Source organism: Granulicatella sp., from assembly GCF_057274575.1.
This window is the reverse complement of sequence record NZ_DBHISP010000004.1, coordinates 1-57,671: the sequence shown is the minus strand read 5'-3', so window position 1 is coordinate 57,671 and position 57,671 is coordinate 1. Positions and strand designations below refer to the sequence as shown.

53 protein-coding genes, 1 pseudogene and 1 riboswitch (1 of these 55 running past the window's edge) are annotated in these 57,671 nt (G+C 38.2%); of the genes and pseudogenes, 49 read left to right on the top strand and 5 right to left on the bottom strand.

Annotation, left to right across the window (positions count from 1 at the left end):
• The 5 genes from ACO5V7_RS03280 to ACO5V7_RS03260 form a co-directional block, all read left to right on the top strand.
• On the top strand, window positions 1-460 hold the final stretch of the coding sequence (locus tag ACO5V7_RS03280) for a phosphopentomutase (protein WP_485485031.1). Its footprint begins 755 nt before the window's first position; the window shows 460 of its 1,215 coding nt (coding positions 756-1,215); its start codon lies off the left edge, out of view; its stop codon occupies window positions 458-460.
• 9 nt (window positions 461-469) lie between these two features.
• The gene (locus ACO5V7_RS03275; RefSeq protein ID WP_485485030.1) at window positions 470-1,486 is read left to right on the top strand and encodes an amidase family protein; all 1,017 of its coding nucleotides are present in this window, start codon (window positions 470-472) and stop codon (window positions 1,484-1,486) included.
• A gap of 119 nt (window positions 1,487-1,605) precedes the next feature.
• The gene (locus ACO5V7_RS03270; protein ID WP_444283490.1) at window positions 1,606-2,067 is read left to right on the top strand and encodes a Dps family protein; all 462 of its coding nucleotides are present in this window, start codon (window positions 1,606-1,608) and stop codon (window positions 2,065-2,067) included.
• A gap of 228 nt (window positions 2,068-2,295) precedes the next feature.
• Window positions 2,296-3,222 (top strand): 2-dehydropantoate 2-reductase, encoded by a 927-nt coding sequence (locus tag ACO5V7_RS03265; RefSeq protein WP_485485029.1) that lies wholly within the window; start codon window positions 2,296-2,298, stop codon window positions 3,220-3,222.
• An 84-nt stretch (window positions 3,223-3,306) separates the two neighbouring features.
• The gene (locus ACO5V7_RS03260; RefSeq protein ID WP_485485028.1) at window positions 3,307-4,083 is read left to right on the top strand and encodes a DUF2971 domain-containing protein; all 777 of its coding nucleotides are present in this window, start codon (window positions 3,307-3,309) and stop codon (window positions 4,081-4,083) included.
• A 101-nt stretch (window positions 4,084-4,184) separates the two neighbouring features.
• On the opposite strand, the gene ACO5V7_RS03255 is transcribed toward ACO5V7_RS03260, so the two are convergent.
• Genes ACO5V7_RS03255 through ACO5V7_RS03245 form a run of 3 tightly spaced genes read right to left on the bottom strand, consistent with a single transcriptional unit; the run spans window position 4,185 to window position 6,293 of the window.
• Complete coding sequence (locus tag ACO5V7_RS03255) at window positions 4,185-4,877, bottom strand: 5'-methylthioadenosine/adenosylhomocysteine nucleosidase (RefSeq protein WP_485485027.1); 693 nt, start codon at window positions 4,875-4,877, stop codon at window positions 4,185-4,187.
• Between the two features lie 3 nt (window positions 4,878-4,880).
• The gene (locus tag ACO5V7_RS03250) at window positions 4,881-5,768 is read right to left on the bottom strand and encodes a MetQ/NlpA family ABC transporter substrate-binding protein (RefSeq protein WP_485485026.1); all 888 of its coding nucleotides are present in this window, start codon (window positions 5,766-5,768) and stop codon (window positions 4,881-4,883) included.
• 51 nt (window positions 5,769-5,819) lie between these two features.
• Window positions 5,820-6,293 carry an S-ribosylhomocysteine lyase gene (locus ACO5V7_RS03245; RefSeq protein ID WP_039848953.1) on the bottom strand — a complete coding sequence of 158 codons (474 nt, stop codon included), beginning with the start codon at window positions 6,291-6,293 and terminating at the stop codon, window positions 5,820-5,822.
• 559 nt (window positions 6,294-6,852) lie between these two features.
• Here ACO5V7_RS03245 and ACO5V7_RS03240 point away from each other — a divergent pair.
• The 17 genes and pseudogenes from ACO5V7_RS03240 to ACO5V7_RS03160 all read left to right on the top strand — a co-directional run bounded on the left by ACO5V7_RS03240 (window position 6,853) and on the right by ACO5V7_RS03160 (window position 25,444).
• Window positions 6,853-7,620, top strand: coding sequence for an ABC transporter ATP-binding protein (locus tag ACO5V7_RS03240; protein ID WP_485485025.1), 768 nt, complete (start codon window positions 6,853-6,855; stop codon window positions 7,618-7,620).
• Window positions 7,613-9,574: an FtsX-like permease family protein gene (locus tag ACO5V7_RS03235; protein WP_485485024.1), complete on the top strand. Its 1,962-nt coding sequence runs from the start codon at window positions 7,613-7,615 to the stop codon at window positions 9,572-9,574. The genes ACO5V7_RS03240 and ACO5V7_RS03235 overlap by 8 nt, the downstream gene beginning before the upstream one ends.
• 228 nt (window positions 9,575-9,802) lie before the next feature.
• Entirely contained in the window at window positions 9,803-10,879 is a 1,077-nt protein-coding gene (locus ACO5V7_RS03230; RefSeq protein WP_485485093.1) for an ABC transporter ATP-binding protein, read from the top strand.
• Complete coding sequence (locus ACO5V7_RS03225) at window positions 10,879-11,754, top strand: carbohydrate ABC transporter permease (RefSeq protein WP_485485023.1); 876 nt, start codon at window positions 10,879-10,881, stop codon at window positions 11,752-11,754. The genes ACO5V7_RS03230 and ACO5V7_RS03225 overlap by 1 nt, the downstream gene beginning before the upstream one ends.
• A 1-nt stretch (window position 11,755) precedes the next feature.
• Window positions 11,756-12,574 (top strand): carbohydrate ABC transporter permease, encoded by an 819-nt coding sequence (locus ACO5V7_RS03220; RefSeq protein WP_485485022.1) that lies wholly within the window; start codon window positions 11,756-11,758, stop codon window positions 12,572-12,574.
• Window positions 12,558-13,850, top strand: coding sequence for an MBL fold metallo-hydrolase (locus tag ACO5V7_RS03215; protein ID WP_485485021.1), 1,293 nt, complete (start codon window positions 12,558-12,560; stop codon window positions 13,848-13,850). Before ACO5V7_RS03220 ends, ACO5V7_RS03215 begins: the two co-directional genes overlap by 17 nt.
• 27 nt (window positions 13,851-13,877) lie before the next feature.
• Entirely contained in the window at window positions 13,878-15,176 is a 1,299-nt protein-coding gene (locus tag ACO5V7_RS03210; RefSeq protein ID WP_485485020.1) for an extracellular solute-binding protein, read from the top strand.
• Window positions 15,177-16,015: 839 nt separating this feature from the next.
• Window positions 16,016-16,561 (top strand): DUF1697 domain-containing protein, encoded by a 546-nt coding sequence (locus tag ACO5V7_RS03205; protein ID WP_485485019.1) that lies wholly within the window; start codon window positions 16,016-16,018, stop codon window positions 16,559-16,561.
• 176 nt (window positions 16,562-16,737) lie between these two features.
• Window positions 16,738-18,294 (top strand): bifunctional metallophosphatase/5'-nucleotidase, encoded by a 1,557-nt coding sequence (locus tag ACO5V7_RS03200; protein WP_485485018.1) that lies wholly within the window; start codon window positions 16,738-16,740, stop codon window positions 18,292-18,294.
• 451 nt (window positions 18,295-18,745) lie between these two features.
• The gene (locus ACO5V7_RS03195) at window positions 18,746-19,453 is read left to right on the top strand and encodes a hypothetical protein (protein ID WP_485485017.1); all 708 of its coding nucleotides are present in this window, start codon (window positions 18,746-18,748) and stop codon (window positions 19,451-19,453) included.
• 61 nt (window positions 19,454-19,514) lie between these two features.
• Window positions 19,515-20,198, top strand: a complete 684-nt coding sequence (locus ACO5V7_RS03190) for a response regulator transcription factor (protein ID WP_485485016.1) — start codon at window positions 19,515-19,517, stop codon at window positions 20,196-20,198.
• Entirely contained in the window at window positions 20,195-21,193 is a 999-nt protein-coding gene (locus ACO5V7_RS03185; RefSeq protein ID WP_485485015.1) for a sensor histidine kinase, read from the top strand. Before ACO5V7_RS03190 ends, ACO5V7_RS03185 begins: the two co-directional genes overlap by 4 nt.
• Before the next feature lie 129 nt (window positions 21,194-21,322).
• Window positions 21,323-22,219, top strand: a complete 897-nt coding sequence (rapZ, locus tag ACO5V7_RS03180; RefSeq protein ID WP_485485014.1) for an RNase adapter RapZ — start codon at window positions 21,323-21,325, stop codon at window positions 22,217-22,219.
• Window positions 22,216-23,259: a gluconeogenesis factor YvcK family protein gene (locus ACO5V7_RS03175; RefSeq protein WP_298648429.1), complete on the top strand. Its 1,044-nt coding sequence runs from the start codon at window positions 22,216-22,218 to the stop codon at window positions 23,257-23,259. Before rapZ ends, ACO5V7_RS03175 begins: the two co-directional genes overlap by 4 nt.
• Window positions 23,260-23,327: 68 nt before the next feature.
• A complete protein-coding gene (gene whiA, locus ACO5V7_RS03170) occupies window positions 23,328-24,275 on the top strand; it encodes a DNA-binding protein WhiA (protein ID WP_485485013.1) in 948 nt (315 codons plus the stop codon).
• 48 nt (window positions 24,276-24,323) lie between these two features.
• The gene (locus tag ACO5V7_RS03165; RefSeq protein WP_049554848.1) at window positions 24,324-24,701 is read left to right on the top strand and encodes a single-stranded DNA-binding protein; all 378 of its coding nucleotides are present in this window, start codon (window positions 24,324-24,326) and stop codon (window positions 24,699-24,701) included.
• Between the two features lie 54 nt (window positions 24,702-24,755).
• A pseudogene (locus ACO5V7_RS03160) lies at window positions 24,756-25,444 on the top strand (DUF554 domain-containing protein).
• A 42-nt stretch (window positions 25,445-25,486) separates the two neighbouring features.
• Here the strand turns inward: ACO5V7_RS03160 and ACO5V7_RS03155 are convergent.
• Window positions 25,487-26,461 carry an L-lactate dehydrogenase gene (locus tag ACO5V7_RS03155; protein WP_485485012.1) on the bottom strand — a complete coding sequence of 325 codons (975 nt, stop codon included), beginning with the start codon at window positions 26,459-26,461 and terminating at the stop codon, window positions 25,487-25,489.
• Window positions 26,462-26,662: 201 nt separating this feature from the next.
• Between ACO5V7_RS03155 and pth the strand changes: the two genes are divergently transcribed.
• The 15 genes from pth to ACO5V7_RS03080 all read left to right on the top strand — a co-directional run bounded on the left by pth (window position 26,663) and on the right by ACO5V7_RS03080 (window position 43,619).
• Window positions 26,663-27,223 (top strand): aminoacyl-tRNA hydrolase, encoded by a 561-nt coding sequence (pth, locus tag ACO5V7_RS03150; RefSeq protein ID WP_049554845.1) that lies wholly within the window; start codon window positions 26,663-26,665, stop codon window positions 27,221-27,223.
• A gap of 68 nt (window positions 27,224-27,291) precedes the next feature.
• Entirely contained in the window at window positions 27,292-30,834 is a 3,543-nt protein-coding gene (gene mfd / locus ACO5V7_RS03145) for a transcription-repair coupling factor (RefSeq protein WP_485485011.1), read from the top strand.
• Entirely contained in the window at window positions 30,815-32,434 is a 1,620-nt protein-coding gene (locus ACO5V7_RS03140; protein WP_485485010.1) for a putative polysaccharide biosynthesis protein, read from the top strand. Before mfd ends, ACO5V7_RS03140 begins: the two co-directional genes overlap by 20 nt.
• Window positions 32,421-32,696: an RNA-binding S4 domain-containing protein gene (locus ACO5V7_RS03135; protein ID WP_039848940.1), complete on the top strand. Its 276-nt coding sequence runs from the start codon at window positions 32,421-32,423 to the stop codon at window positions 32,694-32,696. Before ACO5V7_RS03140 ends, ACO5V7_RS03135 begins: the two co-directional genes overlap by 14 nt.
• Window positions 32,697-32,835: 139 nt before the next feature.
• Window positions 32,836-33,543 (top strand): MgtC/SapB family protein, encoded by a 708-nt coding sequence (locus ACO5V7_RS03130; RefSeq protein ID WP_005606127.1) that lies wholly within the window; start codon window positions 32,836-32,838, stop codon window positions 33,541-33,543.
• A gap of 198 nt (window positions 33,544-33,741) precedes the next feature.
• The gene (locus ACO5V7_RS03125; protein WP_485485009.1) at window positions 33,742-34,185 is read left to right on the top strand and encodes an FtsB family cell division protein; all 444 of its coding nucleotides are present in this window, start codon (window positions 33,742-33,744) and stop codon (window positions 34,183-34,185) included.
• A gap of 68 nt (window positions 34,186-34,253) precedes the next feature.
• Window positions 34,254-34,748, top strand: a complete 495-nt coding sequence (locus ACO5V7_RS03120) for a S1 domain-containing RNA-binding protein (protein ID WP_485485008.1) — start codon at window positions 34,254-34,256, stop codon at window positions 34,746-34,748.
• 63 nt (window positions 34,749-34,811) lie between these two features.
• Window positions 34,812-36,185: a tRNA lysidine(34) synthetase TilS gene (tilS, locus tag ACO5V7_RS03115; protein WP_485485007.1), complete on the top strand. Its 1,374-nt coding sequence runs from the start codon at window positions 34,812-34,814 to the stop codon at window positions 36,183-36,185.
• Complete coding sequence (gene hpt / locus ACO5V7_RS03110) at window positions 36,172-36,714, top strand: hypoxanthine phosphoribosyltransferase (RefSeq protein WP_485485006.1); 543 nt, start codon at window positions 36,172-36,174, stop codon at window positions 36,712-36,714. Before tilS ends, hpt begins: the two co-directional genes overlap by 14 nt.
• 101 nt (window positions 36,715-36,815) lie before the next feature.
• Window positions 36,816-38,921: an ATP-dependent zinc metalloprotease FtsH gene (gene ftsH / locus ACO5V7_RS03105; RefSeq protein WP_485485005.1), complete on the top strand. Its 2,106-nt coding sequence runs from the start codon at window positions 36,816-36,818 to the stop codon at window positions 38,919-38,921.
• Between the two features lie 63 nt (window positions 38,922-38,984).
• On the top strand, window positions 38,985-39,878 hold the full coding sequence (gene hslO, locus ACO5V7_RS03100; protein WP_485485004.1) for an Hsp33 family molecular chaperone HslO: 894 nt from the start codon (window positions 38,985-38,987) through the stop codon (window positions 39,876-39,878).
• Window positions 39,879-40,069: 191 nt separating this feature from the next.
• Complete coding sequence (locus ACO5V7_RS03095; RefSeq protein ID WP_485485003.1) at window positions 40,070-40,570, top strand: helix-turn-helix domain-containing protein; 501 nt, start codon at window positions 40,070-40,072, stop codon at window positions 40,568-40,570.
• Window positions 40,571-40,829: 259 nt separating this feature from the next.
• The gene (locus ACO5V7_RS03090) at window positions 40,830-41,738 is read left to right on the top strand and encodes a hypothetical protein (protein WP_485485002.1); all 909 of its coding nucleotides are present in this window, start codon (window positions 40,830-40,832) and stop codon (window positions 41,736-41,738) included.
• A gap of 146 nt (window positions 41,739-41,884) precedes the next feature.
• Window positions 41,885-42,634: an SDR family NAD(P)-dependent oxidoreductase gene (locus ACO5V7_RS03085; protein WP_298648377.1), complete on the top strand. Its 750-nt coding sequence runs from the start codon at window positions 41,885-41,887 to the stop codon at window positions 42,632-42,634.
• Between the two features lie 46 nt (window positions 42,635-42,680).
• Complete coding sequence (locus ACO5V7_RS03080; protein WP_485485001.1) at window positions 42,681-43,619, top strand: 2-keto-3-deoxygluconate permease; 939 nt, start codon at window positions 42,681-42,683, stop codon at window positions 43,617-43,619.
• A 335-nt stretch (window positions 43,620-43,954) separates the two neighbouring features.
• Here ACO5V7_RS03080 and cysK read toward each other — a convergent pair whose 3' ends face one another.
• The gene (gene cysK / locus ACO5V7_RS03075; protein WP_485485000.1) at window positions 43,955-44,881 is read right to left on the bottom strand and encodes a cysteine synthase A; all 927 of its coding nucleotides are present in this window, start codon (window positions 44,879-44,881) and stop codon (window positions 43,955-43,957) included.
• A gap of 272 nt (window positions 44,882-45,153) precedes the next feature.
• Here cysK and ACO5V7_RS03070 point away from each other — a divergent pair, with 272 nt between their 5' ends.
• The 12 genes from ACO5V7_RS03070 (at window position 45,154) to ACO5V7_RS03015 (ending at window position 57,342) form a co-directional block, all read left to right on the top strand.
• The gene (locus ACO5V7_RS03070; RefSeq protein ID WP_039848935.1) at window positions 45,154-46,449 is read left to right on the top strand and encodes a uracil-xanthine permease family protein; all 1,296 of its coding nucleotides are present in this window, start codon (window positions 45,154-45,156) and stop codon (window positions 46,447-46,449) included.
• 327 nt (window positions 46,450-46,776) lie between these two features.
• The gene (locus ACO5V7_RS03065; RefSeq protein ID WP_485484999.1) at window positions 46,777-47,535 is read left to right on the top strand and encodes a DeoR/GlpR family DNA-binding transcription regulator; all 759 of its coding nucleotides are present in this window, start codon (window positions 46,777-46,779) and stop codon (window positions 47,533-47,535) included.
• 15 nt (window positions 47,536-47,550) lie between these two features.
• Window positions 47,551-48,468, top strand: coding sequence for a 1-phosphofructokinase (pfkB, locus tag ACO5V7_RS03060; protein ID WP_455040622.1), 918 nt, complete (start codon window positions 47,551-47,553; stop codon window positions 48,466-48,468).
• Between the two features lie 157 nt (window positions 48,469-48,625).
• A riboswitch (TPP riboswitch) is annotated at window positions 48,626-48,721 on the top strand.
• A gap of 53 nt (window positions 48,722-48,774) precedes the next feature.
• Window positions 48,775-49,326, top strand: coding sequence for an energy-coupled thiamine transporter ThiT (thiT, locus tag ACO5V7_RS03055; protein ID WP_039848933.1), 552 nt, complete (start codon window positions 48,775-48,777; stop codon window positions 49,324-49,326).
• Between the two features lie 377 nt (window positions 49,327-49,703).
• Window positions 49,704-50,144: a MarR family winged helix-turn-helix transcriptional regulator gene (locus tag ACO5V7_RS03050; protein ID WP_485484998.1), complete on the top strand. Its 441-nt coding sequence runs from the start codon at window positions 49,704-49,706 to the stop codon at window positions 50,142-50,144.
• Window positions 50,145-50,189: 45 nt separating this feature from the next.
• Window positions 50,190-50,873 carry a response regulator transcription factor gene (locus ACO5V7_RS03045; protein WP_485484997.1) on the top strand — a complete coding sequence of 228 codons (684 nt, stop codon included), beginning with the start codon at window positions 50,190-50,192 and terminating at the stop codon, window positions 50,871-50,873.
• Between the two features lie 41 nt (window positions 50,874-50,914).
• Entirely contained in the window at window positions 50,915-52,153 is a 1,239-nt protein-coding gene (locus ACO5V7_RS03040; protein ID WP_485484996.1) for a sensor histidine kinase, read from the top strand.
• Window positions 52,134-52,451 (top strand): MGMT family protein, encoded by a 318-nt coding sequence (locus ACO5V7_RS03035; protein WP_485484995.1) that lies wholly within the window; start codon window positions 52,134-52,136, stop codon window positions 52,449-52,451. Before ACO5V7_RS03040 ends, ACO5V7_RS03035 begins: the two co-directional genes overlap by 20 nt.
• A gap of 252 nt (window positions 52,452-52,703) precedes the next feature.
• Window positions 52,704-54,065, top strand: coding sequence for a hypothetical protein (locus ACO5V7_RS03030; protein WP_485484994.1), 1,362 nt, complete (start codon window positions 52,704-52,706; stop codon window positions 54,063-54,065).
• A 213-nt stretch (window positions 54,066-54,278) separates the two neighbouring features.
• Window positions 54,279-55,202 carry a hypothetical protein gene (locus tag ACO5V7_RS03025; protein WP_485484993.1) on the top strand — a complete coding sequence of 308 codons (924 nt, stop codon included), beginning with the start codon at window positions 54,279-54,281 and terminating at the stop codon, window positions 55,200-55,202.
• Window positions 55,203-55,213: 11 nt separating this feature from the next.
• Window positions 55,214-55,675, top strand: coding sequence for a DUF1307 domain-containing protein (locus tag ACO5V7_RS03020; RefSeq protein ID WP_485484992.1), 462 nt, complete (start codon window positions 55,214-55,216; stop codon window positions 55,673-55,675).
• Window positions 55,676-55,782: 107 nt separating this feature from the next.
• Window positions 55,783-57,342, top strand: a complete 1,560-nt coding sequence (locus ACO5V7_RS03015) for a carbohydrate-binding domain-containing protein (RefSeq protein WP_485484991.1) — start codon at window positions 55,783-55,785, stop codon at window positions 57,340-57,342.
• The last annotated feature ends 329 nt before the right edge of the window (window positions 57,343-57,671 follow it).

Below are 57,671 nucleotides of genomic sequence, written 5' to 3'. Positions count from 1 at the left end.
TAAAATTGCGGATATCATACAAACAACAAGCACAAGACTCTTCCCAGGTGTAGACTCTGAATATTTGTTTGACTGTTTAATGGAAGAAGTTAAGAGTATAGAAAATGGGTTTATTGCATTAAATATTCAAGAAACTGATTTAGCCGGTCATGCTGAAGATGTGGAGAGATATGCGAACCGATTAGAAGTGAGCGATCAACGCATTGCTAAATTGCTACCGGAATTAAATATTGGTGATATATTAATTGTGATGGCGGATCATGGAAATGATCCAACAATCGGGCACAGCAATCATACGAGAGAAAGAGTCCCTCTTCTAATATACAGTCCTGGTATTACGGGAAAATATGTTGGAGAGCGAGATACTATGGCTGATGTTGCAGCTACTGTCGGGGAATATTTTAATGTAGAAGCTCCTCAGCATGGCCATTCCTTCTTAAATAGAATTTTTGAAAAATAGGTTTTTACTATGGAAAAAATACAAAAATACGCTTATAAAACAATGCTTGCGATGAAGAATCCGTTAAAATCAGTAGATAGGGTATATCCCTTGGCTTTTGATGAGATTTCTAATCATGATGGGTATTATTTTGGAGTCAAAAATAGTCTATGGTTAACTGACGAGATGGAAACAAGATTAAATCAATGTTCGTATTATTTGCATACTAGAGATAAGTCTAGTTTAGGTGGTCGAGCAATTGATATTGATTTAAAGAATCCAATAACTGGTTTGGCTATGACAGGCTCTTCTAGCGGAACAGCAATCAATGTTTTCTTGGGAATAAATGATATAGGTGTGGGTACAGATGGTGGAGGTTCAGTTTTAGCTCCTGCTATCTCACTGAATTTATTTTCTTTAATTGATCCCGCGTTATTTCGAGAAGAACGAAAAAGAGAAAAAGATAAAATATCAACAGATGGAATTTCATTTATGCCATCTATCGGTTTAATATCTAAAAATCTAAAGTTACTTCAAGAATTATATGTAAATTTAAGGGATTTAGAAAGTTCAAATCTAGAAACGAAAATATTGGTTGATGATGAAAAAATCTGTAATTTTCTGAAGGACGAGAATGTTGAAGTTAGCTCGTTTGAAGGGAAATATGATAATGAACGTTTAGCATTGATAGAAACTACAAAAAGATTATTGGAGAAATACGATATCATTGTGAGCAAAGAAGGGCCTGTAGATTTGAATGGATTTGGAGATAGTGTCTTTGGACATTTTGATGCTAGAACCAAAGAAATTCAGGTTGCTGCCAATAAAGGTTTTCTCCGAATTGCTAATATGGCAAACTGCTTTGCTTTAACTGTTCCTAGTGGTGAATTGTCTACAGCTTATGTGATTTTGTGTGATACTAATAATGTTTCTGCGGTAAGAAAATCTTTTATAATCGCAAAAGGTTTGTATAGAGAAAATGATGAATTATCTGAAAGATACTTTTTGAATTATAAAAATTACTTTATGAATGGATACAGTAACTAGTTAAGGGTTAGAAAAATCTAACCCTTTTTTCGAACTCATCTATTGACAACTCATAAAAAATAGGATATAATTTAAACATAAATTAGAATAATTCTAAATAAGAAAGAGGTAATAGAGAAATGTCAAAAGAACAAACAAAACAAGTATTAAATCAATTAGTGGCTGATTTAAGCCAACAATCAGTAATCGTTCACCAAGCTCACTGGTACATGCGCGGAGCTACTTTTATCACAATGCATCCATTAATGGATCAACATATGGAAATGTTAGACGCTCAATTAGATGAAGTATCAGAACGTTTAATCACATTAGGTGGTGCACCTTATTCAACATTACGTGAATTTGCTGAAAATACTAAGATTGCCGACGCTAAAGGAAACTACAGCGACAGCATGGAAGACCGTATCCGTCATTTATTAGTAGGATACCGTTACTTAATCGACCTTTACCAAAAAGGTATTGAAGTAGCTGGTGAAGAAGGCGACGATGTTACGCAAGATATCTTCACAGGTGCAAAAGGTGCATTAGAAAAATTAGTTTGGATGCTTACAGCAACTATCAACGAAGCACCAGGATTATAATTTTTGAAGACTCTAGGGCTGGGCAGTTTGTCCGGCCTTTTTCTTTTACAAGAATAAAAAAACTAACAGTGCCGAGGGCAGTTAGAATGCGATCAATCTGATTTTCTGGTACTCATTTTCGTCGTTGCACTAATTTCACTAAACATCGTTCATTTGTTTGAAAAAGTGTTAAAATGGATTCAACCAGAGGATTACAAATTAACCGTTTAAGAGAAAAGGGGAGTTATAATGAAAATCGCGATTGCAGGAGCAGGAGCAATGGGGTGCCGTTTTGGCTACATGTTAACAAAAACAGGACAAGAGGTGACGCTGATCGATGAATGGCCAGAGCATATCGAAGTGATCCAAAAAAATGGGTTGAAAGTCGTTGATGGCGAAAATACAGATACCATTGACATTAAAATTGTTCGACCAGAAGAAGCAACAGATGAGGTAGATGTAGTCATTGCCTTTACGAAATCAATGAAATTAGGCGAAATGCTAGAAAAAATTAAACCAATTATCCACGAAGATACGAAAGTACTTTGTCTTTTAAATGGTCTAGGTCATGAAGACACAATGGCAAAATATGTTCCTCGTAAAAACATTATTATGGGAGTTACGATTTGGACTGCGGGTCTGATTGAACCAGGGGTAGCGCGTTTAGGCGGAACTGGTACAGTAGAAATGCAAGCAGCTGACCCAAGTGGTGTGGCGATTGCTAAAGAATTAGTAGAAGTGATGGACAAAGCGGGCTTGAACGCAAGCTACAGCGAAGACGTTCATTTTTCAACATGGCGTAAAGCGTGCGTAAACGGTACGATGAACGCAACATGTGCCATCTTAGATGCCAACATCGGTGAAGTTTTTGATACTTCAACAGCCGAAGCGATTGTAACGCAAATTATTGCTGAATTTGTCGCTGTTGCGGAAAAAGAAGGTGTGCATCTTGATCCAGCTGCAATGAAAGATTATGTGTATACTGCGTCTAATAAAGTTCGTAGTCACTATCCTTCAATGCACCAAGATTTAATTCAAAATCACCGCTTTACTGAAGTAGACTTCTTGAATGGATTTGTTGCTAGAAAAGGGAAGGAATATGGCATTCCAACGCCTTACTGTCAATTGATTACAGAATTTATTCATGCAAAAGAAGATATTTTGAAAGTTAAATAGAAGGTTTAACATTATGTTAGGAGAAACTTGTTGAATTGGGTGATTTAATTGAAAAAAATATATCATTATACGTCTGTAGAGACGTTGAAATTAATTTTATTGAACCGTACATTAAGATTTAAGAGTTTGGGTTTAGTAGACGACGTAAAGGAAGAAAGAACAGCAGATTTTGGTAATGCGGGTAGAATGACTTATGTTTCATGCTGGACCGCTTTAGATGAAAATAGGCCGCAATGGAATGGGTATGGCGATAACTATAAAGGGGTAATGATTGGAATTGAATTTGAAAAAATTGAAGATGTTTTTTTGTCTGTTCCAATGCGCTTTGGAGATAAAGTAGTTCCAACCTTACCAGTGTTTGTTCCGCCTTTAGATATTGATATTCCAGGAAGTGAGTTTTTCTCATTTGGTAAAGTGATGCCGACCGGTGATAGGATGCCGATGTTTTTTGATATTGAGTATACTGATGATGAACGTAAACTGAATCCTTATATTGTATCTTCAAATGGAACAGGACTTTTTATCGATTTTAGTGAAATGGGGAAATGTAAATCGTCAGATTGGAGTTTTCAAAAAGAATGTAGATTTGCAATCACTTGTTTACCATGGAGTTATAAAGAAATGGAAGATTTCATGGCAAGTACTCGCGGAGATTTTGGGGAGGCTATATTTAATAAATTGAGAAATGTTTCTACGGAATTAGAACATATAGATCTTTTATTAAATTTTAATATTTTTAATAATTTTACAGTAGTTTTCGGACCAAGATGTTCCAACGATGAAAAAGAAGAAATAAAGAAAATAGCGAATTTACTTAATTTTAATATCAGTTTTAAAGACAGTAGTTTAGAAATCCGTTAGATGAATTAGATTTCATAGATAGATATTAAGAACACAAAAAGGAGCGAGGCAAGTAGCCTAGCTCCTTTTTGCGGTTAGCGTTTGCGTAAATCTAGGAAGATTTATAAGAAGTTCTCAACAAGTATCCGTACTGCTTCGAATGCGTTTTGTGAAGCTTTTTCAAGGGTTTCCTCGAAAGTACCCGGAGCGTCTCCGCCAACATGATCACTGATACCACGGATGTTCAACACAGGGATGTCATAGAAACTAGCCACTTGCGCAATAGGCGCTGCTTCCATGTCGCTGGCTGTGATATCCGGTAATTTAGCACGAATGTTCTCAACCGTATCAACCGAACTCATAAAGGAATCACTTGTCGCGATAAAACCGCTATGGACTGAGAAATTTTGGATTTGTTCGCGAAGAAGCGTGAGTACTTTTTGTTGTAATTTTACATCGACAGGGTAATCAGCTGGCATTTGAGGAACTTGTCCCCATGCGTAGTCGAATCCGGTTGCATCCACATCGCTATAGGCAAATTTCGTAGAGACAATCACGTCTGCTAAGCCTAATTCTGGATTAAAACTTCCTGTTGTCCCGGTGTTAATGATGAGATCCGGATGGACTTTATCGCATAACCAAGCACCAGCCGCAGCAGCATTCGCTTTTCCAATACCAGATTGAACGAGAATCAGATTCTCATGCACTTCTAAAATACGAATAGGTCCTTTTGAAAAGATGACGTTTCCCGGAGAAAAGTGCTTTTCAAACGGAAGGAGTTCTTCTTTCATGGCAGCAACAATTGCAATCTTCATGAATTATTTCCCCCATACATCAGAAATAGGTTTACTTACTTCTACCTTAGTTCCTGCGAATTGTTCAGAAATGTATTTTTGGATTTCTGGATCGTGGTAAAGTTCTACTAATTTTTTGTATTCTTCTTTATTGGCATTCTCTGCCTTCACAACAATTACATTGATACTAGTAATGGTTGATTCATCCGCTTTTTCATAGAATAAAGCATCTTTTAATACATTTAATCCACCTTCAAGTGCGATGGTGTTTCCGATTGCGATTAAATCAGCATCGTCTAAGACACGTACGCTAGTCGTATCATCAATCATTAAGAACTCAAAGTTTTTCTTGTTTTCAACGATATCACTGGTAGTTCCCGTTCCGTCTTTGAAAGAACTAGATAGTTTAATTAGTCCGGCACTTTCTAATAAACGAAGGGCACGAGTCGCATTATATGGACTATCTGGAAGTGCAATTTTTGCACCCTTTGGTAAGTCGTTTAGACTTTTCACCTTCTTAGAGTAAAGCCCCATTGGTTCGATATAAGTCGTACCGATTGGAACGAGTTTGTTGGAATTCGCTTCGTTAAATCCTTGCAAGTATCCAATGGATTGGAATGCGTTGGCATCGACGGTTCCATCTGCTACGCTCTCGTTTAAAGGAACGCCTCCATTGATTTCTTGTACTTCGATTTTAAGACCTGCTTTTTTAGCTTGTTCAGACTCGGCAATATGTCTCCATATATCCGCATCAGAACCAACGGAAGCAATTTTAACGGTTTTAGGTTCACTGCTTGAAGCCTCTGAGCCTTGCGGAGCTTGAGAGCTTGAAGCAGTGGTATTGCCGCAAGCGCCTAAGACGAATGCGGTAGAGAGAGCGATAAGGGATTTAGCAATCGTTTTTAATTTCATATGGGGAGTTCCTCCAGTCTAGGTGTCTAATGTTTCTTACTGAATGAGTGGTTAAATGACTTTTCTCTCGAAAGGATCGATACTAATACCTTGTTCTAATACTTGTTTGGCGTATTCTTTTGCGCCAAATAATGAATGGTCACGGTAGTTTCCGCACTGAACGGCGGAGACGCCTTGAATATCTTTGAATTGAATCTTCTCAACGATTTCTTCTAGCGTTGATTTCAATGCGCGTGCGATATCTTCCGGTGAGCGCTCTTCCCATAAAATTAAGTGGAATCCTGTACGGCATCCAAAAGGAGAAATGTCGATAATTCCTTCTAATCGGTCTCTTAATAGATCAGCTAATAGGTGCTCAAAGGTATGGACAACACCCGTTGGCATTTCTTGTTTATTTGGTTGTAAGAAACGGATATCAAAATTTGAAATCACATCTCCTTTTCTTCCATGCTCATTCGCGATTAATCGAACATAGGGAGCGATGACCTTGTTGTGGTCAAGTGTAAAGCTTTCTACTTCAGCCATGTTTATTCCTCCAATCATTGAAACAAAATAAAAAAAGCTCGCACTTCTAGCCTACGCTAAAAGGACGAGTTGAAGTTGTGGTGGCGCTTTTACAGTCTTCTTATAGATAGAAGATTACTTCCGTACAACTATACGGTAACTCTGTAACGGGAGAACCCGTATTGCCCTAACGAATCAGACAATCAGCTCAAAGACCTCGTGAAAAATAGAGAGGATATTTTCTTATGCTAAGCTCTATTTTTGACTCTCTTTTCATAGCGTTTCAAATAAGTTATATAGAGACTATACTAGAAAAAAAGAGGCTTGTCAACCCAAAAAGCAAACTATAAAAAAGAATAATAGATAATAGTTCGTGAAATGTAGAGAATCGAGCAGTTTTGTAAATATATTTTCAAAATAGTTCGTTTTTAACAGGAATCTTTATAAACTTCTTTTTTGATTAGCTTTTAAAGTGACAAAAATGTAAGAAACGAATAAAAAATGATAGGATGGTGTCATGAATTCACTTTTTATTTCGGTTATACTGTGTTCAACAAATTAAAACAAAGGGTGAAAATAAATGACATTATTAGACGTACAACATGTACAAAAAGTATATCAAACAAGATTCGGAGCTGCGGAAGTAACAGCATTAAAAGACATTAATTTTTCAGTTGAAGAAGGTGAATATGTTGCTGTTATGGGGGAATCCGGTTCAGGGAAAACAACGCTATTAAATATTTTAGCGACTCTAGACCGTCCAACAGGCGGAAGTGTTCTATTAAATGGAGAAGACATCCAAAAGATTTCTTCAAAAGTACTAACAGAATTCAGACGTGACCATTTAGGATTCGTGTTCCAAGACTTCAACTTATTAGAAACATTATCAGTATATGACAATATCGTATTGCCTTTAGTCTTAGCAAGACGTCCGATTGCGGAGATGGAACAAAAAGTGAAGCCGATTGCGGAAATGCTTGGAATTTCAGATTTATTGGCAAAATATCCTTATGAGTTATCAGGTGGACAACAGCAACGTGTGGCAATTGGTCGTGCCATGATTACAAATCCAAGTTTACTACTGGCCGATGAACCAACTGGAGCGCTTGACTCTAAATCAGCTAGTAATACATTAGATTTGTTTGATAAAATCAATGAAAATGGTCAAACAATCTTAATGGTAACACATAGTACGGTTGCGGCAAGTCGTGCTAAACGAGTGCTCTTTATTAAAGATGGATTAATTTATAACCAATTGTATCGCGGGGAAAGAAGCGACCAACAAATGTTTGAATTAATCTCTGAAACGTTAACCGTGATGGCAAACAGAGGTGAGGCACATGTTTAAACTACTAAGTTCATTAGCTGTGACGAATTTGAAAAAGAATCATTCCTTGTATTTACCATTTGGACTCGCAACAGTCATGGTCACGATGATTTCTTATATCGTTCACGCATTATCTTCAATGCCAGAACTTTCCACTTTAAGAGGGGGTTCTTCTATCGCTCTTTCTTTAGGTTTGGGAGTGATTGTGATTCAAGTTGTGGCGCTATTAATTGTGCTTTACGCCAATAGTTTTGTAATGAAGAACCGTTCGAAAGAATTTGGCTTGTATGGAATTTTAGGCTTAGACCGTAAAAATGTACAAATTCTTAGCTTTATGGAATTGTTCCTGTTTGCACTCGTCAGTGTATCAGCAGGGATTGTACTTGGGATGGTTTTCCACCGTTTCGCATTTGCGATCCTCTTAAAACTGATTCAATATCCGATCGGACTAGAGTATCATTTACAAATCGGTAGTATCTTCTTTGTATATATTTTCATGGGTGTCATCTTCTTGATTGTGTTCTTCTTAAATGCTACGAAAATTTATACAAGTCGTCCGTTAGAATTATTAAAAACAAAGAAATTTGGTGAAACAAAAGGTCGTTTCATGAAGACGCGTGCAATCATTGGGTTTGTGATTTTAGGGCTAGCCTATTATATGTCACAAACGATTGAAAGTCCGATGGCGGCCATCATGATGTTCTTTGTTGCGGTTATTATGGTTGTGATTGCAACGTACATTCTGTTTGATGCAGGTTCTATTGCAATTTTAAGTGCATTGCAAAAAAACAAAAAACTATTCTATCAACCTACAAACTTTATTTCAATCTCCAATTTAAAATTCCGTATGCATAAAAACGCTGCTGGATTGGCTAGTGTGTGTATTTTATCTACCATGGTATTAGTAACACTAGGAACGACGGTGTCTTTACAAGTAGGAGCTTTTAAAACACTTAATGAATCTTATCCTACGGAATATTCGGTTTCTTCATTCCTGACTTCTAAAGAGGAAGAAGCAGAAGCAAGTAAAGCGATGAAAGATATTCAAGCTAAATCTTTATCAACTGTTAAGAATGAAATTTCATTTGGACAATCCGTTCGTTTTGGTCTTCAAAAAGGGGATTCTGTTGAGATTATGAATTCTTTCTCTGGGGCAGAGAATGTGGTAGCTCTGACGGTGATGTCTCAAGAGGATTATAACCGCATTTTTGGAACGAATCTTTCCTTGAAAGAAAATGAAATGGTAGTGGGCCATACAAAAGGAGACGGCAAAGAGTTTTCAACACTGACTACTGCCAAAAAAAACTATAAAGTTGTTGGTGATTTAAACAATGATAAGTATAAGACGACCTTGCCTCAACTATCAGCTTTAGTGGATAATATTTATATGGTGGTTGTGAAAGACGTATATGACTTTATCAATCCAGGAAATCATGAGAGAGTGCAGTACTATTCACTATGGAACACAGATACAAAAGAAGAAAGTTTAAAAGAAGAATTTGAAGCGTATCAAAATATAGATGTGGATCAATATAATGTCCCTCTAGTCATGTATAGTAAAACAGAAGCTGCGAAAGAAATATATGGATTTATGGGAAGTCTTCTCTTCATTGGAGCCTTGCTTTCAGTTTCGTTCTTTGTGGGTGCGGTATTAGTGATTTACTACAAACAAATCTCTGAAGGATATGAGGATAGAGACCGTTTTGTCATCTTACAAAAAATGGGAATTGATCATAAGACCGTTAAACAATCTATCAATCGCCAAGTATTAATTGTCTTCTTTATGCCACTATTAACCGCATTCTTACATACAGGCTTTGCGTTTAAAATGTACACGAGGATTGCACAATTATTTGGAGTAAATACTCAAATAACATTGATTGCATCGATTGTCATTGGAATTATATTCTTGATTGTTTACTTTATCGTCTACAAAGTAACCTCTAGAACTTATTTTAAGATTGTAAAACGTTAATAAAATGTTCACAAAGAAAAGAAATTTTCGAAGAAGAAAGTTGTTTTAAAAGGTTTTTATAACAAAAAAATAACACAAAAAGGACAAGAAAACTTGTCCTTTTTATTTGCTCAAAAATAGGATAACTGTCCGCAATAAAAAGCTTTCAAGAAAAGATTTCGGTTTTCAGTAACTAAAAAACATGGTATAATGGAATGTATTCAAGTAAATAAAACTGGAGGATTAGTCATGATCGATGTTATTGACTTAAACAAAGTATTCGATAACGGCTTTGAAGCGTTAAAGTCAGTAAATTTCTCAATTGAACAAGGAGATTTAGTATGTTTACTAGGTCCAAGTGGATGTGGGAAATCAACAATTTTAAATATAATCGCGGGATTATTATCACCTACGGGAGGAGACATCCGTTTTAAGGGGCAATCTGTTGTTACAACAGAACCAAAAGACCGTAACATTGGATTTGTATTCCAAAACTATGCGTTATATCCGCATATGACAGTGTTAGAGAACATCATGTTCCCTCTAACTGTTGGTAAAAATAAAATTTCTAAAGAAGAAGCTCAAAAAATTGCAGAAGAATATATGCAATTAACAAATATTGAGGAGTTAGCTGGTAAAAAACCGGGTACTTTATCAGGAGGACAACAACAACGTGTGGCCATCACTCGTGCGCTTGTTCAAAAACCTGAAGTATTACTTCTTGATGAGCCTTTAAGTAACTTAGATGCTCGTTTACGTTTGAAGATTCGTGAAGAAATCCGTCGTCTTGTTAAAGAAGTAGGAATTACTACCATCTTCGTAACACACGACCAAGAAGAAGCTTTATCAATTTCAGATAAAATTATTTTATTAAACGAAGGGTACATTCAACAACATGATGACCCTCAAAACTTATACCTAGAGCCAAGCAACTTATTCGTAGCAAAATTCATTGGTAACCCAATTATCAACATTACTGAAGTGGAAATTAAAGATGGAGTGATTCACCATCCTGAATTCAAGTTACCAGCCTCTGAATTATCACAAGAACGCAAACGTCAAGAGTGGGCTAATGGACACTATTATTTAGGAATGCGTCCGGAAGATGTTGTTCCAGCTACTGAAGGAGAAGGTTTGTTCTCTACAACTATCAGTGGGGTTGAGTTAATCGGACGTGAACGTATTCTTCACTTCCCATTAGGGGAACAATACTTGAAATCAATCGTAAGTGTGGAACATAAGATTGAAGAAGGAGACACACTTGCATTTAACATTCTAAAACACAAAATCTTCTTATTTGATAAAGATGGAGTGCGTGTTTACTAATGAAAAAATATAATCCAGAAAACCAACCTAAAGCTTGGTTCTTCCTTCTCCCATCTTTAGGAGTGATTCTCTTATTTAATATTTATCCATTACTTCGTTCGTTTTGGATGAGTTTCCAAAAAGGGTCACTATTAAAATTACAATATACAGGCTTGGACAATTACCAAAAAGTAATCGCTGACCCGGTTTTCCATAAAGCACTTATTAATACTGCATTATATGCATTTGCAGTTGTGCCTGTTGCTTTATTAATTTCAGTGGTCGTTGCGTGGATTATTTTTGAAAAGATTAAGCATAAGAGTTTCTTTGAAACAATCTTCTTCATGCCTTATGTTACAAGTACAATCGCTATCGGGATTGTATTCCGTTACTTCTTTAATGGAGATTACGGAATTATCAATTTCTTTTTAGGATTGATTGGGATTCCAGCTGTTAACTGGCTGGATAATGTTAACATGAGCATGCCTACGTTAATTATTTTCGGGGTATGGACAAGTTTAGCGTTCAATATCATTATCTTACTAGCAGGGCTTAGAAATATCGATACAGAGCATTTCAAAATTGCGAAAATGTTTGGTGCGACAGACCGTGAAATCTTCTGGCGTATTACTTTTCCACAATTAGTACCTACAATTGCCTTCTTATCAACAGTGAACTTAATCGGTGCGTTCAAAGTGTACACTCAAGTTTATGCTTTGTTCGGAGGAAGTGCTGGTACAGCTAACTCAGCAACAACTGCTGTGTATTATATTTACGATAAATTCCATGTGGCAGGAAGACCAGGGGTTGCCATGGCAGCCACTGTAATCTTATTTGCAATCATTCTTTTTGCAACATTCCTCCAAAATAAATTCCTAAGAAAGGCGGAGGGATAAGATGAAGAAAGTATTTAATGGATTTACGATTGCGTTATTAATTTTCTTAGCGTTAATTACAGTATTCCCATTTATTTATATGATTATGACTGGGTTGATGACTTATGCAGAAGCAACAAGCATTCCACCGTCATTTATTCCTAGATCATTCCAATTTAGTAACTATTTAGAAGTATTTAGTCGTGCACCGTTCTTACGTTACTTCGGAAACACATTATTCGTGTCTCTATTTACAACCGTAGCAACGGTCATTACTTCATTACTAGCAGCCTTTGCTGTAACAAGCTTACAGTTCAAAGGTAAGAATATTGTAATGATGATTTTAGTTTCACTATTAATGGTTCCGTATGAATCAATCATCTTTACAAACTACCAAACAATCGCTCAATTAGGTTTATTAAACACGTATTTAGCGTTAATCATTCCGTTTTTAACAAGTATCTTCTATATTTACTACTTAAACGGATACTTAAAAGGAATCCCAAGTACGTTTTATAAAGCTGCTAAAATTGACGGTGCAAGTGATTTAGAATATATCCGTCGCATTTTAGTTCCAATGTGTAAACCAGCATTGGTTACAGTAGGGATTTTAACGTTTATTCAAAGCTGGAATTCATTCCTATGGCCACTATTGGTAACAAATACGAAAGAATTCCGTCTATTAAACAATGGTCTTTCTGCCTTCACAACTGAAGCTGGGAGTGACGTTCACCTACAAATGGCCGCTGCTACTTTAACGGTTATCCCTATTCTGTTAATTTACTTCGTCTTCAGAAAAGAAATTATTAGAGGGGTAGCGAAGAATGGTATCAAAGGATAAAACAACGATTACCTTTCATAGCGGAATTCTAACCATTGGTGGAACTGTAATTGAAGTTGCATATAAAGATAGTCATATCTTTTTCGACTTTGGAACAGAATTCTTACCGAAATTAGAATTAACCGATGAATCGGTGCAAACGCTCGTTAATCATAGAGTTATTCCACATTTAAAAAATGTTTATGATGCAAGAATTCCTTACAAATATGAAGGAGATGAAGATAAAGACTATGCCAATACGGCAGTCTTTATCTCTCATGCGCATCTAGATCATACGAGAATGTTGAATTATTTAGATCCAAATATCCCTTTATATACATTGAAGGAAACAAAAATAATTGTGAACTCGCTCAATCGAAATGGAGTATTCTTGATTCCATCAACGTTCGCAGAAGAGACGTTTACAAGAGATATGATTGGATTAGATGCTGGTGATGTAGTTAAAGTTGGAGAAATCGAAGTAGAAATCGTCCGTGTAGACCATGATGCCTATGGTGCAGCAGCTTTAATCATCAAAACACCAGGGCACCATATTACTTATACAGGAGATTTAAGACTTCACGGTCATAATGCCGAAGATACGATTGAGTTTTGTAAAAAAGCAAAATATACAGATATCTTAATGATGGAAGGTGTATCTATCAGTTTTGGTGATCGTCCAGTAGAAGTGGAAGCTTTTAAACCAGAGACAGAAGAAGATGTAATTCGTCAGATTGTTTTTCTAGAACAAGAAAATCCACAGAGACAAATCACCTTTAATGGATACCCGGCAAACGTCCGTCGTTTTGAAAAAATTGTCGAAGGCACAAACCGTATTGTTGTGCTTGAAGCAACAATGGCGGCACTTCTTAAAGAAGTCTTCCAAAAAGAAGCCCATTTCTACTATCGTGAAGGTGCTCCTCGATTAGACGAACTGGACCCAAATTTAGAAATTTCATATGAAACGTTATTAGAGGATACTTCAGAGTACCTATGGCAAGTGGTTGATCACTTTGAACGCCTGCAAGAGGGAAGCTTATATATCCATAGTGATGCACAGCCTCTAGGGGACTTTGATCCGAACTATCAACCGTTCCTTGATTTATTGGCGAAAAGAAACATTGAGTTTGTACGCCTTGCATGCTCAGGTCACGCAAAACCGGAAGATTTAGACCGAATTATTGCGATGATCGAGCCTAAGTGTTTGATTCCAATCCATACGTTAAAACCAGAACTTCTGGAAAATCCGTATGGTAAAAGAATATTGCCGTATCGCGGCGAAAAAATTATGTTGTGAAAACTATATAACAAAAGGAGAAGAAAAATGAAATTCAAATCTTTAGTAAAAGCGACACTAGCAACAGCATCAGTTGTAGCATTATCAGCTTGTGGAGCAAGTACATCAAACAACTCTTCAAAAGCTGAAGAAACTAAAAAAAATATCGTAACAGAAGTGAAATCAGAAACAACAATCACATTCTGGCATGCCATGAACGGTCAGCTTGAAAAAGCTCTTCAAAAATTAACAGAAGACTTCATGAAAGCTAATCCAAATATTAAAGTAGAGTTACAAAACCAATCTACTTATAAAGATTTACAAGCTAAAATCAACTCAACTTTAACTTCACCAAAAGATTTGCCAACAATCACTCAAGCATATCCTAACTGGTTATTCAATGCTGCGAGTCAAGATTCGTTAGTAGATTTCAAACCATATCTTGAAAACGAAACAATCGGATTCAAGAAAGGTGAAGAGATTCGTTCAGACTTAATGGAAGGTGCTCGAATCAACGGAGTACAATACGGTATCCCATTCAACAAATCTACTGAAGTATTATTCTACAATGCAGATTTATTAAAAGAATACGGTGTTAAAGTTCCAACTACTTTAGATGAATTAAAAGAAGCCGCTAAAGCAATTTACGAAAAATCAAACCACGAAGTTGTGGGTGCTGGTTTCGACTCATTAAATAACTACTATGCAATTGGTATGAAGAACAAAGGCGTTGGCTTCACTAAAGAATTAGACTTCACAAGTGATGCTTCAAAAGAAGTTGTTAAATACTATGCAGACGGAATTCGTGACGGATACTTCCGTACAGCTGGTTCAGATAAATACTTATCAGGACCATTCCAAAACAAAAAAGTAGCAATGTATGTTGGTTCAACAGCTGGTGAATCATTTGTAGCTAAAGGTGCTAAAGAAGCTGGATACGAATACGGTGTAGCTCCACGTCCTGATAAATTCAACTTGCAACAAGGTACTGACATTTACATGTTCGAAGGTTCTACTACTGAAGAACAACGTACAGCAGCATTTTTATACTTGAAATTCTTATCTTCAGCTGAATCTCAATTATACTGGGCACAAAAAACAGGTTACATGCCAACAGTTGCTTCAGTGTTAGAAAAAGATGAATACAAGAAATCAGGTTCTAAAGTTCCTGCAATCTTAGCAGATGCTACTAAGAACTTATTCTCAATTCCTGTAGTTGAAAACTCAGATCCTGCATATGCTGAAGTTCGTACGATTTTAGAAAAAATCTTTGCAACTCAAAATGGCAATGTGGATCAATTAATTCAAGATTCTAAAGCGCAATTTGATGCTGCGTGGAATCAATAATCACTTATAAAGTTCATTCACAACACAATTACAATGAAAGCCTGGGGAATTTTCCTCAGGCTTTTTGTGTGGAATGAGTGCTGGAATAGGTGTTAGTGCGGAATAGGTATTAGTGATGTGATGCCCCTTTGGGGGAGGCTTTTAGGTGTATGAAGTCCGGTGCGAATTGCTTTAGAAACAAGCGGTTCTTTATGTTGAAAGAGGATTAGTGAGCCACCGATTCGAGCCTCCTGTCTCTCATCTTTGAAGCCTCAAAGAGACACTAACGAATAGATTCGTAAGTGTCTCTAATTCGCATTCAATGGATGTTCTCACTAATCTTTCAACAAAACCGTTGTTTCTGTCGCAATCGAAGTTATTGGTGTACACCTAAAAGCCTCCTGAGGGGATTCCACACAACAAAGCTAAGGAAAATTGTGTGGCGTTCTTTAGATTGTGTTCCTCGTTCACGACGGACTGGTGCGAGGTGATGTTGGGATTGCTTTAGAAACAAGCGGTTTTTATTGTTGAAAGAGAATTAGTGAGCCACCGACTCAAGCCTCCTGTCTCTCGTCTTTGAAGCCTCAAAGAGACACTAACGAATGCCTTCGTAAGTGTCTCTAATTCGCATTCAATGGATGTTCTCACTAATCTTTCAACAAAACCGCTGTTTCTGTTGCAATGGACGTTTTCGGTATTCACCTAAAAGCCTCCTGAGGGGATTCCACACAACAAAGCTGAGGAAAGTTGGGAGGTTTTCCCTAGATTGTGTTTCTCGTTCACGACGGACCGGTTCTGGATGGGATGAGTGTCTTTTATAGAGAGTATGTTATAATGAGCTGATAGGAGAGGTGATTTGAATGAGGTATGTGCTTTTATTAAGAGGTATCAATGTTGGAGGAAAAAATAAAGTTGTAATGAGCGAGCTGAAGGAACTATTAAAGAGTGAAGGCTTCAGCGAAGTAGATTCGTATATTAATAGTGGAAATTTATTTTTTACAAGTAGAGAGAGTGTAGAAAAAATTGTTTCGAAAGTTGAGAAATTGTTAGAAAAGAATTATGACTTCTCGATTCCGTTTTCGTTACTTTCAAAAGAAACTTATTTAGAAGAGATTGCGAATCTTCCAGAGTGGTGGAACGAAGACTTTGCTAGAAAAGATATTTTGTTTTATTCTCAGGGGACAAATTCGGATGAGGTCGTTGAATTTGCAAAAAACTCTGGGCTTTATAGTGAAAAAGTGCATATCGGAAAGAATGCAGTTTTTTGGGCTAAGATGGACGAAGGGGAATTTTTGAAGACGACTTATCATAAGAAGTTGTTGAAGCAACCTTTTTATAAAACGATTACAATTCGAAACGGTAAGACATTTGATAAAATTGCAGAACTACTGCAAAAAGAACAGTAATGTTTATAGAAGAAAAATGATCTAAAAACAGTAAGTCGATGAATTTACTGTTTTTTTATTTAAAATGGAAGAGAAATCAGTGTGTAAGACAGATATGAAGTAGAAAGAAGTGCCTTTATGACAGGGCTTTTTTATGGTACAATAATTTGTGAATTTGTAGAAAGTAGAGGCGCATTATGGAAATAAAAATTATTGAAACAAGTGATATGCATGGGTATGTATTGCCAACGAATTATACTGAAAGAAACTTGGATTTAGGATTCAGTACCGCAAAGGCTGCGACGGTAATTCAACGATTAAAACAAGAAGCCAAAGGGCCAGTAATCCAAATTGAAAATGGAGACTTTATTCAAGGGTCGCCTTTAAGCTATTATGTACGTAAAAATGATGCAAAAGTAGCTGCAGATTTAACTAAAGTATTAAATTACTTAGGTTATGATTTAGGAATTCTAGGGAACCACGAGTTCAACTATGGGCTTGATTACTTAAAAGAAGCGATTGCGTCTTATAACCACCCAATTCTTTGTGCAAACATTTTAACAAAAGAGGGCAAGCCTGCGTTTGGCGAACCTTACAAAGTGTTCGAGAAAGATGGCGTGAAAATCGCAGTTTTAGGGATTACAACACCCTATATTCCAAATTGGGAACAACCTGCAACGGTGAAAGATTTAGTATTCGTGAGCGCGTTAGAAACAGCGAAGAAATACGTTCCAGAAATGCGTAAAGTGGCGGACGTTGTTGTGGTAACTTACCACGGAGGATTTGAATGCGATCTTTCATGTGGGGATCCAACGGAACTATTAACGGGAGAAAACGAAGGGTATGCGATTGCGACTCAAGTAGAAGGAATCGATGCCTTAGTGACAGGACACCAACACCGTGTGATTGCCCAAAAAGTGAATGGAATTCCAGTGATTCAACCAGGATACCGCGGTGCTTATGTGGGTGAAATCAGCTTACAAGTGGAAAAAGTAGATGGTAAGTATACCGTTGTTTCTAGTGAAGCAAAACTTCATTCTACAGAAGAGGTCCCAGCAGACCCTAAAGTGGTAGAAATGTTTAGCGACTTACAAGCAGAAGTGGAAGATTGGTTAGATACTCCAGTAGGAAAAGTTGTTGGAGATATGACGATTAAAGATCCACATGCTGCGCGTTTAAGCGAGCATCCATATATTGAATTTATCAATAAGGTTCAAATGGAAGCCAGTGGTGCGGATATTTCAGGGACTGCGTTATTTAACAATGACGGACGTGGATTTAACTCGGAAATTCGCATGCGTGACGTTATTACAAATTACATTTATCCAAATACATTAGCTGTTCTAAAAGTGAGTGGGGAAGACTTAAGAAAAGCTCTTGAACGTGTAGCCACTTATTTCATTGTTGAAAATGGAAAAGCAGTCTTCAATCCTAAATATGTGGAGCCAAAACCTCAATTCTACAACTATGATATGTATGAAGGAATCGAGTACACCTTAGACTTTACTAGACCATTCGGCGACCGTGTAACTCGCTTAGAGTATCACGGCAAACCTGTTCAAGATACGGAAGAATTAGAAGTCGTTACAAACCAATATCGTGCAGTTGGTGGCGGAAATTATAGTATGTTTAAGCCAGAGAAGATTGTGCGTGAGGTGCAGATTGATATGACGGAGCTCATTGCGGAATACTTGCGCAAACATCCAGTCATCGAAGCAACAGTTAACAACAACTTTAAGACTGTGGTGAAATAATATAAAGACACTTCAAACTCCTCAGAGTTTGTTATAGAAAAGCATTATAGGATACCGGTTTGAGCCTTTCGTCTCAAACCTACCAAGCTTCCACCTTAGGAAGAACATAATTGGATGTCTGCTGAAATTTTAACGCAGTAGACAAATGAATTCCTCTTCACTGACAAGCAGTTCAAGGAATTCTATTTGTCCTTACGGGGGGGAAGACTACGAAGAAACTAGTTTCATCTGTCTTACTCCCAGTTCACATTGGTTATCATCCCCTATAATGCTTTCTATAATCTCTGAGGAGCTTTCTGTTTTATCAGCGTTTAAGTTGTTGTGTTGCTTCGATAAAGTTAGAACAAATATTCATTCATTTTATCAGCGTATAAAGTGTTGGTTTATTTCATCCGGAGAGTGACAGTTTAGGATTTTATTAGGGAATGTTGTGATAAGTGCGGGATATGGTATGATGAAGGCACTGAAATTGCAAAGGGCGATTTTTGTTTTGAAGGTAAAGGAACGCTTGCGGTTTGGCTTAATAGTAATTTTGGTGACGATGTTATTCGGATGTGTGGGCCACACGAGTCGTGGGTATCTTGAAGAGCTCTCTGGGAAAGAGTTGAGCAGGGTTTATCCAACAGAAAATATTGAAGATTTATTCGAGCAGTTTCCGAATGGATTTACCGTGAGTCAGTCGCGTGTTGTAGGGGACTCGACGGTATTTGTTTATCTTAAGGCGAAGGAAAAAGGAAAACCTTTTGTCGGTACGATGAAGCAAATCAATTCTAAAACTAAGGAAGAGGAAATCAGTCAGACGTTCCAATATGTGGATGGCAAGTTTGTTTTTGAAAATGAGGAAGAAGCGAAAAAACTTTGGCCTCAAGGGAAGTTCTTATTTCAGGAATTGCAATTGAATCAGGAGATGTTACGAAAGGCAAAATTGCATTCGAATCATTATACGAATAGAGAAGAAAGTCCTACAGGAGATAACTCATTTTATCTAGAATATAATATTCAGCTTCCAGTGGTTAATCGAATTTTGGGGATAGACGAATCGCAACCGATAGATTTTTCTATTTTCGGGCACGATGAGTCCAAAGGATTTTTATATGAAATTGGAGCGAAGCAAGATAATATAACGACTTTATGGGAAATGATACGAGAAATTAGGTAAGAGAAAAGTCGATGGTTTTCTGAGAATTAGAAAGATGTTACAATAAAAGCGAGGTGAGTATATGCAAACAATTATGATTGTAGAAGATGAAAAAGTCATTCGTGATGCGGTGGTATCCGAGTTAGAAAAATGGAATTATGAAGTGGCCGCTGTAGACGATTTTTCTCAGGTGTATACTCAATTTTTATCCGTGAATCCTCAGTTGGTTATTCTCGATATTACATTACCATTCTATAATGGTTATTATTGGTGCCAGGAAATCCGTAAAGTCTCTCAAGTGCCCATCATGTTTTTATCTTCTCACGATCAACCGATGGACATTGTGATGTCGATTAATATGGGTGCAGATGACTATATGACAAAACCTTTTGAACCCAGTGTTCTTGTAGCAAAGATTCAAGGGATGATGCGTAGAAGTTATGAATTTGTACAGCAGAAAGACTGGATAGAGTATAAAGGTGCAACCCTTCAATTAGCAAGCACAAAAGTGAGTTTTAATGGAGAGGAAATGGATCTCTCTAAAAATGAATTAATTGTTCTAAGAGTCTTGTTTGAGAAACAAGGAGATATCGCAACTAGAGAAGAGTTGATGAATCAACTGTGGAATAGTGATTTGTTTGTAGATGATAATACACTTTCGGTGACAGTGGCGAGACTTCGTAAAAAGCTGGCTGAAATTGGTTTAGCAAATCTCATCACGACTAAAAAAGGAATTGGGTATGGAATGGCGGAAGAAATTCAATGATGACAAAAAAAGATTTTAGTATTCAATGGCTCAAATCACACCATACTTTATTGATTTCATTTGGATGTATCGAAGTGTTTTCGATGGTATTTGCATTGGTGTTTAACTGGGGCAGTACAGGAGCTTTTTACTATTTATTTTTATTAGGATTGTTCCTATGCTTTATTTTGTTTATTTTGCTCTGGCATGACTGGAGAAAATATAAAAGCATGGTGAAAGCTTTGAATCAGCAAACCAGAGTCTTGGAAGAAGAGGTTTCCCCTGTGAACCATCTTCTCTTTGAAAAGAATCAGAATTTAACGCAAGAGATGCAGCAGTTGAAGACAAAAATGCAACAAAGTAGAAAAGAAGATATAGATTATTACACGCTATGGGCGCATCAGATTAAAACGAGTATTGCATCTAGCCAACTGTTAATTCGTAGCCTTCCACAAACTGCGGAAAAGTCCATGTTGGAACAAGAGTTGGTGCGAATTACAGCTTATACGGAATTAGCATTGCACTATGTACGGATGGAAACTTTCCATAGAGATTTGGATTTACAAAAGGCGAAACTGGATGACATACTCCATCCTGTCATCAAAAAATATGCTACATTCTTCATTCATAAGAAGTTGAAATTACAATATAGCCCTATTGATGAAGTAGTCGTAACGGATAAGAAATGGTTGGGGGTCATTGTGGAACAAGTATTATCTAATGCGGTTAAGTATACTCCTGATGAGGGAAGGATTGAGATTACTTTCGATAAAGATATACTAACCATTAAAGATACAGGAATTGGAATTGCCTCTCATGATCAAACTCGAATTTTCGAAAGAGGATTTAGTGGATTCAATGGAAGAGTAAACCATCAATCGACTGGGCTAGGACTCTATTTATCTAGTGAAATTGCAAAGAAATTAGGGGTCACTTTAAGTGTAGATTCTACTGTTGGAGAAGGAACCGCGATTCATATTCAGATTCCTAAAGAAGGTTTACAAGTCAAAGATTAAAGAAGGGAAGTCTTCCCTTCTTTTTATTTTGTTTTCTTTGAGCAATGGAAAATTTCATAAACATTAACGATGATACGCCCGGATATGTTATAATTAAAAAGGTTATTATATCTAAGAAAAGATAGGAGAATGACAATGACAGTAGATCAATTAGAATTAGTCGTCATTACAGGAATGAGCGGTGCAGGTAAAACCGTTGCTATGCAAAGTTTTGAAGACATGGGATATTTCTGTGTCGATAATATGCCGCCAAGTTTATTACCAAAATTCTGGGAATTAGTGAAAGAATCAGGAAAAATTACAAAGATTGCGCTCGTAATCGATTTACGTTCTCGTGCGTTCTTTGATGAAATCATGTCTGCAATCGGTGGACTAGATAATACTTCCTTTATTACCACAAAAATTTTATTTTTAGAAGCGAGTGATGATGCATTAGTCTCTCGTTATAAAGAAACTAGAAGAACCCACCCACTAGCTGGGGAAGGGCGTATTTATGATGGAATTATTGCGGAGCGTCGCTTACTACAAGATATTAAGACTCGCTCGCAAAAAGTCATTGATACAACGAATTTATCTCCTCGTCAGTTACGTGAAGAAATCATGCAAGCTTTTTCTACTGGTCAAGAGGGTGTATTTACGATTCAAGTGATGTCCTTTGGATTTAAGTATGGATTACCAATTGATGCAGATGTGGTGATGGATGTTCGTTTCTTACCAAACCCACACTATATTCCAGAATTACGTCCTTTGACAGGCCTAGACGAACCGGTTTATGACTATGTAATGAGTCAGACAGAAGCGAAGACGTTCTATCATAAATTGATGGACTTACTGGACTTCTCCATCCCGGGTTATAAGAAAGAAGGGAAATCCAGCGTAACGATTGCGATTGGATGTACAGGTGGACAACACCGTTCGGTAGCTTTTGCAGAACGAATTGGCCGTGAATTATTATCCGACTCTTATAATGTGAAAATTTCTCATCGTGACAAAGATCGTCGTAAAGAAGGGAATGGACGCTCATGATGTTTGAGGTAACACCAAACCCTCCGAGGAAGAAAAAAGGCCCCAAAATTACCGTGATTGGAGGAGGAACAGGACTTCCTGTTCTCCTTAGAAATCTCCGCAAGCGTGACGCAGAAGTCACTGCAATCGTAACAGTTGCTGATGATGGTGGAAGTTCAGGAGTTATCAGGGACTATATGAACGTCGTCCCACCAGGAGATATTCGAAATTGCATGATTGCTCTTTCGCCTATGAATCCCTTGCAAAAAGAAATCTTCCAATACCGTTTCAATTCGGATGATCAGTTCTTTGCAGGGCATGCCATCGGGAACTTAATTATTGCAGCATTAACGGAAATGCGAGGAAATAATATTTTTGATGCCATCCGGTTACTATCTCGAATGATGGCGGTTGAAGGGCATGTTTATCCAGCGGCAGAAGAACCTTTATTACTTCGTGCAGAGTTTAAAGATGGTACGATTGTAGATGGAGAATCTAAATTAGTGAAATTACGCAAAGAAATTAAAAAGGTTTCGGTTCACTGTTATGATAAAAATCGCCAGTTAGACGAACGTCGGACTCCTATGGCTGCTAGAGAAGTGATTAATGCCATTATGGAAGCGGATATGGTCGTTTTGGGTCCGGGTAGTTTATATACAAGTATTTTGCCAAACCTTATGATTAGTGATATTGGTGAAGCAGTCTGTGAAACCAATGCAGAAGTAGTGTATATTTGTAACATCATGACCCAATTAGGGGAGACTGAGCAATTTACGGATGCCGATCATGTTCGTGTGTTACATGAACATTTAGGAACGAAATTTATTGATACGGTTCTCGTGAATACAGAGGAAGTTCCGGAAGAATATTTAAGCCAACAAAAGAATGAAGAATATCTTTATCAGGTAAAATATGACTTCCAAGGGTTAAGAGACCAAGGATGTCGCGTTATTTCATCAGACTTTATTCGTCTTCGTGAAAATGGGGTATACCATGATGGAGAAAAAGTAATTGATGAATTATTCCGTCTCTTACAAAGTGCAAAAACTGAAAATAATTAAGGAGAAGGAGCCAAGGCTTGTCTTTTGGCTCCTTCACTATGACAAAAAGAGAAAGGAGGAACAAACGAGTGTCCTTATTATCTTTTGCTGCAGAAACAAAACAAGAGTTAACACAGCTAGAAGTGCAATATGATTATTCAAAATACGAATTAGCAGCGCTGATTCGAATGAATGGTGCAGTTGGGATTTTGAACCGCCAATTAATCTTAAATATTCAGACGGAAAATGCAGCCATTGCCAGACGTATTTATATTTTATTGAAGAAGTATTATCAAGTTGAGAGTGAACTCTTAGTTCGACGTAAAATGAAACTAAAGAAAAATAATGTTTATATTGTACGTCTGAAACATGGAACGGAAGAAATTTTAGAAGATTTGAATATCAAATCGAGCGGATTATTCAATATGCGTGTTCCAGAAAATATTAGAGATGATGAAGAAAAAATGCGTGCTTATCTGCGAGGGGCTTTTCTAGCAGGAGGCTCTATTAATGATCCAAAGACGAGCCGTTATCATCTAGAAATTTACTCTATTTATGAAGAACACAATGATGATATTTGCCAGATGATGAATGCTTTTGGATTGAATGCTAGAACGATTGAGCGTCGAAAAGGATATATCACTTATTTAAAAGAAGCTGAAAAAATTGCGGACTTCTTAGCAGTGATTCACGCATCAAATGCCATGCTTCATTTTGAAGATATTCGCATTATTCGGGATATGAGAAATACGGCTAACCGCCTAGTGAATTGCGAAAATGCAAATATTAATAAAGTGGTTAATGCCGCAACCCGTCAAATTGAAGAGATTCAGTATATCGAAGATACGGTGGGGTTGGATTCATTGCCAGATAAATTATCTGAAATCGCAAAAATCCGATTAGAAAACCCAGAAATTAGTTTGAAAGAATTAGGGGAGATACTTCCTTCTGGGGCAATCTCAAAATCGGGAGTAAATCATAGACTTCGAAAAATCTCGGAATTTGCTCAAAACCTAAAAGAAGAAAAATCCAATTAAAAGGAGGGAACGTAGCTTACTATAGAAAAACTATAGGAGGTAGGTTCCATGAACTTAGTATCTTTAATTGGTCGTGTTGTCAAAGAGGTGGAAGTACAACAGCTTCAACCTTCAGGAAAAAGTGTGTTTAATAATACAATTGCGGTGCAAAATGTATATCGAAACAATGATGATTCTTATCATTCACACTTCATTCAAGTGGTCGCTTGGGGCAAAATTGCAGAACGGATCGGCAAGTTTGTCAAAAAAGGAGACCGGATTGGAGTAGAAGGAAGACTGAATACGCGTCGCTATACGAACAAGAACCATCAAGAAGTTTACGTTACCGAAGTCGTTATTGAACAAGTATATTTTTTAGAAAGAAAGCACGAAACAGAGGAGATAGAATCTCCGTTTGAAGATCCACAAAGTCTTTTTGTGGAATAGCGTTAAGGAGAAGAATTCCTTCGCGTAATAGATTTAGAATGAAGGAGTTTTTCAGTGATTATTTTAATAAATGGAGTAGCTATTGCAGTAGGGGCGATTGTGGGAGTATTTCTCAGAAATATTATCGCAGATCGTTTTTCCCAACATATTATGCAAGGTTTAGCTCTTTGTGTATTTTTAGTAGGAATTAAAGGAGCCATTCAAATTCCTAGTAGTATGATTATGATTTTATCTCTCGTTTTTGGAGCGCTTGTTGGAGAAGGGATTCAAATGGAGGAACGTGTTCGTAATTTGCGGACTGGCTTCAAGAGAAGACTTCAAAAGGAAAAGAGACAAATGTCAATTTAGGAGAAGGATTTGTCGCTGCGGTGATGATTTTCTGTGTAGGAGCCTTAGCTACAATGGGGTCGATTCAACTAGGATTGACTGGGGAACCGAGTTTACTTCAAACTAAATCCATTTTAGATGGTATTACTTCGATATTTCTTGCTACAACTGAAGGGATTGGCGTTGGCCTATCATCTGTAGCTATGATTGCATATGAATTAATTCTAGTAGGATTATCGCAATTCGTATCCCCTTATTTGAGTGAGACAGTCACAGTTTCTACGTCAGCGGTGGGGTCCTTACTGTTAGTTGGGTTAGCGATGAATCTTTTAGGGATTACAAAGATAAAAGTCCTTAATTTCTTGCCCGCTATTTTCATGCCTATTATAATCGTACCCATTTTAACGATGTTTTAATGAAAAAAAACTGAGTCGATTTATCGACTCAGTTTTCTTTTTTTAGTTATTTTCTGATTCTAATTTTTCAAAAGCATCATTTAAGATGGATTTCAATGTTCTTGCAGATAAGTCCATTTTCTCTTGTTCAGAGTCTGCTAGAGGGATTTCGATGATTTGACGAATCCCTTCACGACCGATAACGGCTGGAGCTCCGATATAAATATCATCTTGTCCATATTGACCTTCAAGATATACCGATAATGGGAAAATCGCTTGTTCATTATTTAAGATGGCTTTTGTAATACGTGCTAGAGTAGCACCGATACCGTAGTAAGTCGCACCTTTTTTAGCAATAATTTCGTAAGCTGCATCACGCACTTGGAAGAATACTTCGACTAATTTTTCTTCATCTACATGTGGATTTTGACGAACCCATTCATAGATTTGTAAACCGCCGACGTTTGTATGTGACCAAACTGGGAATTCAGTATCTCCGTGTTCACCCATGATATATCCGTGAACATTACGAGCGTCAACGCCTACTAATTCAGCGATTGTTTGACGGAAACGAGCACTATCTAAAGAAGTACCAGAACCGATAACGCGTTCTTTTGGAAGTCCAGAGAATTTCCAAGTTGCATAAGTTAAGATATCCACAGGGTTTGAAGCCATTAAGAAGATTCCATTGAATCCACTAGCCATAATAGAATCTACAATGTTTTTCAAAATTTTTAAGTTTTTAGAGACTAAGTCCAAGCGAGTTTCACCTGGTTTTTGAGCTGCTCCAGCAGTAATACATACAATATCTGCATCGTGGCAGTCTTCGTATGTCGCTGCGTAAATTCTTTTAGGGGCATTGAAAGCTAAGGCATGTGATAAGTCTAACGCATCGCCTTCTGTTTTTTCGAAATTGATATCAATGATTCCAAGTTCTTCCGCAATCCCTTGTAATACAAGAGCATAAGCGTAACTAGAACCAACGGCACCGTCACCGACTAAAATTACTTTATTACCATGTTTTTGAGATTTTTCCATGTTCATACCTCCTAAAAAATTAGTAATGGAGTATCCATAAATAAGTATAGCACGGTTTTCTGAAAATTGATTTTTATATGTCCTTTATTATGACAAATAATACATAAAAAACACAATTTCGTGAAAAAGTGAATTAATAACGGGAAGTTGTGGGGGTATGGTATAATAGCAAAATAGAAGAAAAAAAGAATAGGTGAAAGTATGAAATTAGTCGTTGGTCTAGGGAATCCTGGAGCAAAGTATAAAGGGACCAGACATAATGTCGGATTCATGACAATGGACGAAGTGGCCTATCAAGAAAAATTTGATTTTGATAAAGCACTTTTCGATGCAGTGTTTGCGCAGGTGCAAATGGGCGGAGAAAAAGTCATCTTCATGAAGCCCTTGACGTTTATGAATTTATCGGGGGAAGCTATTCGACCATTGATGAATTATTTTAAAATTGGAATCGAAGACTTGCTGGTTGTTTATGATGATATGGATTTGCCGGTTGGAAAGATTCGTCTTCGTCAAAAAGGTAGCGCTGGTGGCCATAATGGGATGAAGAGTATTATTTCGTGCCTTGGGACAAGTGAGTTTAACAGAATTAAGGTTGGGGTTGGCCGTCCTAAAGAGGGACGTACTGTTGTAGGACATGTGCTCAACCGTTTTGAAAAAGAGGAAGAAGAGGACATTATTTTTGCGGTGCAAAAGAGTGTCGATGCGATTCGTTCGTGGATTGATACGGATGATTTTGTTAAAACCATGAATCAATTTAATTAAAAAATAAAAGAAGAGATGCTGCGAAGTTTTTCGCGGTCTCTTTTTGTCGTTAGAAAAAGGAGAAAATTATGCAATTATTGCACCAAACAATCAGTAAACTGAAAGGATTTAAAGAGTGGTTTGATACTCTTAATCTGCACGAGAGTCAATTGGTTCTAGGATTCAGTGGTTCTGTAAAACACTTGGCCGAGTCGTGCGCATTTGAGAAATTAGATAAGCAATTAGTGATTGTGACGCCAACACTCTTACAAGCAACGCAGACTTATGAAGAACTGTCAGAGTGGTATGATGAGGATATTGTTCATCTCTTTCCAGTAGAGGAGTCACTTGCCGCAGATTTTTCAGTGGTGTCACCAGATGTGGTGAGCCAACGCATTCGCACGCTTGATTTTCTAAGCCGTGGACAAAAAGGCATCATCATCGTGCCGCTATCTGGGATTCAAAAGCTCTTAGTGCCAGCAAAAGTATGGAAGAAGAGTTCGATTGAACTTGCGATGGGGTCTGAAATCGAATCGATGGATGCCTTTGTGGAGCAGTTAGTGGAATTAGGATATCGCCGTGAAAATATGGTGGCGACTCCTGGTGAATTTGCGCTTCGTGGTAGTATCGTCGATATTTATCCCCTCGACCAAGAATACCCACTACGTCTGGATTTCTTTGATACAGAAGTGGATTCGATTCGCGCATTTAATGCGGAAACACAACGTTCGATGGATGTGATTCAAGAAGTGCGCATCTTACCCGCCACAGACTTACCTCTGCAAAAGGAAGCCGTTTGGAAGGCGCAAACGAAAATTCATGCGCTCTATGAAAAGGACGTGAAGTCTTCCCAAAGTCAAGAGCGAAGAGACCAAGTGTCGAGTATTCAACAAGCTATTGATGCACAATTAGAAAACGGGGAAATTCCATCGAATTTAACGTACTTCTTAGAGTGTATTTATCCAGAGAAAACCAGTTTATTAGATTATGTTTCTAAAGATGCGTACCTCATTATTGATGACTACGCTCGTTTTATCGAAAAGAGTAAATCGTTAGAAGAGGAGGCTGGCTATTGGAAGACGCACCATATCGAAACAGGTGCGATTGCGTCTGGATTGTCGCTCGTTCAAGATGGACGAAAAGTGTTAAAGGAGAGTCCTCTTAAGAGAACGTATTTAGCTATTTTCCAAAAAGGACTCGGACGACTATCTCTCGATGCGATTCATCCGATTACGACTCGAACGATGACACAGTTCTTCTCGCAAATGCCGATGGTGAAAGTCGAAGCGGACCGCTGGAAGAAACAAGGCGCAACAGTCATCGTTTTAGTCGATGATGCCAAACGTGCACAAAAAGTAGAACAAACCTTTGCCGATTTTGATATCAAGAGTGTGATTTCAAACGGGACTGTACTAGAAGGGCAACTTCAAATCATGATCGGCAAGATGCACAATGGATTTGAACTGCCAGAAGACAAATTTGCTATTTTAACGGAACGCGAATTGTTTAATAAATTGACGAAACGCGCACCGAGAAATCAAAAGATCTCGAATGCGGAACGTTTGAAGAGCTATACTGAATTAGCAGTTGGAGACTATGTGGTTCACGTGAATCACGGGGTCGGTGTGTATCAAGGGATGGAGACGCTCGAAATTGGCGGAATTCACCAAGACTACATGTCGATTCATTACCAAGACGGCGGAAATTTATTTGTTCCAGTTTCTCAAATTAAGTTCGTTCAAAAATACGTATCATCCGATGCCAAAGTACCAAAACTCAATAAATTAGGTGGTACGGAATGGGCGAAGACAAAGCGAAAAGTGGCTGCGAAGATTGAAGATATCGCCGATGAGCTCATTGAATTATACGCTAAACGTGACGCCGAAAAAGGATATGCGTTTAGCCGTGATACTGTGGAACAACAAGAATTCGAGCAAGCCTTTCCTTACACGGAGACTCAAGACCAACTGCGAAGTGTGGCGGAAATTAAGGAAGACATGCAAAAGGACAAACCAATGGATCGTCTGCTTGTAGGCGACGTTGGATACGGGAAGACAGAAGTAGCCATGCGTGCGGTCTTTAAAGCCGTAATGGACGGGAAGCAAGCAGCTGTTCTTGTTCCGACAACGATTCTCGCCGAGCAACATTACGAAAATTTTGTTCAACGATTTTCTGACTATCCGTTTAAGATTGGTTTACTGAGTCGATTCCGAAGTAAGAAAGAACAAGAAGAAACCATTGAAAAGCTTCGAAAAGGATCAGTGGATATCGTGATTGGGACACATCGTCTTCTTTCAAAAGACGTGCAATTTTTAGATTTAGGACTCCTCATTGTCGATGAAGAACAACGTTTTGGTGTGAAGCATAAGGAGCGCTTGAAACAATTAAAATCGCAAGTGGACGTATTGACGCTTACAGCAACGCCTATACCACGCACACTCCATATGTCGATGCTTGGGGTGCGTGATTTATCCGTCATCGAAACGCCACCAGCAAACCGTTATCCGGTTCAAACTTTTGTCATGGAACAAAACCCAATGACGATTCGAGACGGAATCGAACGCGAGATGGCTCGTGGCGGACAAGTCTTCTATTTATATAATCGTGTGGAGTCGATTGAGAAGAAGGCCGATGAACTGAGAGTTTTGGTTCCAGGTTGTCGTGTCGGGGTGATTCACGGCCAAATGAGTGAGACGACGCTGGAAAATATTCTCTTCCAATTTATTGAGGGGGAGTATGATGTATTAGTGACGACAACAATTATTGAAACTGGAGTCGATATTCCAAACGTAAACACGCTCTTTATTGAAAATGCCGACTATATGGGGCTTTCGCAATTGTATCAATTGCGGGGACGTGTTGGCCGTACGAATCGTATCGCCTATGCATATCTCATGTATCAACCAGATAAAGTCTTAACCGAAGTCAGCGAGAAGCGTCTTCAAGCGATGCGCGACTTTACAGAACTCGGATCTGGATTCAAGATTGCCATGCGTGACTTATCGATTCGTGGGGCAGGGAATTTGCTTGGAAAACAACAACATGGATTTATCGATTCGGTCGGATTTGATTTATATTCTCAATTATTAAGTGAAGCCGTGCTGAAGAAACAAGGAAAAGAAGTGAAGTCGGACGAAGAAACCGTCGAAATCGACTTGCAGATTGATGCGTATATTCCTGCAAGTTATATTCAAGATGAACGCCAAAAAATCGAGATGTATAAACGCATTCGTTCGATTGATAGCGTGGAAGCTTATGAAGAGTTGCTTGATGACTTTATCGACCGTTTCGGCGACTTCCCAGATGAAGTTAGCGCATTAGCGGAAGTCGGATTGATTAAACATTACGCGAATGAAATTAACGCTGTTTCGATTAAACGCAAAGACAATTCGGTGACAATCACGATTGCGCCTCCTACTGCCACTCGCTTGCAAGGAGTGCCTGTCTTTGAGGCGCTTGGTCCAGTGAAATTACCAGCACAAGTGGCCAACAAGGGCGAAAGTCTTCAGATTTTATTAAATATCACGCAAAAGCCTGTTGACTTATGGCTTGAGCAAGTTAAACTGTTTGTAAAAACATGCGGGGAAATTCTAGCCCGCGATGAGGAAAAACATGAAGAAAATCAACAGTAAAGGGATGATGCAAGGGGCGATTGCGCTTTCGATTGCTGCATTTATTGCAAAAATTTTAAGCGCAGTATACCGAGTTCCTTTCCAAAACATGGTTGGAAACACTGGGTTTTATGTATACCAGCAGGTGTATCCTATTTATGGAATCGGCATGACCTTTGCATTAACAGGATTCCCGGTATTCGTTTCAAATGTGGTTGCGGAATACTTGGAGTCGACACATTTAAAGAAATTATTGAAGCAGCTATTCGTGATTTCTAGCCTCATTGGAGTGGGGATTTTTGCCTTCCTCCATTTGGGGGCTGGAATGATTGCCTACTGGATGGGTGACGGTGAACTCTTGCCGGTCGTCCAAAGCGTTTCCTGGATGTTTCTATTGATGCCATTTTTGGTCATCACAAGAGGGTATTTCCAAGGAAGTTTTCGGATGATGCCAACTGCCATCTCACAAGTGGTGGAGCAGGTCGTTCGTGTCGCGGTGATTCTCTTTGTGGCGAGTCTGTTTGGTAGCACCATTTCAGACTATTACACGATGGGGACATGGGCGATGTCGAGTGCGACGATTGCGGCAGTGTTTGCAATACTTGTGATGCTTTATTATGCATATCAGGAAACGAAAGAACCACTTGACGGCTTGACGATTTCACCAGTAGAAATGGAAGTTCCAACTTTTGGGCATCTCTTTAAACGCTTTGCCTTTGAAGGGGGGACCATCTGTCTCCTTAGTTCTATTTTAGTCTTGTTTCAATTGGTGGATTCATTCTCTGTGTACAATGTGTTAACAGACCAAGGAATGCTTCCTGAAGTGGCGAAAGACCTTAAAGGAATTTACGACCGTGGACAACCGCTTGTTCAATTAGGAATGGTAGTTGGAGTAGGATTTTCGTCGAGCTATATGCCGATGTTATCGCGTGCCTTCAAGAAAGGCCACGATTTAGAGTTTAAGAGATTATCCGCGTCTCTTCTTCGAATGACGATGACATTCTCACTTGTTGCTACGATGGGGATGATTGCCATCTTACCGTGGTTAAATACCGCACTCTTTGGAGATGCGAAGGGGCAGTCAGTACTGCTTATCTATGTTACAAGTATTTTCTTTGCGTCAGTCATTATGTCGTTGCACGGCATTTTCCAAAGCCAGCATCAATATCCAAAGACGCTTCTGGCACTCGTAGCAGGACTCGTAGTGAAAGCTGGTACGAATTATTTATTCGTAGCGATGTTTGGAACACTTGGTGCCAGCCTTGCAACGGCGCTCGGATTATGTGTCATGATGGGCGTGATGATGGCTTTTGCAAAAGACATTTTTATAAGTGTGTTGCATGAAGGATATTTCATACAACTTCTTGCTGGAATTGCTATGGGAATGACCGTTATCGTTTCGATATTATCTTACGGTACGTGGCACTTTGCTGGGCTTGAAGATTCTAGAACGATGGCTTTTGTATTTTCATTGTTTTATGCCTTCGTCGGGGTAGTTCTCTTCTTGGCAGGAACGATGAAATGGAATTTATTTACAAAACGCGAATGGGTTCTAATCCCTAAAGGAAAGACCTTACTTAGAAAATTTAGTAGAAAAGAGGAAAACGATGAGACTCGATAAGTTTTTAAAAGTATCCCGATTAATTAAACGTCGTACAGTGGCGAAAGAAGTAGCTGACAAGGGACGTGTGTTTATTAATGATAAAGTGGCGAAATCCTCAACGGACGTAAAAGTTGGCGACAAAATCGCGATTCAATTTGGGAACAAACATGTCTTAGTACAAGTGGAAGCGTTGATGGATTCAACAAGAAAAGAAGACGCTAAAGAAATGTTTACGATTTTAGAAGAAAAGTTCATTAAAGAAGAAAACACAAATTTATAAAATAAATCTAAAACTAGGTTCTCTCATTTGATGGAGCCTAGTTTTTTATCTAAAAATGTATGCGTTTTCTATTGACTTCCATTGCAGAAAGGGGTATGATAAATAATGCTTTTTAAAAAGGATTAAAGGAGGAGAAACCATGGATTTACATGCAATAAATATATTGCAACCATTCAATGGATGGATGGAATTACGTCATTTTTTGGCTATTTTTATATCGTGCGCATGCGGATTAGCGATTGGTTATGAGCGTACCTCCAGAAATAAACAAGCGGGTGTGAAAACGCACATGATTGTGGCGTTGACGTCTTGTTTGATGATGATTATTTCAAAAGAAGCTTTTTTGGATACTCCAAACTACGATACAGCTCGTGTGGCTGCACAAGTGGTCAGCGGAATCAGCTTTATCGGAGGGGGAATCATCTTCATGCGTGATAAACGTGTGAGTGGTTTGACTACAGCCTCTGGAATTTGGGCAACTTCAGGGATTGGACTTGCAATTGGTGGGGGATTCTGGTTCTTTGGGGCATTATGCTCAGCCGTTATCGTCATCGTGCAAAAACTTGCGTATGAGCCTTTATTACAAGGGAAAAGCCGTCAGGTAAATATTTATTGTGAAATTCCAAACCCAACAATTGTACAATCTATTTATAATTATTGTCATTTTGGAGATTACCAATCCATACAAGTTGAAGCTAGAGAATTAGACGATGAGAAGTATGAACTAGTAATTCGTATTCAGAATGATGAAGAGATTGTCATTGAAAACTTGAAAAATTACATTCGTGAAACGGAAAATCAAGTTGTGATTAAACGCGTGAAACTTCGTACTGAGGATGTAAACTAAAATTTTTGATGCCGCAGAGAGCTTCTCTGCGGTATTTATTTTTAAAGAAATCGTTTTTAAGAAATTTTAGAAGGAAAGTCCATCCTTAAAAAACAGGGATAATCATAAAAAAATAAAAAAATTCTTAGTGTAATCATAGACGATAAGGCTCATTCTTGTTATACTCATTGTGTATAAGTTAAAAAGGAGACAATTAAGGTGAAGCAACAAAATCAATCCACAAATTCGAATATCGTTTCTATCAACCGAAAAAGAAAACCAAAAACTTCTTCGCCAGTTTGGAAAAGTCATTCACTAGTAACCAAACTGATTGTGATTGCATTAATTGCCATATCCGGAGTGATGATTGTCGGTATTGGGAATCAATTACAACAGGCGAATCAATTAGATCAAAAGATCGAAAAGGCAAAAGCTGAAAAAGAATTCGCTGAAAAACAAAAAGAATCTTTAACACAGCAAGTTGAACTTCTTCAAAGCGATGAGTACATTGCAAAGTTAGCGCGTAGTGAATACTATTTAAGCAAGAATGGTGAAATTATTTTTAGTACGCCTAACGATACTGCTGAAAACAAAGCGCAACAAGTCAAAGAAGAAGTAGAACAAGGGGAAACTGTTGTTAAAGTAACCACACAAAACCGATAAGGCAATGAACCCTTTTTGTACGTGAGCGTGTATAAAAAGGATAAAAATGAAGGAGGAACGCTTTTTATATGTCAATCGAAGTAGGAAACGTAATCCCAGGTAAAGTTACTGGAATTACAAATTTTGGAGTTTTTGTCGATTTAGGAGATCGTAAGACAGGTCTTGTTCACATCAGTGAGGTTTCAGATTCGTTTATCCAAGATATCAAAGAAGTTTTGAAAGTTGGAGACGAAGTTAAAGTGAAAGTCATGACAATTGCTGACGATGGTAAAATTAGTTTATCGATTCGTCGTGCCGTTGATAAACCAAAGGAAGATTCTGAAGACAAATCTAAAAACAAAAAAACTTTCACACCACGTAATCAAGATTCACAAGATTTCAAGAAAAATCGCTTTGCTGGGAAATCAGCTTCTCCATATGAAAAGAAATCTCCTTCGCAATCAAAGGCAACTGATTTTGATTCATTAATGAGTTCCTTCTTGAAAGACTCTGAAGATCGTTTAACTTCATTGAAACGTAACACTGAAGGGAAACGTGGAGGCCGTGGCGGTCGCCGTTCATAATGACTATCCTAATCTCTTCTAGTACATGCTAGAGGAGATTTTTTTGACAGAAAGGAGAGACCTATGCAACATCAATTTGCCAGCTTCTTTAGAAAAAGAGTACCTGAGTATACTCATCAAAAATATGTTCTCGCTGTATCGGGCGGAGTCGATTCGATGGTCTTGTTGAATGCGATGGCTCTCTTGTTCGAAGACGATGCGAAAAACCATATTGTGGTTGCGCATGTGAACTATGGACTTCGAGCACAATCGATGGATGAAGAACAATTAGTCCGTCGTTTTTGTAAATCGCGTCAAATTCCATTTGAAATAAAAAATTGGAAGGAAACGAAGGAAGAAAAAGCTTCAGAAAGTATCTTAAGAAATTTTCGTTATGAATTTTTTGAGGAAGTTTTAAAGAATCATCAAGCCCATTATTTAGTATTAGCACATCACCAAGATGATCAACTCGAAACCATTTTAATGAAGTGGTCTAGAGGAAGTACATTGGAAGGATTGTCTGGGATGAAGGAAATTCGTCAGGTGAAAGGGATGACGATTTTACGCCCCTTCCTATCACTGGATAAAAAAGAGTTATACCAAGAAGCCGAAACACATCAAGTTCCTTATTTAGAGGACGAATCGAACGAATCGGACAATTATACAAGAAATAGATATCGTCATCATGTGGTTCCTTTCCTAAAGGAGGAAAATCCAAATGCCGGAAGTCACTTCCAAAAGAGTGCACAGATGATTGCGGATGCCGTGGCCTGCTTAATGCCAATTTTAGAGGAAAAACAGGAGCTGTTATTCCAAAAAGGAAAGAAAAGAGTTTTATTCCACCGCGAAGCATTCCTAAAGGAACCTGTAGAAATGCAACGATTACTCTTGCAACAAGTTCTCATCCAAATGGATACAACGATTTCAGTTGTCCAGATGGAACAAATTTTGGAAAAGATAGGTTCGAATAAAGCTCAGCTCACTCTAGATTTGTCAAATGGATGGAAGTTTAAGAAACGTTATGAAGAATGTTCATTTGAAAAAGGAAGACCTAGAGTCGTTCCAAATATTGAATACGTACTCTTCAAGCCAGAGGATACATTAATTCGTCCAAATGAAGATGAACAAATTTTGCTTACAACAGGAAAGACGTCTTCAGCATTTGCTTTTCCAGTGAATAAAGAGGATTTTCCACTAACCATTCGTCATGCAAAAGCTGGAGATAAAATTACACTGAATTCGGAAGGAACCAAACATCAAAAAATTTCCAGATGGTTTATCAATTCAAAGATTCCGCTTGAAGAACGAAAACAAATTTGGGTCGTCGAGGATGCTACAAAAAAAATTCGTGCAATTTTAGGTTATCGCTATGCTCATCCGTTGTCCTTTGAGGAGGAAACTGGTAAAATGATTCTATCTTACGAAAACAAAACGAGGTGCACACATGTTAAAAAATGATATGGCAGAAATTTTAGTATCAGAAGAACAATTACAAGAAACAATCAAGAAATTAGGTGCTACTTTAGCGGATGATTACCGTGGGAAAGATCCGTTAGTCATTTGTATTCTTAAGGGTGCTATTTTCTTTATGGCAGATTTAGTTCGTGCGATGGACTGTAACTTAGAAATTGATTTCATGGATGTATCTAGTTATGGAAATGAATTTGAATCAAGTGGAGAAGTCCGTATTTTGAAAGACTTAGGACAAAGCGTTAAAGATCGCCACGTAATTATCGTAGAAGACATTATCGATACTGGTCGTACTTTATCTCATATAGTTGAACTTTTAAAACACCGTCAAGCAGCAAGTGTAAAAGTGGTCACTTTATTAGATAAACCGGAACGTCGTGAAGAAGCCATCGAAGCAGATTATGTTGGAATTGAAGTTCCAAATAAATTTGTTGTAGGTTATGGATTGGACTTCAAACAATTTTATCGTAATCTCCCTTGTATCGGCGTATTGAAACCAGAATTCTACGAAAATTAAGAATGAGTTAAACTATTCGTCAATAAAAGTCAAATATGTTATGATGGAGCGGTAGTTAAGAATACTATCGTTCTTCTTTTTTAAGAAGATGAGGAGGTCCAATGAATACAAATAATAACCGATCAATTTTTAGATCAAGTTTACTATATATGCTTATTTTCGGTGCGATTGTCATTTTTGTAGGAATGTTCAACGGCAATTCGAAAGGCTCTGTAGCAGATATTTCTTATACAGAATTTATGCAAAGTTTGAAAAAAGGCGAAATTAAAGAATTAAAAATGCAATATTCAAACTCTGTTTATACGATTACTGGGGAATATACAGATCCTAAGGAACAAACTACAGAGGAAGCTAAAAATCAAAAAGGATTATCAATTTTTGATAATCGTTCTACAAAGAGTACACAATTTAAAACAACAGTATTGCCAAATGACTCTACTATAAAAGAAATTAATGAAGCTGCTCAATCAAAAAACACAAAAGTGGAATCTTTACCAGAAAGTTCTACAGGAGTATGGATTGCAGCACTGATCCAAGTGGTTATTCCGCTGGGAATCTTGGGCTTCTTGCTTTATAGCATGTTTATGAGCCAAGGTGGTCAAGGTGGACGTAACAATCCAATGAACTTCGGTAAGAGCCGTGCAACCAATCAGAAGAAACAAAACGTAAAAGTGCGCTTCTCTGATGTAGCCGGTGCTGAAGAAGAAAAACAAGAGCTTGTAGAAGTGGTAGAATTCTTAAAAGACCCACGTAAATTTACAGCGCTTGGTGCTCGCATTCCTGCCGGAGTACTTCTTGAGGGCCCTCCAGGAACAGGGAAAACCCTTCTTGCAAAAGCCGTTGCCGGTGAAGCAAATGTACCTTTCTTCTCGATTTCAGGTTCTGAATTCGTAGAAATGTTCGTAGGGGTTGGGGCAAGCCGTGTTCGTGACTTATTCGAAAACGCGAAGAAAAATGCTCCAGCAATTATCTTTATTGATGAAATCGATGCCGTTGGTCGTCAACGTGGTGCCGGAATGGGTGGCGGACACGACGAACGTGAACAAACATTAAACCAATTGCTCGTTGAAATGGACGGATTTGAAGGAACAGAGGGAATTATCGTGATTGCCGCAACGAACCGTTCAGATGTATTAGACCCAGCCTTACTTCGTCCAGGACGTTTTGACCGTCAAATCTTAGTAGGTCGTCCAGATGTGAAAGGCCGTGAAGCGATTCTAAAAGTACACGCACGCAATAAGAAACTTGCAAAAGACGTGGACTTAAAAGTGATTGCGCAACAAACTCCAGGATTCTCTGGTGCTGAACTTGAAAACTTATTAAACGAAGCAGCTTTAGTAGCCGCTCGTCGTGATAAAACAGCTATCGACGCATTAGACGTGGATGAAGCACATGACCGTGTGATTGCAGGTCCTGCCAAAAAAGACCGTGCCATCAGCAAGAAAGAACGTGAAATGGTGGCTTACCACGAAGCAGGGCATACAATTGTTGGTATGGTCTTAAGCGATGCACGTGTGGTTCATAAAGTAACGATTGTCCCTCGTGGACGTGCTGGCGGATATGCCATCATGCTTCCAAAAGAAGATCGTTTCTTAATGACAAAAGAAGAACTGTTCGAACAAGTAGTTGGACTGCTCGGTGGTCGTGCTGCTGAAGAATTTATCTTTGGCGTGAAGACTACTGGAGCAAGTAACGACTTTGAACAAGCAACAGCTATCGTTCGTAGCATGATTACAGAGTACGGAATGGTGGACGAATTAGGAACGGTTCAATACGAAGGAAATCATCAAGTATTTATCGGACGTGACTATGGTCAAACAAAAGGTTACTCAGATCAAGTGGCGTTTGAAATTGACAATGCAGTACGTCGTATCATGAAAGAAGCGCATGAAAAAGCTCTTCAAATTCTTGAAGAACATAAAGACCAATTAGAATTAATTGCTCAAAAACTTCTAGAATTAGAAACATTAGATGAACGTACAATCAAATCACTTTTTGAAACAGGTGAAATGCCAGCTACAATCGTGGAAGATGAATATCCAAGCGAATCAGAAGCGGCAAGTTTTGAAGAAACAAAAAAAGCCTTAGCAAAACGTGATGCAGAACAAGCAGAAGGTAAAGAAGATCCAAAAGAGGACGAGGAAGTGGAAGTAGCAGATGTTACGCCAGCTCCAAGCGAACTTGAGGATGAAAACAAAGAAGAATAATAGAAAGAAAAAGAGAGCTGAGGCTGTTGTCACAGCTCTTTTCTTTTAAAAAAGGAGAAACAAATGGCAGATTCATTATTAAAAGTATTAGCATTCAATGATGAGGTTAAAGCCGTTGCTATGGTAGCAACAGATGCAATTGCAGAGGCCCAACGCAGACACGACACTTGGAGTTCTGCAACAGCAGCGCTTGGACGTACGATCATCGGAACGCAATTATTAGCAAGCAGTTTAAAAGGCGACGAACGCATCACGGTTCAAGTGAATGGGGATGGCCCTGGTGGAAAAATCATGGCCGATGCGAATGGCCGCGGGGAAATGCGTGGTTATATCACGAATCCTCATGTCAGCCTTGAGTTAAACGACAAAGGAAAATTAGATGTCCGTGGGGTTGTTGGAACAAATGGAACCATTACCGTTATCAAAGACTTAAACATGAGAGAACCGTTTTCTGGTCAAGTGCCCATTGTGGACGGGGAACTCGGAATGGACTTTACGTATTACTTAGCAGTTTCAGAACAAATTAATGGAGCTGTTGGGGTATCCGTTCTTGTCAATCCAGATGAAACGGTTCGTGCAGCAGGTGGCTTTATGATTCAATTATTGCCAGGAGCTAGCGAAGCGACGATTTCAGAAATTGAACGTCGTATTAACGAAATTCCAATGGTCTCAAAATTGATTGACCAACAAGAACAACCGCGCGATATTTTAAATCGATTATTAGGTTCGGAAAACATTCGTGAATTAGAAGAGATGCCTGTGAAGTTCCATTGCGGCTGTACGCGTGAACGTTTCAGTGCAGGATTGATGTCGATTGGAGTAGATGACTTACAACATCTCATTGACGAAGATCACGGTGCAGAAGTGGTGTGTCATTTCTGTGGCGAAAAATATCATTTCGAAGAAGCTGAACTACAAAGCTTAATTGATGAGATTAAATCTCAACGCGAGAAATAAGGATTAAAGCTTTAAACACTGCTTGGGTGTTTAGAGCTTTTTTGGTTTATCTGGCTGTATGAATGCTTGATTTTTCTGCTGTTTTAAAGTGCAACTGAAGGTGCAACCATTAGTTGACAAAAAGGTTAGGAGGCTGTATTTTCAAGTTGAGATAAAATTGTTAGGATTAGAATAGAATAAAGGAGGATGAAATGATGAAACTCGCTGAAAAAATATATCATCTTAGAAAAAAAAAAGGATGGTCACAAGAAACGCTAGCGGAACAAATTAAAGTTTCTCGTCAAAGCATTTCTAAATGGGAATCCGGTCAAGCTCTTCCAGAAATCGAGAAGATTATTGAGTTAAGTACTATCTTTCAAGTAACGACAGATTACTTGCTCTTAGAAGAAAATACGACCAAAAGTCAAAAAAACGAACTGACTGAAGATGAAAAAGACAGGTATTATAAAGAAGTGAAGTCTTTTGGTTGCTGGCAGGTCATTCATATTTTTGTAGTCGCGTTGGCAATCTATCTTGTTTTTGCTGGGGCCAGCTTCCCTGCTGAATTTACTACATGGATTTGGTTAACCTTCATTCTTTTAATCGCTTCTGCACTTGCCATTCGTCAAGTTTTAACGATAAAAAAACAGTACTTAGATAAAGTGATTGGGAATGAAGAAGATTCCAATCAAAACAACGCTACAACTGAATAGAACGATTTGAAGGCTGCCATCTCGGGAAAATATCTTGGAGGGCAGCCTTCGCGTTCCAGCGATAGAGTACATTATCAGATGTTTTTTTACTTCTTTTGATTTATAATGGGCTGGACAGTTTATTTTTGAATCATTTGTTTCCTATCCATAGAAATACTCATCATTCAGTCTGTATAGGAACAAGCATAAGGAAGTGGAAATAGTAGTGCATAAAGGATATTTAAGAAGAACGTGGGGATTATGGATATTTATTTTATTCATGGCTTTTGTTAGCTTTTTTTTATTTCTCATGGGGATGAGGTCGTATCAAAGTGCAGAAACCCTCTACCAATCGGACGCCATTTATGAGATGAAAGATACCTCTACTTCAGTGGCCATCAAGGTACTGGATATTGATCCAAAACCAATCACGATTGGAGAGCGTAAGTTTTATTTTGTAAAACACGATTATGGAGTCAGTATATTAGAAGTAAAATCAGAAGAAATACAGACCATTCTTGATTTTAAAGAATCACTAGCTAATCAGCAAAATGCTTTGGAACAATCTAATTTTTATCTAAGTGTTCGCGTGACACCAGAGATTACAAAAGGGAGTAAAGGGAAAAAAACTGTTCATATTACTCCAGAAATGAAAGCAAAATTTTATGCGAATTTCTTTATCAGCCTTTTTTATAAGGAAGCGCCAAGACCTGTCTTTGATGAAGTCCATATATTAAGCTTGACGGATAATGGAGCTCGAATCGGGGATAGTTTTATGATTCTCTTGGCAGTAATCATTTTGCTAATATGTTTATTCATTCAAATTCTTCGTATTAGAAAATTGAAAAAGAATTACCGTAGTTTTGATGAGCTTTTCCCAGAATATGCTCACGAAATGAAATATTTAATGGAGCGTGCAGATTATCATGATCCTTCCATAAAGGTTCTCGTCAAAAATAATATTCTGATTCATTATGGGAATAACTTTGTAGTCATCCAATTGTCCAAAGTAAAACATGCCTTCATCTATAAGACTGTTCAAAAAGGAGTGTCTTATTATTCCTTAGAACTTTTCTATAAGGATAAGAAGCAAGAGAAGCTTTCGTTCAAAGAAAAACTTTCTGAAGTAAAAGCTTTAGGGGATTATTTGAAGAACGAACGTCATGTAAAAATTTCAAATCAATTGTAAGAATAACCCCGGTCTATAGGAATAGATAGACTGGGGTTTCTCCATCATATAAAAGTTGAAAAGTTAACAAATGATAACCATAAAAAGAGTCGAATGTTCATTGTTTAGTGATAGAATGAACATATCAAATCAAAGGACGTGATTTTATGGATTTCACAGGTAAAGTTGCCATTGTCACTGGTGGTGCAAATGGTATTGGTAAAGAAATCGTTCGTGGTATCGTTGACGGCGGTGGTTATGTTGTGATTGCAGATATTAATGAAGCTGCAGCAAACAAAACCGTTGAAGAATTTGGACCAGAACACACAAGCTTCAAATACATGGATTTAGGAAATCATGAATCTATCGTAAAAAGCATGAACGAGATTTTAGCAGAACGCAAAGTCGATATCTTAGTGAACTGTGCAGGGGTGATTAGTGCTAAACCATTCGACCAATTAACATACGAAGAATGGGAAAGAACAATCCGCATCAATCTTTCAGGATGCTTCTCAACAATCAGCACCATTTTCCCACACTTTATCGAAAACAAAGGTGGACGTATCGTAAATGTATCTTCCGTTGCTGCGAAACTGGGTGGTGGACTTTTAGGGACTGCTGCTTATGCTTCTTCTAAAGCTGGTTTAAATGGGCTAACAAAAGCCGTTGCTAAAGAAGGCGGTAAATACAATATTGCATGTAACGCTGTATGTCCTTCATTCACTCGTACAGATATGACAACAGTATTATCAGAAGATAAAGAAAAGAGCCAAAAAGTGATCAGTATGATTCCTCTTGGACGTCGTGCAGAACCTACTGAAATCGCGCAAATGATTCTCTTCTTTGCAAGCGACCTTGCAAGCTTCGTTACAGGGGAAATCGGTGACTGCGATGGCGGTATCACATTAGATGGTTGATTTTAGCTAGAGCCTTATTCCAACTCATAGAAGGATTGTGAACAGTATGAAAAAGATTAAAATTCCTGGGGATACAATCATTATTCCAATGTTTATTGGATGTGTGATTAATACATTTTTCCCTCAAATATTACAAATTGGTGGATTTACCACTCCAATCGTGAAAGGTGCTGGACCACTTGTTGGGGCATTCCTCTTCATTATCGGGGGGACCATTTCTCTTAAAAACACACCAAAAGCTGTTGGACGTGGGGCAGCAATTATTTTAGCGAAAATTGCCGTATCTGTAGTCTTGGGGTTATTGGTTGCGAAAGTATTTAATGACAACTTCCTTGGACTTAGCGCTGTTGCCGTTATCGGTGCCATCTCTGTAGCTAATAATGCCATGTATGCGGGGATTGTAGATGTATACGGGGACGAAATCGATGCTGGGGCCGTTGGAATTACAACATTAAGCGTTGGACCAATGGTAACAATGGCCGTATTAAGTAGTGCCGGCCTTGCAAACATCTCGATTTGGAACTTAGTGGGAACGGTATTACCACTTGTGTTAGGGATTGCGTTAGGAAATGCCTTCCCTTACATGAAAAAAGTACTCTCAAACGGGATTACAGCTATCATTATCGTCGTTGGTTTCTGTTTAGGGGCAAACATGAGCTTTGGTCAAATCCTTGAAGGGGGTCTACCTGGTATTTTGCTAGGGGTGATTACTACACTCGTTGGTGGTATTGCCTCCATCGCAGCAGACCGCTTAACAGGTGGGAACGGGGTTGCTGGTGCTGCCATTTCAAGTACGGCAGCCAGCGCTATTGCTACGCCAGCTGCACTTTCAGCAGTAGATGCAACGTTCAAAGGAATCGAAGCAACTGCAACGACTCAAATTACAGCTTCAGTAATCGTAACAGCGATTTTAACTCCAATCTTAACAGCCTATATTGCTAAGAAATTCGGAAACAAAAAAGAAGCTGAAACACGAGAAGCTTAATCGTATTTAAAAAGTGAAACCACCTCGGATTTTTCCGAGGTGGTTTTTGTTTTCCCTTGAGTGTAACAATAATGTTACGTAACAAAAATGTTACATTAAAAGTTGAGTTGTATCAAAATTGATACAAAAAGAGCTAGATGTATCATACATGATACATCTAGATTCTGAACGCCTTTTAGATGAATTTTTGTACAAAAAAAGAATCTCAAATACTGAATGGAAATCTTTTGAATTCTATAGTGAGAGCAGTAGTGGCTACTGCCATCACTATGAAGAACTTCAAAAGCTTGCAATAAAGTATCTGAGACTCTTCTCTTATTATTTTTTACAATGAATTACGCTTCACCGAAAATACCAGTTGAAAGGTAACGTTCACCTGTATCTGGTAATAGAACCACAACAGATTTGCCTTTTCCTAAGCGTTTTGCCACACGTAAAGCGGCAGTTACAGCGGCTCCAGAAGAAATACCAGCAAGGATACCTTCCTTAGCGGCTAAGTTTTTCGCTGTTTCGATAGCGTTGTCACTTGTTACAAGTTCAAAGCCGTCGATCACACCACGGTCAATAATGCTCGGTTCAAAACCGGCAGAAATTCCTTGGATGCGGTGTTTTCCTTTTTGTCCTTTAGAAATGAATGGCGCTTCTTCAGGTTCAACTCCGATAATTTCAACGTTTTTATTGACTTCTTTCAAGGCACGGCCTACACCTGTAATCGTACCGCCAGTACCGATACCGCTGATATAAGCATCGGGTGTTTTGCCATCGAAGGCTTTAATAATTTCTTGCCCAGTTGTTTGATAGTGGATAGCTGGGTTTGCTTCGTTGTCGAATTGACGTGCCCAGAAGTAGCCAGGTTGTGTAGCGAGTTCTTCAGCTTTCGCAACGGCAGCGCCGAATCCATCCGCAGCAGGCGTTAATAAGACTTCTGTACCGTATGCTTTCATTAATTGACGGCGTTCGATAGACATGGATTCAGGCATAATTGTAATTACCTTGTATCCTTTTGCAGCGCCGACTAGTGAAAGTCCTACACCTGTATTTCCACTTGTTGCTTCGATGATTGTGTCGCCAGGTTTTAGCGAGCCATCTTTCTCAGCTGTTTCGATGATGTTTAAAGCGATACGATCTTTGACAGATCCACCGGCGTTAAACGACTCGACTTTTACATATACATCTGCAGAATCGTCTGAAACTAAACGGTTTAGTTTCACAAGGGGAGTGTTCCCGATTAATTCTGTGATAGTTTCTACTGATTTGACCATAAATGATTCCTCCATAAAGTTAGACTGGGCAACTTTAAGGGTTGCTTGGTTTTAATTGTAACTGGGAATGAGTAGGTGCACAATAGTTTTTTATAAAAAAACAAAAAAAGTATAGAAAATTCACTTTAGTTATGATACACTACCCTCTAGCAAGGGCTTTTAAACTCATCCAGAGAGGTGAGAAAGGCTAAGAACAAGTTTATTAGACTAGCCCTACGCTTAATAACATAGGGCTTTTTGTGTGCACAAAAACGCCCGGAAAAGAGGGGAAAATGGAGTTACAAACTTCAAAAGTCGATCTGTTGTTGGATGTGGATCAAAAACCGGAGCTCGTGCCTGGACTGTTCTTGAGTTTGCAGCACGTGTTTGCGATGTTTGGAGCCACTGTTTTAGTGCCGTTAATATTGGGGATGCCAGTATCGGTTGCTTTATTTGCGTCAGGATTAGGAACACTAATCTATATGGTAGCGACGCAATTTAAAGTACCTGTTTACTTGGGATCCTCTTTTGCTTTTATTACGGCCATGCAGTTTGCAATGGCGCAAATGGGCGGAAGTCCCGATGCAGCTCAGACAGGGGTAGTGTTAGTCGGACTATTGTATGTGGTAGTGGCAATTTTCGTGAAGTTATTAGGAACGGGATGGATTAACCGATTATTACCACCGATTGTCATTGGACCGATGATTATCGTAATTGGTCTAGGTCTTGCAAACAGTGCGGTTAAAAATGCGGGCTTTGTTGTGGATGGAGACTGGAAACCAATGTTCGTGGCGGTGGTGACCTTCCTTATTACAGCATTTATTAATACGAAAGCAAAAGGTTTCTTGAAAATAATCCCATTCTTATTTGGGATTATCGGTGGATATATCGTAGCCATCTGCTTTGGTCTAGTAGATTTCACAAAAGTAATAGAAGCTCAATGGATTGCTTTGCCAGAGTTATACTTGCCGTTCGATACAAATGGGCTTTTCAATCAGTATCATTTATACTTCGGTCCGGAAACATGGGCGCTTCTACCAGTAGCTGTTGTGACGATTGCAGAACACATTGGAGACCATACCGTACTCAGTCAAATTTGCGGGAAGCAATTCTTGAGTGATCCAGGTTTACACCGTACCTTAATCGGAGATGGCGTAGCAACGGCTGTATCTGCCTTTCTAGGAGGTCCAGCGAATACGACTTATGGTGAAAATACTGGGGTTGTGGGACTAACACGTATTGCTTCTGTATCCGTCATTCGTAATGCAGCGATTATTGCAATTCTCCTCAGTTTCTTTGGTAAATTCACGGCTTTAGTTCGTACGATTCCAAATGCGGTACTTGGAGGAATGGCGATTCTCCTTTATGGGGTTATTGCTTCCAATGGGTTGAAAGTGTTAATTGAAAAACAAGTAGACTTCCGTCAAGTACGTAACTTAATTATTGCAAGTTCCATGTTAGTACTAGGATTGGGTTCTGCGGTATTACAATTAGGACCAGTAACGTTATCAGGTACAGCTCTTTGTGCCATTGCAGGAATACTGCTCAATCTCATTTTACCTCACGAAAAAGTAGAAGATAACGAATAATAATCATTAAAAACTATAAAGAAAAGCACTGAAGACATGAATTCGTGATGTCTTCAGTGCTTTTTTGACGGTTTAGTTCAAAAATACAGCATTTATATAAAAAAATTAATAATAAATCTGATTAATCACAATGGAAGTAAATTTTTTAGGGTAATTTTCTTGATAAAAGAATCTTAAATTACTTGCGCCAATGGATATATACTCTTATATTATATAAGTAATGTAGTTAAAATTATTTACAAAAATATATAAAAATGACTGTTTTTGACCGTTTTAAACCGAATCGGTCAAGAAAATTAGCAGATTGATACATTTAGGAGGAACTGCATGCTTACTGAAAAGAGAAGAAGAATTATTTTAGATTTATTAGACAAGGAAGATACAGTTCACCTAAAGGATTTAATGGAGGCTCTCCAGGCTTCTGAATCCACTATTCGACGCGATCTTTCTTTATTAGAAGAAGAAGGAACCCTGATTCGTATCCATGGTGGTGCTAAAAGAGTGTATTCGAAAGAGTTTGAACCGACCACCAAAGAAAAAGAACGTTCAAATCGAAGAGAAAAAGAATGTATTGGTCGCTATGCAGCCTCTTTAGTAACGAAGGGTGAAACGATTTATATGGATGCAGGGACAACGACTTTAAGAATGATTCCGCATTTAGAAGGAAAAGATGTCACGGTGATTACAAATGGGGTACAGCAGGCCCATCTTCTTGCAGACTATGGAATCAAAACGGTGTTATTAGGCGGTCAAGTAAAGGTAGAAACGAGTGCAGTTATTGGAACTCTTGCTCAAAACCAACTCCGAGAATATTTCTTTAAAAAAGCGTTCCTCGGGATGAATGGAGTCGATCTCAGTTATGGGTATACAACGCCGGATGAGGAAGAAGCTCAAATTAAAAAAATTGCCATTAGTAAGAGTAATCATGCTTATGTTTTGGCGGATTCTAGTAAATTTGCTAAAGTAAGTTTATGTAAGGTTGCTGATTTTCATCAAGTAACCATGGTAACAAACACGACGAAAGAGCAAGCGGACTTACGTTACCGTATGGCTGGGAGCATTCGTCTTGTTGAAATGGACGAGTAAAAGAGGAGAGATAGCATGATTTACACGATTACGTTTAATCCAGCAATTGACCTTGTTGTAAAAGTTCCTAACTGTGAACTAGGGACTTTGAACCGATCTATAGAAGAAAATTACGTTGCAGGCGGTAAAGGAATTAATATGTCGGTAATCCTAAAACGATTAGGATTTGACAATACAGCCACTGGGTTTTTAGCAGGTTTTTCAGGAAACTTCATCAAAGAAGCTCTCCAATCCGAAGGTATCGGGACAGACTTTATTCAAATCGATGGAGTCACTCGAATTAATCTAAAGTTGAAGAGTAATGAAGAAACGGAAATTAATGCAAATGGACCGGTTGTAACTAAGGACGATTTTGGACGTCTAGTGACCTATTTTGAAGACAGACTTCAAGAAGGAGATGTTGTATTTTTAGCAGGGAATGCAGGAAATGGAATGGACCATTCGGCTTATACGACCATTGCTAAATTATGTGACGAAAAAGGGGTCAAACTAGTCCTCGATACAACAAAGGATTTACTGACCAAATGTCTTCCATACCATCCGTTTATCATTAAACCAAATCATCATGAATTAGGTGAGATTTTCGGGGTAACGATTGAGACAGAAGAACAAATTGTAAATTATGCAAAACAATTACAGCAAATGGGGGCTAGAAATGTACTGATTTCTCGCGGTGGTGATGGCGCAATGCTCATCACAGAAACTGGAGAAGTGTACACATCGAATGTTCCGAAAGGGACACTTGTGAACTCCGTAGGCGCAGGGGACTCAATGCTTTCTGGTTTCATGGCAAAATTTATCGAAACAGGCGATTATGCAGCAAGCTTGAGACAAGGAGCTGCGACTGGAAGTGCGACAGCCTTTTCTGTTGGGATCGCTGAAAAAGCATTTATTGAAGAGCTATTACCACAAGTTGTAGTTACGAAACTATGAGATTAAAGAAGAAAACATAATAATTGAGCGAAATAAGGCTTCTAAGGATTTTCCTTAGGAGCTTTTTGTTTGTTCATCAGAAAAAATCTGCAAAAATTGAGCTTAAGGATTGCAAAAGAGGAAAGTAGAGGGTATATTTAAAACAGTTAAATAAATAGAAAATACAAAGGGGTGCCTCTATGGCTGAGATGTATGTACAAACCCTTGAACCTGTTACGTTAATGCGTGCGTAGGAATTGTATTCGATTTCGAAATTAGTTGGAGTCTCTTTGTGTTTTCAAGAAAACGAAGGAGGCTCTTTTTTTAATGAAGAGAAATGTTTTAATTTGGGTAGAGGTTGCGATTATCGCTGCACTCGCAATGGTACTATCATTTGTACCAAAACTAGCAGGTTGGTTTTCACCATCATGGGGAGCAATTATTCTTGTTATTTTTTCACTCCGTAGAGGATTGACACCTGGTTTGGCTGCTGGACTTTTATGGGGATTGATTCACTTCCCTCTAGGAAAAGTATCATTCTTATCTGTAGAACAAGTATTGATTGAATATATCATTGCATTTACAGTTATGGGTCTTGCTGGTTTAGTATATGGACCTTTCCAAAAAGCATTGAAAAATGATAAATTTTCTTCTGCAATTGTATGGTCAGGGATCGCAGCATTATTAGGAGTAGGTGTGCGCTACTTCGTTCATTATATCGCTGGAGTGTTATTCTGGGGGCAATATGCTCCAGAAGGAACAAGTCCATGGGTATACTCATTATCTGTTAACGGGACAGCAGGGGCTGGAACATTTTTAGTAGTTATGGTTGCATGCATCTTGTTGATTCGTCAAAAAAAAATATGGATAGCAAAATAGGGAAATTGTGCTTTCCGAGTCCTGGTTTAACCTGAAACCAGGGCTCTTTTTGTTGGAAAATAAAGAGAAAAAGAGTAAGACACTTCGTACCTTCAAATAACTCTATAGTAGTCATTAGTGCTGTACTGACCTGAGCCTAGGTCTCAGGTCTAACGAGCTTCAAACTGACACTAGGAATGAATTCCAAGTGTCAGTAATTCACATCGATTACAAACGCTACAATGACTACTATAGAATTTGAAGGCACTCGTTATTCTTACTCTTTTTTAGTAAAAGAACCTGGTTTCGGTTAACCATTTTATAGGGTGGCATAAGAGCGAGAGTGTTTGACAGAAGCTCATTTCAATAGTAAAGTTAATGAAGAAAGAGGTGTTGGTATGGTAACAGAATGTGAAAAAATGAATGTCTCTCATGAGATATGGATGATGATTATGAAAATTTACAATGAGAATCTACGGACGTTTTCAATTTCATTAAAAAAATTAGGATTGAATCCAACACATTTTGAAGTTTTACATGTGATTTTTAGACAAGGAACAGTGGACCAAAAGACAATTGCCTCCACTTTGAACTTAACGCAGGGGAATATTACCCACTGTATTCACCATTTACAAAAATTAGAATTAATTACCATTGAGAAAAGTTGGAAAACAAAACATATTTCACTGACAGAAAAAGGAAAACAGCAGCTTGATCAATTAATTCCTGCTCAGCATGAAATGATGGAACATACATTAAGGGGATTGAATTGCACGCAAAAACAACAATTGCGTGATTTGCTAATTTCATTTGAAAATACGTGTAAATCCTCAGTTTAAGTATAATTTAAATTGAAATCGTATCCTTATATAGGAGGGGAAACCATGAGAATTCTAGTAGCTGAAGATGAAATTGATTTAGCGGAAGCTCTGAAGATGATGCTCGAAATGCAAAAATATAGTGTAGAAATGGTCCATGATGGCGAAGACGCGCTTTTTTATGCGGAGTCTACGCCATATGATTTAATTTTATTAGATGTCATGATGCCTAAAAAGAATGGAATCGAAGTGGTCAGAGAATTACGTTCCAACGGGATTCATACACCGGTCCTGATGTTGACAGCAAAAAGTCAATTAGAGGATAAAGTGACTGGTCTTGAAGAAGGAGCGGATGATTATTTAACGAAACCTTTTGAAGGTGCTGAGTTGTTAGCGCGCGTGAAATCTTTACTACGTCGTCCGAATGTATTTGTGGCATCTGTTATGACACTAGGGAATGTTGAATTAAACCGAGATACCTTCACGATGATGACCTCTAAAGGGCAAGTATTATTAAATAATAAAGAATTTCAATTGATGGAATATTTTATGATGAATAGTAATCAAGTGCTTTCTACGGATTTAATTATGGAGAAAGTTTGGGGACTTGATTCAGAGGCCGAAATTAATGTCGTTTGGGTGAATATCTCATCGTTGCGAAAAAAATTAGCAACAATCGAGGCCGATGTAACGATTAAATCTGCTCGCGGACTGGGCTATAAATTAGTGGTTGAATCAGCAGCCAACTAAGTATCACCGTATATTGTTAGAAAAAAGAAAAGGAGGAGCATATGTTTCGACAACTACAAAAAAGTTTTGTGAAGAGTGCCATGTTATCTTTTACAATCGTACTCTATATAGTCTTAGTGATTGTGAATGGGATAAACTACCGACAAACAATCGAACAAGTAGATCGTGTGGCAACGATGTTAGTTGAAAATAATGGAACGTTCCCAGATGCTCCATCCAATGAGGGGCCAAAAGAACACCCTTCACATGGGAAGCCAATTGGTCATGAATTTAGAAAAGATGACCAATTATCCACGCGCTATGCGGTTGTTAAAGTTGAAAATAATGAAGTGACTTCTGTAGATCAATCGCATTTAATCTCTGTAGAAGAATCAAGTTTAAAAGAGTCAGCTCTGCGATTGGTAGAGTCCAAATCCTTGAGTGGATGGGAAGGAAGTTTGCGTTACAAGATTTCGGGTGAAGAATCATCTTTTATCGTCGTTTTTATAGATGCCAACCGTGAAGTCCAACAAGTATGGCGCTTATTAATGGTAACCGGGGGAGTTTTTATCGCCTGTTTGATGATTGTTTATATTCTTGTCCGTGTTGTTTCTAAGAAAGCAATTCGACCATTTGTTGAGAATGTTGAACGCCAACAACAATTTATTGCAAATGCGAGTCATGAAATTAAAACACCACTAGCAGTCTTATCAGCCAATACAGACGTTTTAGCGATGATGGGAACTCAGGAAAAATTTGTCGATAGCAATAGAAGACAAATTAAACGATTGAATGCCCTAGTGGAGCAAATGCTACTTCTTTCTAGATACGACGAAGGAGAAGCAAGCACGACTAAAGAAAAAGTTGATTTAGTGGGTGTTACAAAAAATATCGTTGAAGAGATTCAACCGGTATTAGATGAAAAAGGACTTCAAGTTACATTTACCGGAAATGATTCCAGCATGATGACGACAAATAAAGAAGCTATCACAGAATTAGTGCGAATTTTATTAGACAATGCTATCAAGTATACAGTAGGAAGTTCGACGATTACTGTTGATGCAAAAGAACACCAAATTTCGTTTGAAAACAATACTGAGCCAATTACAAAAGAACAAGTCAGTCAATTATTTGATCGATTTTACAGAGTAGACAGCTCAAGAAATCGTGCCACGGGTGGAAGTGGACTTGGACTTGCCATTGCAAAGAAGATTGCTGAAACCAATCAAGTCCGCTTGAGCGCCGAATTAATCAGCGACCATCAGATTCGCTTTGTCATTGATGGTGAAGAAAATGGATAAACGATTCGTTTACGAAGTTTTAGAAGTGGTAGGTGAAATTCCTAGAGGCAAAGTGGCTACCTATGGACAAATTGCTAGTCTTGTAGGACGACCGAAAAACGCAAGACTCGTTGGGAAAATTTTAAGTCAGGTGGAACTCTTTGGGGACTATCCTTGCCACCGAGTCGTTAATGCGAGTGGAAGACTTGTACCTGGATGGCTGGAGCAAAAGGAGTTATTAGAAACAGAAGGAATCCTCTTTAAAAGCCCAACAAATATATCGCTAAGAGAATATCAATGGAATCCTGAAGAGGATTAGCTCAATCTGAAGAAAAGATTGGGCTTTTATTTTTATAGTGATTTAAGATAGATAAAAAATCAAAGATATTGGAAAATCATTCCAGCGTCTTTTTTTCGTACGAAATTATCATATATGGTAATTATCATATATGATAATTTTCAGTTTGAAAAAACTTTTTCGAAAAACTTTTTTTGTTTTAAGTTCATTTTAAGTAAGCTCGTTATGATAAAACCATCAACAAATAGTTGATAGGAAGCGAGGGGGACCAAAATGAAAAGAAACAGAATGATTGTTCTATTATCCACGATTACTATTGCAACAACTTTAGTTGCATGCCAAAACACACAAGCACAAACAGCGGCTGAAACTTCACAAGTACAATCGCAGCAAAGTCCTCCCGCTAAACCTGGAGGAGAAGGGTTTGGCGGAAGTGACCAAGTGACTCAAGGGGATGCAGCAACAAACTTAACAACAGATGCAACAGTAACTGGAGAAACTTACGAATCTACGGGTGATGATGAAAATGCGCTTCGTGTAACAGGAGCAACAGTCACATTAGACGGCGTAACGGTAAACAAAACAGCCGGAGCGACATCGAACACAGAAAACGGTGACTTCTACGGAATGAATGCAGGATTCTTAGCAACCGATGGAGCAACAGTGACGATTAAAAACGCTACAGTAAATACAACGGCTCAAAACGGGAACGGAGTGTTTAGTTACGGATCAGTAACAACCGTCAATGTATCAGATACAACCATCACAACAACAAAAGATAACTCAGGTGGTATCCAAACTACTGGTGGCGCTGCGATGAACGCGACAAACTTAACGGTGAATACCGCAGGGAATTCATCAGCAGCGATTCGTACAGACCGTGGTGGAGGTACGGTAGTCGTAGACAAAGGGACTTACACTTCTACAGGATACAACTCACCAGCCGTATACTCTACCGCAAATGTCACTGTTAAAAATGCAACTTTAAACGCTGAAAACTCAGAAGCACTTGTGATTGAAGGTCAAAACTCTATTACATTAGAAAATACAAATGTAACAGGAAATATGAGTTCAACTGAGGGTAGCTCTTCAGACAACAACGTACACAATGTGATGATTTACCAATCAATGTCAGGAGACGCTGAAAGTGGAACGGCTACTTTCACAATGAAAGGTGGCACGTTAACAGGACGTAATGGAGACCAAATCTACGTAACGAACACTCACAGCGTTATCACTTTAGAAGACGTAACGATTACAAATCAAGATACATCTGGCAGATTACTTGCCGTCTTAGGAAATGATGCGACACGTGGCTGGGGTACAGCCGGTGCCAATGGTGGTCAGGTTGAATTAACAACGACAAACCAAACATTAACAGGGGCTATTGAGGTTGATACTGTTTCTACTTTGAACTTTACAATGGGCAAAGGAACAAACTTTACAGGTATCATCAATATCGTAAAAAATGCTGAAGGAGGGACTGCCGTGGACAATAATGCAGTAATCACAGTAGAAGAGGGGGCGAAATGGACGTTGACAGGAAACGTCAAAATTACATCTTTAACGAACAAAGGAACCATTAACTTGAATGGATATACAATTACATTAGCCGATGGGACCATCTTAAAATAAAAATTAACGAAACTTGAAGAAGTTAGACAATTGTCTAGCTTTTTCTTTTTTCTGCATTGGAATGGGTCATTTTTTTCAAAATAGTAGTGTAATATCCCTTTTAGGATGTCTCTATAAAAAGACTTTACACTTTTTCAAGCGTTTTTTGAAAGTGGAAGAAAACAGAAGATTGTGATAAAATTTGTTAAAAGAACGTATAAAAGAGGTGCTCTGATGGATCAAAACGAAAATAAAAATGTAGAATTAGAATCGGTTGAAAAGAAAGCTACAGAAGTGAAAGAAGAAGTAGTAGAAGCTGCTGAAAAAACTGCAGAAGAAGTTAAGGAAGTTGCAGAAACAGCCAAAGAAGAAGTTTCTGAGGCAAAGAATCCTGAAGCAGATGGAGACTTTAAAGAAGTTGTAGAAACCGTAAAAGAAAAAGCAGGAGAAGCAACTGAAAAAGCAAAAGAAGTTGCGGGTGTTGCTAAAGAAAAAATGGAAGAAGCAGCCAAAAAAGTATTCACTGAAGAAAATAAAGAAAAGATGAGTCAAGCAGTGGATACAGTAGCAAGCTATAATAAAAATTCATTATTTGAGAAAATCTTCTTTGGACTTTCAGCTCTTATTTCGTTATTTGCAGCTCTTGTAACATTGAATGGACTTAGCTTCGTATTTGGTGGCGCAAAGCTTAATTTCGCAAGTCTTTTAGGGGATGTTGTTTCTATCGTTAACAAGGTGAAAAACTTAAACCTATACTTTGGTTTAACATTCTTCTTTACAGTAATTGCTACAGTATTTGTTGCTTATTTCTTCTATGTATCTAACAAAGAAGGAAAGAACTTATGGACGAATGTGAATGTAGCATCTTTAGGAATGGTTGTATTTGTATATTTAGCACACATTCTAGGAAATGGATTTATTAGTGGTTTAAGCTTACTAACGAATTATTTTAATGGAGATATAAACTCAACGATTATGACGCTTATTTCTGAAGCATTCTCAGGTTCTTCAAATGCAAGCAAACAAGCTGCTGCTCTTGCAGAAGGAATGAGTTCAGGATCAAAATTAGCAATTATCCTTTATGTTTTTGTATTAGCATCTGCTGTTGCAACAACTTACTTCTACTACCAAAAATTATTTCAAAAGAAAGCTCAATAAGCGAGGGACCAATGAAAAAATTCTTTCAAATCATTTTAGGAATTAGTTTCCTATTTCTATTAGTGGGTTGTACCTCACAAGAAACTGCGACTTTAACGATGAAATCAGGAGAAACGAACGTAACTTTGGTTTATACGTATGATAAAAAGAATGATACCGTGACAAAGATTAAGGTCGAAACGAATGAGCCTTCTAAAAATATTCAATCTCGTAAGGAAAACGAAAAACTCTTTGAAGAGATTAAGAGGATTGATGGAGTTGTGACTTCAATTACAAAAAAAGATGGCAAACTCATCTCATCAGTTGAAATCGACTTAACGAAATATAAGTTGTCAAAACTTAAAGAAAGTAACAATATATTCTTTGAGGGGCTAGTTAGTAACGGTTTCTTAACACAAGACGGAGATCATGTATCATTCTCTAAGAGTAAAGAAGTTGCTGTGAAACAAGGATTTACAGAACAAAAGAAATAATGAAATGACTCATGGATAAATAATCCATGGGTCATTTTTATTTTAAGTTCATTTTAAGTTTGCTTCGTATACTTAAACCATCAAGAAAAAGAATCGAGGGAAACGAGATGGAAAAGAAAAGACAATGGTTATTGACAACAACATTATTTATCTCTTTAGGTTTGGCAGCTTGCGAATCGCAAAGTGTATTAAGCCAGGCCAATCCAAACGCTCAAACAATAAAGACATCTACTAATTCAACAGCACAAACAACAGGGACTTCAACTTATTTTGAAGCGTCCGACTTAACAGCGACTTACGACGAAAGTAAAGCTTCGAAGATTTCGCTTCAAGGAACGACAGCTACTGTTTCAGGAGATGGCGTAACAGTGAATGGAAGTACGGTAGAAATTACAAAAGCTGGAACGTATATCGTCGAAGGAACGGCTTCGAAAGTTCAATTGAAAGTCGCAGCTGGTAAGGAAGATGAAGTACAAATCATCTTCAAAAATACAATAATAAAGAATACAGAAGCCCCATTATTAGTCGATACGGCAAAAAAAGTGATTTTAACGCTAGCAGATGGAACGAAAAATGAAGTGTCTGATGAATTAACATCAACGGTCAAAGGAGCCGTCTACTCAGATAGCGACTTGACGATTAACGGTAAAGGATCATTAACCGTTAACGGTGCAGCAAGTAATGCCATTAAATCAAAAGACGGCATCCGCATTGTGGATGCAACCATCACTACAACAGCCAAAAAACACGGAATTGCAGCGAATGACTTCATTAATGTATCAGGTGCAACGTTAAACTTAACAGCCGATGAAGATGGTATTCACTCAGATAACGAGGATGATGTATTGCTAGGAAATATTTACTTAGTCAATACGAATATTACCATCAATGCTGGGGATGATGGTATCAACGCTTCGAATATACTGCTGATTGATGAAGATGCGGCGATTGACGTTCAAAAGAGTGAAGAAGGTCTTGAGGCTCGATTGATTCATCAAGTCGGTGGCACGATTACCGTAAAATCTTCTGACGATGGATTAAACGCGAAAGACTGGACGTTAGAATCCTCTGACGAGCAAGGTCCAGGTCAACAAACGAAGAAAGTAAAATCTGAAGCCACAAATGCGAAAAACTTGGATCAAGCAGGCGATGTGAAGATTGTGATTGACGGCGGAACCTTAACCGTAGATGCTGAAGGGGATGGTCTTGATGCTAACGGATCAATTGAGATTAACGGAGGAACAATCGTTGTCAATGGTCCAACAAGTGGTGCAAACGCAGCTCTTGACTACGATGATAATGGAATATTAAACGGTGGTACTGTACTCTTTGTCGACAATGGACAAATGACAATGGGATTCGGTAGTAACTCTAATCAAGCGTACTTAATGGCAAGTATTCAAGGGACAGCTGGCGCGACTGTTGAAGTAGTTGATTCTTCAGGTAAAACTGTCGCAAGCTTAAAAGCCTCTAAGTCGTTCTCAACAGTATTAATCAGTAGCCCAGAGATTAAAGAGGGCGAAAACTATACGATTAAAGTCGGATCAAAAACAACAACAGCAACAGCTTCAAAACAAGTAGCTAATGTTGGCGGAGGACCTGGACATGGTAGATCTGGTGGTGGACAACCAGGACAAGGAGTTCCGGGCGGTAGACAAGGCCGATAATCGTTTCTAGGAACCGTGAAAGGGGTGAGTCCACCAAAATAAGAACTCGATGAGCCAGTTCAAACGATGGACGACAATCAGGAGTCCAAAACGGAACAACAGCTCTCAAAAAATAACAAAAACTACAGCACACAAAACCAAAAAAACCGGGGTATTCTCTCTGCTGGTGAAAGCTTAACTGAGACAATACCCCGTTTTTCATGTTATATTATCTAACATAAGAGGTAAGGCTGATTTTGACAACTACTAAAGATTTTTTTAGAATATACTTACGTAAAGGAGGAAGACAGATGGGTGAAAAAGAACTGCGACGTTCACTAGCCGTCTTT

Bases quoted from the DNA above. Each gene is read 5' to 3' on its own strand.
- ACO5V7_RS03095 (WP_485485003.1), top strand. From the start codon at position 40,070: ATGATGAAACTCGCTGAAAAAATATATCATCTTAGAAAAAAAAAAGGA.
- ACO5V7_RS03235 (WP_485485024.1), top strand. From the start codon at position 7,613: ATGTTTAAACTACTAAGTTCATTAGCTGTGACGAATTTGAAAAAGAAT.
- hpt (WP_485485006.1), top strand. From the start codon at position 36,172: ATGTTAAAAAATGATATGGCAGAAATTTTAGTATCAGAAGAACAATTA.
- ACO5V7_RS03085 (WP_298648377.1), top strand. From the start codon at position 41,885: ATGGATTTCACAGGTAAAGTTGCCATTGTCACTGGTGGTGCAAATGGT.
- ACO5V7_RS03045 (WP_485484997.1), top strand. From the start codon at position 50,190: ATGAGAATTCTAGTAGCTGAAGATGAAATTGATTTAGCGGAAGCTCTG.
- ACO5V7_RS03040 (WP_485484996.1), top strand. From the start codon at position 50,915: ATGTTTCGACAACTACAAAAAAGTTTTGTGAAGAGTGCCATGTTATCT.
- ACO5V7_RS03220 (WP_485485022.1), top strand. From the start codon at position 11,756: ATGAAGAAAGTATTTAATGGATTTACGATTGCGTTATTAATTTTCTTA.
- ACO5V7_RS03175 (WP_298648429.1), top strand. From the start codon at position 22,216: ATGATGTTTGAGGTAACACCAAACCCTCCGAGGAAGAAAAAAGGCCCC.
- ACO5V7_RS03120 (WP_485485008.1), top strand. From the start codon at position 34,254: ATGTCAATCGAAGTAGGAAACGTAATCCCAGGTAAAGTTACTGGAATT.
- ACO5V7_RS03195 (WP_485485017.1), top strand. From the start codon at position 18,746: ATGATGAAGGCACTGAAATTGCAAAGGGCGATTTTTGTTTTGAAGGTA.
- ACO5V7_RS03215 (WP_485485021.1), top strand. From the start codon at position 12,558: ATGGTATCAAAGGATAAAACAACGATTACCTTTCATAGCGGAATTCTA.
- ACO5V7_RS03030 (WP_485484994.1), top strand. From the start codon at position 52,704: ATGAAAAGAAACAGAATGATTGTTCTATTATCCACGATTACTATTGCA.
- ACO5V7_RS03080 (WP_485485001.1), top strand. From the start codon at position 42,681: ATGAAAAAGATTAAAATTCCTGGGGATACAATCATTATTCCAATGTTT.
- ACO5V7_RS03015 (WP_485484991.1), top strand. From the start codon at position 55,783: ATGGAAAAGAAAAGACAATGGTTATTGACAACAACATTATTTATCTCT.
- rapZ (WP_485485014.1), top strand. From the start codon at position 21,323: ATGACAATGACAGTAGATCAATTAGAATTAGTCGTCATTACAGGAATG.
- ACO5V7_RS03155 (WP_485485012.1), bottom strand. From the start codon at position 26,461: ATGGAAAAATCTCAAAAACATGGTAATAAAGTAATTTTAGTCGGTGAC.
- ACO5V7_RS03020 (WP_485484992.1), top strand. From the start codon at position 55,214: ATGAAAAAATTCTTTCAAATCATTTTAGGAATTAGTTTCCTATTTCTA.
- ACO5V7_RS03025 (WP_485484993.1), top strand. From the start codon at position 54,279: ATGGATCAAAACGAAAATAAAAATGTAGAATTAGAATCGGTTGAAAAG.
- ACO5V7_RS03165 (WP_049554848.1), top strand. From the start codon at position 24,324: ATGAACTTAGTATCTTTAATTGGTCGTGTTGTCAAAGAGGTGGAAGTA.
- ACO5V7_RS03265 (WP_485485029.1), top strand. From the start codon at position 2,296: ATGAAAATCGCGATTGCAGGAGCAGGAGCAATGGGGTGCCGTTTTGGC.
- ACO5V7_RS03050 (WP_485484998.1), top strand. From the start codon at position 49,704: ATGGTAACAGAATGTGAAAAAATGAATGTCTCTCATGAGATATGGATG.
- ACO5V7_RS03205 (WP_485485019.1), top strand. From the start codon at position 16,016: ATGAGGTATGTGCTTTTATTAAGAGGTATCAATGTTGGAGGAAAAAAT.
- pfkB (WP_455040622.1), top strand. From the start codon at position 47,551: ATGATTTACACGATTACGTTTAATCCAGCAATTGACCTTGTTGTAAAA.
- ACO5V7_RS03275 (WP_485485030.1), top strand. From the start codon at position 470: ATGGAAAAAATACAAAAATACGCTTATAAAACAATGCTTGCGATGAAG.
- pth (WP_049554845.1), top strand. From the start codon at position 26,663: ATGAAATTAGTCGTTGGTCTAGGGAATCCTGGAGCAAAGTATAAAGGG.
- ACO5V7_RS03200 (WP_485485018.1), top strand. From the start codon at position 16,738: ATGGAAATAAAAATTATTGAAACAAGTGATATGCATGGGTATGTATTG.
- ACO5V7_RS03135 (WP_039848940.1), top strand. From the start codon at position 32,421: ATGAGACTCGATAAGTTTTTAAAAGTATCCCGATTAATTAAACGTCGT.
- ACO5V7_RS03070 (WP_039848935.1), top strand. From the start codon at position 45,154: ATGGAGTTACAAACTTCAAAAGTCGATCTGTTGTTGGATGTGGATCAA.
- ACO5V7_RS03190 (WP_485485016.1), top strand. From the start codon at position 19,515: ATGCAAACAATTATGATTGTAGAAGATGAAAAAGTCATTCGTGATGCG.
- ACO5V7_RS03255 (WP_485485027.1), bottom strand. From the start codon at position 4,877: ATGAAGATTGCAATTGTTGCTGCCATGAAAGAAGAACTCCTTCCGTTT.
- ACO5V7_RS03140 (WP_485485010.1), top strand. From the start codon at position 30,815: ATGAAGAAAATCAACAGTAAAGGGATGATGCAAGGGGCGATTGCGCTT.
- ACO5V7_RS03130 (WP_005606127.1), top strand. From the start codon at position 32,836: ATGGATTTACATGCAATAAATATATTGCAACCATTCAATGGATGGATG.
- ACO5V7_RS03250 (WP_485485026.1), bottom strand. From the start codon at position 5,768: ATGAAATTAAAAACGATTGCTAAATCCCTTATCGCTCTCTCTACCGCA.
- ACO5V7_RS03035 (WP_485484995.1), top strand. From the start codon at position 52,134: ATGGTGAAGAAAATGGATAAACGATTCGTTTACGAAGTTTTAGAAGTG.
- ACO5V7_RS03210 (WP_485485020.1), top strand. From the start codon at position 13,878: ATGAAATTCAAATCTTTAGTAAAAGCGACACTAGCAACAGCATCAGTT.
- ACO5V7_RS03230 (WP_485485093.1), top strand. From the start codon at position 9,803: ATGATCGATGTTATTGACTTAAACAAAGTATTCGATAACGGCTTTGAA.
- thiT (WP_039848933.1), top strand. From the start codon at position 48,775: ATGAAGAGAAATGTTTTAATTTGGGTAGAGGTTGCGATTATCGCTGCA.
- ACO5V7_RS03245 (WP_039848953.1), bottom strand. From the start codon at position 6,293: ATGGCTGAAGTAGAAAGCTTTACACTTGACCACAACAAGGTCATCGCT.
- cysK (WP_485485000.1), bottom strand. From the start codon at position 44,881: ATGGTCAAATCAGTAGAAACTATCACAGAATTAATCGGGAACACTCCC.
- tilS (WP_485485007.1), top strand. From the start codon at position 34,812: ATGCAACATCAATTTGCCAGCTTCTTTAGAAAAAGAGTACCTGAGTAT.
- ACO5V7_RS03065 (WP_485484999.1), top strand. From the start codon at position 46,777: ATGCTTACTGAAAAGAGAAGAAGAATTATTTTAGATTTATTAGACAAG.
- ACO5V7_RS03185 (WP_485485015.1), top strand. From the start codon at position 20,195: ATGATGACAAAAAAAGATTTTAGTATTCAATGGCTCAAATCACACCAT.
- ACO5V7_RS03225 (WP_485485023.1), top strand. From the start codon at position 10,879: ATGAAAAAATATAATCCAGAAAACCAACCTAAAGCTTGGTTCTTCCTT.
- mfd (WP_485485011.1), top strand. From the start codon at position 27,292: ATGCAATTATTGCACCAAACAATCAGTAAACTGAAAGGATTTAAAGAG.
- ACO5V7_RS03090 (WP_485485002.1), top strand. From the start codon at position 40,830: ATGGCTTTTGTTAGCTTTTTTTTATTTCTCATGGGGATGAGGTCGTAT.
- ftsH (WP_485485005.1), top strand. From the start codon at position 36,816: ATGAATACAAATAATAACCGATCAATTTTTAGATCAAGTTTACTATAT.
- hslO (WP_485485004.1), top strand. From the start codon at position 38,985: ATGGCAGATTCATTATTAAAAGTATTAGCATTCAATGATGAGGTTAAA.
- ACO5V7_RS03240 (WP_485485025.1), top strand. From the start codon at position 6,853: ATGACATTATTAGACGTACAACATGTACAAAAAGTATATCAAACAAGA.
- ACO5V7_RS03270 (WP_444283490.1), top strand. From the start codon at position 1,606: ATGTCAAAAGAACAAACAAAACAAGTATTAAATCAATTAGTGGCTGAT.